Raw genomic sequence first — 57,671 nt, 5'->3', positions numbered from 1 at the left:
GCTGGCCGACAGTCTGCTGGTCCCTCCCCCGGGCGCCGAGCGGTCCGCGGCCCGGATGGAGGTGCGGGTGGGAGCGCAGCAGATCGCGGAGAGCATGGACGCCATGGCGGCCGCGGCGCGCCGGGAGGTCCTCGTGCTGTGCCCGTACGACCCGGCCGCGCCGGAGTGCTGGGACGAGTCCGGGCGGCGCAGTGTCCAGGTCCTGGCGCGGGGCGTCTCCCTGCGCACCGTCCATCTGCACTCGACCGCGGAGAACACGGCGGGCCATGCGCATCTGCGCGGGCTGCGGCGCGCGGGCGCCGAGGTGCGGCTCGCGATGACCCTGCCGTTCCGGCTCACCCTGGTCGATGAGGTGCGGGCACTCGTCACCTCGGGCCCGGACGGTGAAGAGGTGACGGCGCTGGAGATCCACGGTGCCGCGATGTGCCGCTTGCTGCGGCAGGTCTTCGAGCACTGCTGGGTGTATGCGGAGCGGCTGACCGACGCCGGTTCCGGTGCCGCTCAACAGGGCGCCCACGAGGCAGCGTTGACCGACCGGGAGCAGATGGTTCTCCGGATGTTCGCCGCCGGGCTGAAGGACCGGGCCATCGCCCGCAACCTCGGGGTGTCCGACCGTACGCTGCGCCGGACCATCACTCCGCTGCTCACCAAGCTGGGGGCGGAGAGCAGATTCCAGGCGGGCATGATGGCCGTCGAACGCGGTGTGCTGACCCGGGCTTAGCGTGGGGCGCCTCGGGGCCGGTACGTGGCCCGTGCGGCCTGGTGACGGGTGTCGGGCCGCGGTGAACGGGCGCCGGTTGCGGTGGCCGGGTCAGGCCGCTCCGGCCGGCTGCGGTGCCGCCGGCCGGTCCTCCGTGGCGGGCGGCGGCGCCGTGGCCTGCCGGCCCCAGGTCGTACCGATGAGCACGAGGGCCGCCCCGGCCACGCCGAGCGCGCCGGGCCGGTCCCCGCCGAGGGCGACACCGATCACGGCGGCCCACAGCGGCTCGGTGCCCAGCAGCAGGCTCACCCGGGACGGCGAGGTCCGGCGCACCGCCCACATCTGGACGAAGAAGGCGAAGAGCGTGCACATCAGCGCCAGATAGAGGAGGGCGGCCCACTGCTGGGGGGAGTAGGCGGCCGCGGCGTCCACCGGTGAGACGGCGGCGAACGGTGAGGCGAGCGCGAAGACGACGACGGCGGCGGCGAACTGGACGACGGTCAGCGCCCCCGAGTCGGTCGAACGGACCGCCTTCATACGGCTCATGGCCATCACGTGCACGGTGCGGGCGACGGCCGCGAGCAGCATCAGGAGGTCGCCGGACGAGGGGGCGGTGAACCCGGACCCCTGGGTCAGCAGGGCCACACCGGTCACGGACAGCGCGGCTGCGCCGACGAATGCCCCGGTGGGGCGGGTGCGGGTGGCCACGGCCTCCGCGAGCGGGGTGAAGATCATGGTCAGGCTGATGAGGAGGCCCGCGTTGGTCGCCGAGGTGTGCACCACTCCGAAGGTCTCCAGCACCAGTACGCCCGACAGGAGCGTGCCGAGGACCGCGCCCGCGACGATCTCCCGGCCGCTCAGCCGGGTGACCGCGCGGCCCGCGACCACCGCCATCACCGGTGTGGCCACCACGAACCGCAGCAGGAGCAGGGCGATGACGGTGGTGCCGGTGGCCAGCTCCTTGGCGGCCAGGTAGCTGGAACCCCAGACCACGGCCACCAGGACGACGGGCACATCGATGAGCCAGAGGAGGCGGTTGCCGGGGCGCGCGGTGCGCGTGGTCACGGTGGTCATGGTGGGGAGGTCCTTGGTTCGCGGGGGAGTCAGGCCGGCCCCGGCACGCCGTGGGGGCGGGGTGCCGGAGCCCGTCGGTGCGGCCGGTCAGCGGGCGGTGAAGGCGACCACCAGTACGTCGCGGTGCGCGGGCGCCGTCGCGTCCACCGGGCGGACCGGGGTGACGGAGTGCAGGGTGCGGCGGTCGTCCCCGACCAGCAGGTCGCCCGGGTGGGTGAGGGTGGTGGTGAGCAGCTCCTCGCCGGAGTCGGCGAAGACCGCGCTCTCGCCGCCTTCGACATTGAGCCTACGGATCATCAGCGAGGTGATGAACGTGACCCCGTCGCGGTGCCGTCCCTCGGGGGCGGGCTGCCCGGTCTGGTCGTCGCCCGCCGTGATCCGGTACGGGTGCAGTTTGATGTTCCAGGCGGTGGTGCCGTCGACCGCGGTGAACAACGCGGCCATGGACAGCAGCAGGGAACGCAGCAGTGGATCGGCGGCGAACTCCTCCGTCAGCGGGTCGAAGTGCCGCTCGACGCCGCCGTTGAGCGGATTGATGGTGCTCTCCTGGAGGTACGGCGCGTGCGGCAGCGCCGTGAGGGTGCCCGTCGAGGTCTCCACGTCGAACTGGCCGTAGCGGCGGAAGCGGTAGGTACCCCCGTCGGCCATGTGCGTATCCAGCGTGAGGGCGTCCCAATGGGCTCCGAAGCGGGCCCAGTCGGCCGCGTCGGCGTCCAGCAGCGCGGACAGCTCCGGGGCCGGTATGAGGTGGCCGCCGGGGCCGGTCAGCGCGCGGACGGCGGGGGCGAGGGCGGCGGAAGCGAGGGTGTTCACCGTGCGGGTACTCCTGGCGTGCTCGGGCGTGGGGATCAGACGAGAACGGGGGCGGGGGCCGGAGCTGCACGGTGCGCGGCGGACTCCAGGGCGATGGCGCGGTCCTCCCATGCCTCACGGTCGCGCAGATAGCGGGGGCGTGCCGCGGTGATGGCGCGGGTCTCCGCGCCACCCAGCCGCAGCTCCCAGGTCACCGAGCCGCTCGTGGGGGCCGCGCAGGCGTCGATGAAGTGCTGTGCGGCGACGCGCAGTTCACCGAACCAGCGCCCTTCCAGGGCCTCGCGGACCCAGATCTGCTCCAGCTGCTGCTTCTCCCGGATCAGCTCCGCGCCCAGGCAGGCGCTCTCGACATGGCGGTAGGACCGCAGGAGCAGCGACGCGGCCGGCATCTCCCGGATTTCGAGCACCTTTTCCCCGTGGTCCAGGTGCTCAAGTCCGGAATAGCGGCCGAGGCCGTACGCACCGGCCCGCACATTGAGCTCACCGATCAGCTCGGTCAGCGGCATGCGCCGGCCGTCCACGGAGACCGGCAGGCCTGCCTCGAACGTGACGGTCACCCTGCTCGGTGCGGTGTCCGTGCGCGGCGCGCTCCAGCGGTACATGTCCTCGGGGACCGCGTGGTTCTCGGGGTCGTCGAGGATGCCGGACTCGAACTCCCGGCACCACAGGTTGGAGTCGCCGCTGACCAGCCGGCCGACGAGCAGATCGACACCGGCGTCCCGCAGCTCCGCGTGCTTGCGGTCCCGGTCGACGGGGCTGAGGTCGTACGGGCTGCCGTAGGGGCCGGGGTAACCGAGCAGGTCCAGCGCGCCGTTGAGGCGCCGGAGGGTGTTCTGCGAGCGGTTCGCGGTGTGGAGGACGGCCTGGGCGCCGAGCCGGCCGGCCAGCTCCGCTGCCGCCTGGGCGATCAGCGGGCGGCTGAGGGTGGAGCTCACCGGGTGGATTCCGAGATAGACGGCCTGGGCGGCGATGGCCTTGGCCACGTACTGATCGGCGAACTCCTCCCGTTTGTCGAGCACATGCAGCTGAGCGCCCAGAGCCTGGGCCACTTCGCGTTTGTGGCCGGTGGACTCGTCCTCGCCGATGTCGACGCTGACGGCGTGCACCTCACGGATGCCCTGCTCCCGGAGCTTCAGCAGCAGATACGAGCTGTCGAGCCCGCCACTGAAGAGCGTCACCACGGGGCGTGTGGGGTCGAGCAGCGTGTCGAGCTGGGAGAAGGAGCGAATGGGTGGTGGTGCCATGGCGTGTTCTTCCTCCGAGAGATCATCTTCGGAGCCCGTGGTGACGCGTCAGACGTCCCGCGGCCCCCTGAGAACGATCTTTCCGGGGCAGATGCCCGCGGGGAACGGTCATCGCGTGCCGGTACCGGCCACGTCCGCTCCCGGCCAGGGGCCGTCGGTTCGCGAAGGTGTCACCCCGCTCCCTGTCGCCGGTCACGGGAGTCCGCTAGCGTCCCCGTCGCCCCATCGCAAGGCATCGAGCGCAGACCGTTGACTGACTGATGGACCGTCGACTGGGAGGTCGGGCGTGACACCGGAGGTATCTCGCAGACGGGTACTGGGAGTGGGCGCGGCGGCGGGCGCGGCGGTGGCCGGGTCGCTGCTGCCGCCGTCGCTGCAGCAGGCGCTGGCGGAGGACGCGGCACGGCCGGGGCGGGGCGGCGGGCTCGGGGACATCCGGCACGTCGTCGTGCTGATGCAGGAGAACCGCTCCTTCGACCACTACTTCGGGACGCTGCGCGGGGTGCGTGGCTACGCCGACCGCAATGCGATCGAGCTGCCCGGCGGCCGGAGCGTCTACGAGCAGCCGGGGCTGCTGGGCCTCGGGACCGTGCTGCCCTTCCCGGTGCGCGGGGCGGCCGCCGCGCAGAAGAAGGACCTGCAGTACATCGGCGCCCTGGACCACAGCTGGTTCGGCGGCGCGGTGGCCTGGAACGGCGGCTGGATGAACGGCTGGGTCACCGCCAAGACAGCCGCCACCATGGCCCATTACGACCGGCAGGACGTCCCGCTCCACTACGAACTCGCAGACACCTTCACCGTCTGCGACGCCTACCACTCCTCGATCCACTCCTCCACCAGCCCCAACCGCAACCACCTGGTGAGCGGCTGGACCGGCTACGAGCCCAACGGGAAGCGGGCGGTGGGCAACGACGCCTACGAGGAGGACACCCACCCCGGCTACACCTGGACCACCTACGCCGAGCGGCTGGAGCAGGCCGGCCGCAGCTGGCGGGTCTACCAGGAGTGGGACAACTTCACCGACAACAACCTGGAGTTCTACGCGCGCTTCAAGGCGGTCGCGAGGAAGGCCCTGGCCAAGGTGGACGGGGTACGGACCATGACCGCCTACTACACGAAGGTGGCGGGCGCCGACGAGGCAGGGCGCAAGCGGCTGGCGGGGCTCCTGGAGAAGGGCGTCCAGGGGCTGGACCGCGCGGAGCGGAGCCTGTTCGAGCGGGCGCTGCGGCGGGGGGAGCCGGACACCCTGGCGAGCGCGTTCGCCGCGGACGTGGCGGGCGGCAGGCTGCCCGAGGTGTCGTACCTCGTGCCGTCCGCCGCGGACTCCGAGCACCCGGGCTCGTCCTCACCGGTGGAGAGCGCCACCCTCGTCTACAAGGTGCTCGACGCGCTCGGCCGCAACCCGGAGGTCTGGCGGCACACGGCGCTCTTCCTGACCTACGACGAGAACGACGGGTTCTTCGACCATGTGCCGCCCCCGGTGCCGCCCGCCGGGACCGAAGGGGAGTTCTGGGACGGCAGGCCGACCGGTCTGGGCATCCGGGTCCCGATGATCGTCATCTCCCCGTGGACGGTCGGCGGCTACGTCTGCTCCCAGGTCTTCGACCACACCTCGGTCACCCGCTTCCTGGAGCGCTGGACGGGGATCGCGGAACCCAATATCAGCGCCTGGCGGCGCACCGTCTGCGGCGATCTGACCACCGCCTTCGACTTCTCCCGCGGGCGCCGGCAGCCCTCGGTGCGGCGGCCCGGCGCGGTACCGGAGTTCAGCGGGCGCTGGGCGCCGCTGCCGCCGCTCCGGCAGGCGCTGCCCCGCCAGGAGCCCGGCAGCCGCCCGGCCAGGGCGCTGCCGTACCGGCCGGACGCCGACGGCGGTTTCGACCCGGGCGCCGCGGTCTTCCGGATGGCCGTCCGCAACACCGGCGAGGCCTCGGCCCATCTGGCGCTCTATCCGTACGCGAAGGAATTCGGGGCGCCGCAGCACCGGGACGTGCGGGGCGAGGGGCGCTGGGAGGTGCCGGTGAAGGGCGGGAGGTACCGCTTCACGGTGACCGGCCCGAACGGCTTCCGGCGGGAGTTCGCCGGTACCGGGCGGGGCGCGGCCGCGGCCGTCACCCTGGGCACGCGGATCGACGCCGGGCGGCAGGAACTCCAGCTGACCCTCACCAACCCCGGCCGCACCGACCTGACGTTCACCCTCGCGCCGCTCGCCTATACGGACGCCGCGCCGCGCACGGTGACGGTGAGGGCCGGCGGCAGCCGCACCGTCGCCCATCCCGCCGCGGCCGCCCACGGCTGGTACGACCTCGCTCTCACGGTCACCGAGGACACCTCCTTCCGCCGCCGTCTCATGGGGCACGTGGAGAACGGCGAGGAGTCGGTCACCGGCTGAGGGGCGGTGTACGGGGGCGGGGCCCGGAGGAGGGGACGGCGGCGAGTTCCGCTTCCCGTTTTTTGTGGGGAAGCCCACAAAGGGGGTCAAAGGATCTTTTCCGGCTGACACCCTGCCCCGGAGAGGCGGACCGTACGCTTCCGCTTCGGGGCGTGCGGCGGTCCGCCCCGCCCCCGTACATCCGCGCTCGGCACCGCCCGTCCCCGGGAGATATCGACGCACAACCCGGGAAGCAGACGAGGTCCGTGACCGCTCTGGCTCGGTGGTGTCTCAGGCGCCGCATCGTGGTGATCGTGCTCTGGCTCGCCGCCTTCGCGGGCGTCGCCGTCGCCGCCGGGTTCACGGGGGCCGCGTACTCGAACAACTACGAGGTACCCGGGACCGAGTCCGGTCAGGCGAGCGCCCGTATGGCGAAGGCCTTCCCGGACCGCTCCGGGGACGGCGACACCCTCGTGTGGCACACCGACTCCGGAACGGTGCGTTCCGCCGCCGTCGAGAAGACGATGCGGCACACCCTCAAGAAGGTCGCCGGCCTGCCCGGAGTCTCCGAGGTGCACGGCCCCTACGGGACCCGCGGCGACCGCGACGGCGCGCGGCAGATCAGCGAGGACGGGCACACCGCCTACGCCTCGGTGCTCTTCGACCGGCGCACCGACGAGCTGGACGTCGCCCAGGTCCGCAAGGTCGTCGACACCGCGCAGGCCGCCGCCCGTCCGGGTCTCCAGGTCGAACTGGGCGGCGCCGGCATCGCGCTGACCGAGGCGCCGCGCGCCCAACTCCCGGAGATCATCGGGCTCTGCGCCGCGGCCGTGGTGCTCTTCCTCGCCTTCGGCTCGCTCGCCGCGACCTTCCTGCCGATCGTCACCGCGCTCGCCGCCGTCGGCACCGCCTCGGCCGGGATCACCCTGCTCAGCCACGCCATGACCGTCGCCGACTTCGCCCCGATGCTCGGCATGCTGATCGGGCTCGGCGTGGGCATCGACTACGCGCTGTTCATCGTCACCCGGCACCGCAAGGGACTGCGCGCGGGCCTGCCGGTCCAGGAGGCCGCCACCCGGGCCGTCGCGTCCTCGGGGCGCGCGGTCGTCTTCGCCGGTGCCACGGTCTGTATCGCGCTGCTGGGCATGCTGATCCTGCGGCTGAGCTTCCTCAACGGAGTGGCCCTCGCCGCCTCCCTCACCGTCGTCCTGACCGTGGCGGCCGCCGTGACTCTGCTGCCGGCGCTGCTCGGGCTGATCGGGACCCGGGCGCTGAGCCGCCGCGAGCGCCGCCGGCTGGCCGAGCACGGACCGCGGCCCGAGCGGCCCACCGGTATCGCCGCCCGCTGGTCCGGCTTCGTCGAGCGGCACCCGAAACTACTGGGCACCGTCGCGGCCGCCGTCATGCTCGCCCTCGCCCTGCCGACCTTCGGACTGCAACTGGGCACCTCCGACCAGGGCAACAACCCGGCCACGTCGACCACCCGCAAGGCCTACGACCTGCTCGCGGGCGACGGCCCCGGCCAGGGGAGCGGCTTCGGCCCCGGCTTCAACGGGCCGCTGACCCTCGTCGGCACCCTCGACGGCGCCAAGGACCGGGTCGCGTTCGGGAAGCTGCCGCACCGGCTGCGCGAGACGCCGGGGGTCGCGCAGGTCAGCGGGCCGGAGTTCGGCGCCGGCCGCGGCACCGGCGTGATCACCGTCGTACCGGACAGCTCCCCGCAGTCCCGGCAGACCTCCGAGCTGGTGGAGCGGCTGCGGACGGAGGTGCTGCCGGCGAGCGAGCGCGGGACCACCCTCCAGGTACGGGTCGGCGGGATCACCGCGAGCTACGACGACTTCGCCTCGGTCATCGTCGGCAAACTGCCGCTCTTCATCGGCGTCGTGATCGCCCTGGGGTCGGTCCTGCTGCTGCTCGCCTTCCGCAGCGTCGGCATCCCGCTCAAGGCCGCGCTGATGAACGTCGCCGCCGTGGCCTCGTCCTTCGGGATCGTGGTCGCGGTCTTCCAGTGGGGCTGGGGCAGCGAACTCCTGGGCCTGGGCAGCGCGGGCCCGGTCGAACCCTTCCTGCCGGTCATCATGGTGTCGGTGCTCTTCGGGCTGTCCATGGACTACCAGGTGTTCCTGGTCTCCCGGATGTACGAGGAGTGGCAGCTGACCCACGACAACCGCCGGTCGGTGCGCGTCGGTCTCGCCGAGACCAGCCGGGTGATCAACTCGGCGGCGGTCATCATGATCGCGGTGTTCGGGGCCTTCGTCCTCAGCGGCGACCGGACCATCGCGATGTTCGGCATCGGCCTGGCGAGCGCCGTCGCCCTGGACGCCTTCGTCCTCCGTACGCTGCTGGTTCCCGCCCTGATGCACCTGCTGGGCGGCGCCAACTGGTGGCTGCCGTCCTGGCTCGACCGGTGGCTGCCCCGGATCAGCATCGAGCCGCCGCCGGAACCGGGCGGCGTACGGCTGCCCGGCCCGCAGGACGGCGAGAAGCCGCTGGTGAGCGCGTAGCACGCGATCCGGGTCCGGCCCCGCGCCCGGTGTGGCACCGCCCGTCGCCCGCTCCGTGCCGCCGTTCTCATCCGACTCTCAGACACGGCGCCTACGGTCGCGCCCATGGGTACCAGGACGACCGAGAAGCGAACCGACGACGAGAAGGCCGTGCCGGAGCAGACCGCCACGGACACCGCCGCGATTCCGGAGGCCACCGAGGCCGAGGCGGCCGGCAAGGCCGCCGCCAAGGCCGACGAGCAGACCGATGACAACGCCGCCCTCGCCGCGCAGGACGAGGCCGGAGACCTCGGCGCGGACGACGCCGCCGACGAGCTCGGCGGCGACCCGGACACCGCCTCCGCGACGACGTCCTCCGGGGTCGCCGCGGGCGCCGGTGCCGTCGTGGCCGCGGGGCTCGGCCTCGCGTCCGTCAGCGGCACCTGGCTCGGCACGACGCTGGCCGAGCGCGCCAACCTGATGGGCCAGATCAAGCTCCAGTCGGGCAAGGCCAGTGACCAGATCGCCGCCGTCTACGGCGCCTCCTGGCACACCAACGCCCTGGTCAACGGCGTCTTCGCGCTCCTCGCCGTGATCGCCGCCACCGTGGTGCTGACCAGCCGGCGCGCCACCTGGGTCCGGGCCGTTGCCTGGGGCGGACTGGCGCTGGGCGTGCTGGGCGTGCTGATCTCCGCGGGCATGTACCTCGACCTGTTCGGCAGCATGCCGACCGTGCCCAAGGCCCCGGCGGGGGGTCCCACCGCTCCGTAGGGCGGCGCAACCGCCATCCGCCGAAGACCCACCGGTCCGCCCGGTGGGTCTTCGGCGTCTGCGGCGGCACGGCGGCCTGCTGTGCCGGGCGGAACCGGCAGCGGCCACATCGCGGCACACACGAAATCCGAAAGTTTATTGAGCCCGCGGCGTCACCCTTCTAACATGGGTAACTACCCTGTGTAGATCATTAGTTGGCCGAAAGGCCGCTAGTCGGCTGATGAGGTGAGATCCGCGAACAACTCCGTCGAACCCTCCTCCTTCCCGGACGATGCCGGAGCGGACTACTTCATCCGCGAATACCGCACCGCCGTGAACCCCGCCCGGCGCGACCTCCTGGAGAACAAGCCGCCGCTGCTCCTCCTCAGCACGTCGACGGACGCCCCGGAGTCCCACACCCACCGGGTCCTCGAAGCGCTGCGCTGGGCACTCGGACCCGAGTACAAGCGCGTTCCGCACACGGTGCTGTACGCCGAGGGCGACGTGCCCCTGCTCACCGTCCAGGCGGGCACCGGCCTCGAATTCGACATCCCCCGGCGCTCGACCCCGGACCGCTTCCCCAACTTCCGGCTGATGGCGGATGTCGTCGCCCAGATACAGGAGAGCCGTCCGGGCGGCGGTGGTCTGGGCGCGCGGAAGTTACGCGACCACGTCTACCGCCAGCGGGCCGAACGGGGCGGCCTCCCCGGCCTGTTGTGGCACCTGGGCGGCACCGACACCGCGCCCATCGGCGGGGTGTACGGCTTCTTCGTCGGACTCGTATGGCACTCCCTCACCCGGACGCTGCCCCGGTGGATCTGGGCCCGGCGGCAGAACCGCCGGCTCGTCAGGTCCAAGCGGAGCGGCTGGCTCGGCACCCACCTCAACGCGACCGCCGGCGGGGCGCCGGTCTTCGAACTCCTCGACCAGGTGGGGGCCCGCCAGTCGCCCCGGCTGAGTCTGGAGCCCAGCCATCCGCGCCACAAGGAGGGCCTCGCCGCCCTCGAACTCCTCCTGCTGCGCGCCCTGCTGGAGGACCTGCGCAAACCCGCCGTCGGACGGCTGCTGCCCAAGCGCCGCCGCCGGGTGGCCCGCCCCGTGCTGCTGGTGGAGATTCCGCCGGAGGGAGCCCCGGGAGCCGACGCGGCGGAGCGGTTCCTGCGGGCCTTTCACACCCTGCAGGCCGGGCTGGACGGGCCCGGACCGCTGGTCATCGCGGTCGGCCGTCCCTCCGGCTCCCTGCAGGCCGACCTGGGTGTGGAACGCACCAACCTCCGCCGGGCCAGCAGTCTGCTCCACTCCAGCAACCCGCGGCCGGTCGTGGTGCCCCTGGAGGACGAGCCCTTCGAGCGCCCGGGGCTGCAGATTCCCCCGGTGCAGCCGCGGAAGTTCACGATGGGCTGGCGCGCCGTGACCGCCGTCGAACTGGCCGCGCTGGCCACGGTCCTGGCGGGCGGCGCCCTCGCACCCGTCTTCTGGGAGACGCCGCCGGACACCCGCTGCGTGGGCGGGGACCGGCCGGCCGCGTCCGGCAGCCAGACCGAGCGCGTCGAGGTCAGGCCGAAGCAGTGGTACCAGGATGCGCTGGACCGCATCGGCAAGCAGAACGAGGAAGCCGAGAAGTACGCCAAGGACCGCGCGGTGCGCACCGTCGTGCTCTTCGAATCGACCGCTCCGACGAGTGCCGAGGACACCATCTTCGACGGGGCCATCCCCGAACTGCGCGGGGTCGCCATGTGGCAGCAGCGGCTGATAGAGGACGCCGCTTCGGACGCCTCCCGGGTGCCGCTGCGGGTGGAAGTACGGAAGGCCGGTGCGGGCTTCCGCGAAGCCGTCCCCGCCGCGCGTCGCCTCATCCAGGACGTCAAGCAGGAGAACTCCGGAGCGGCGTACCAGCAGATCGTCGGCGTCCTGGGCTTCGCGCAGAGCACCAAGGAGACCCAGGAGGCCGTGAAGGAACTGGGCGCCATCGGCATGCCGATGGTCGGCACCACCGCGACGGCGGACGAGATGCAGCAGAGCGATTCCTACTGGCCCTTCACGCCGGCCAACAGCACGGAAGCAAACATCGAGGCCGCCTTCGCCGCCCGTTCCCCCCTCGTGGCGAAGCCGGGGCGGACGGACCCGCTCGCGCCGGTGGAATGCGTACCCGCCGGGCACGCGGTGATCGTACGGACCCCCGACGACCTCTACAGCGAGAGCCTCGCCGAGCGGTTCCAGCAGGCCTTCACGGGGGGTGAGACGGTCATCAGCTTCCGCCAGGACTCCCAGCCCTTCGCCACGCAAGCGGGTACGCAGAAGGCGACCACGGCCGACCAGCTCGTCGGCCAGGTGTGCCAGGCCGTGAAGGCCGAACCGGACACCGCCGTCTACTGGACCGCACGGGCCAAGGACTTCACGGCCTTCGTCAGGGCCATGGACACCAACGGGACCTGCATCGAGAACGATCTCACCGTGCTCGGCGGCAATGAGCTGACGAATGTGGCGCTCACCGGCCAGTACGCCGACAAGGACTGGCTCCGGCTGTACCACTCCGCGCACCGCCTCCCCGAAGAGGACGACCGCGCCAGCGCGAAGACCAAGGACTTCGTGCGCCAGTACAACCGGCAGTATCCGCAGGACCCCTGGAGCCAGGACGGGCACTCCGCGGTCTCCTACGACGCGTTCCACGTCCTCTCCCGGGCCGTGGACGGCGCGGGGAGCACCGTGCGGCGGGAATCCGTTCTCACCGCCCTGCGAAACAACATCACCTTCGACGGTGCCACCGGGGTCATCAGCTTCTCGGAGTTCAGCAGCGGCCCCCCGAAGCGGAAGACCCTGGTGATCCTCCGGCAGTCGGCCGGCGAACCCGAAGCGGTGGTCGCCTGCGGTGCGTACAGCCTGACGGCACCGAAGCGGCAGGATTCGCCCTGCCCCGACTGACCCGCACCGCACCCGTTCTCCGGGCTCCCTACGGCTCCCGCATTCCCTCCCTAGGCACCCCTGAGTCCGCCGGACCCCGTTCCTAAGGACCGTACGGACACGAAGATCGGGCACCCTCCCGATGTGGCGGACCCCCCTTGGCGACGAGTCTGGAGCCACTCGACAGAACGTCGGGTCAGCACCTCACCACCGTCAGGGGAGACACCATGTTCCACTCCGAGCTGGAGATCCGGGTCCGTCACGAAGAGCTGCGCCGCGAGGCCGACCGGCGGCGTCTGGTGCGCCAGGCGAGCGAGGCCGACGGCGCCGGGCACCGTGGCGCCGCCCGCTCCGGGGACGACGAACCCGAAGGGCGGGTGAGTGTGTGGGGCCGGCGGGCGCGGGTACGCCGCGCCACCGCCTGACCGCGAGGTTCCGGTGCCCCACCGCTCACCGGCCCCGCGGCCGGCCCGACCGCCGCACGCCCGGCCCCAGGTGCTCACCGCACCGGGCCGGGCGTTCCGCGTCCCGGTCACGCCCTTCCCCGTACCGAAGCCCCCTGCCGGATTGTCAGAGCCCTGTGCGATGCTCGGCGGCGTGGAGACCAGGTCCGTCAGTCCCGTGTTCGTCGGCCGCGCGGCCGAACTCTCCGTATTGGGGGACGCACTCGACCGCATCGCGGTGTCCGGCGAGCCCCAGGCCCTGCTGATCGGGGGTGAGGCAGGGGTCGGAAAGACCCGTCTCATCGAGGAGTTCGGCGAGGCCGCCCGCGCCCGCGGCGCGCTCGTCGCGCTCGGCGGCTGCATCGAGATCGGCTCCGAAGGCCTGCCCTTCGCCCCGTTCTCCGCGATCCTGCACACCCTCAACTGGCATCTGCGCGACGAACTGGCCGCCGCCGTCGCCGGGCAGGAGGGCGAACTCGCCCGCATCCTGCCCGAATTGGGGGAGACGCCCGGCGAGGTGCACGACGAGGAGACCGGCCGCGCCCGCCTCTTCGAGCTGACCGCGCGCCTCCTGGAGCGGCTCGCCGCGCACCGCACCCTCGTCCTCGTCATCGAGGACCTCCACTGGGCCGACCGCTCCACCCGCGAGCTGCTCGCCTACCTCCTGAGAGCGCTGCACGACGCCGGCGTCCTCCTGGTGGCGACCTACCGCTCCGACGACATCCACCGCCGCCACCCGCTGCGGCCCTTCCTCGCCGAGATCGACCGGATGCGCACGGTCCGGCGCGTCGAGCTGGCCCGCTTCAACCGCGACGAGGTCCGCTCCCAGCTCGCCGGGATCAACGGCAGCGCCCCCGAAGAGGGCACCGTCGACCGCGTCTACAAGCGCTCCGAGGGCAACGCCTTCTTCGTCGAGGAGCTGGCCCGCGGCCTCGCCGACGGCTGTCTGCACGGCCTCAGCGACCCCCTGCGCGACCTGCTGCTGGTGCGCGTCGAGGCGCTGCCCGAGGACGCCCAGCGGGTGGTCCGCACGGCCGCCGAGGGCGGCTCCACGGTCGAACACGAACTCCTCGCCGCCGTCTGCCGGATGCCCGAGGACGACCTCATCGAGGCGCTGCGGGCGGCCGTCGGCAGCAACACCCTGGTGCCCACCCAGGACGGCACGGGCTACCGCTTCCGGCACGCCCTCGCCCGCGAGGCCGTCGTCGACGACCTGCTGCCCGGCGAGCGCACCCGCCTCAACCGCCGCTACGCCCAGGCCCTGGAGGCCGACCCGTCCCTGGTCCGCGCCGAGGTCTGCGCCGCCCGGCTGGCCAGCTACTGGTACAAGGCCCACGACGCCGCCAAGGCGCTGCCCGCCGTCCTCGCCGCCTCCGTCCAGGCCCGCCGCCGCCATGCGTACGCCGAGCAACTGCGGCTGCTGGACCGCGCCCTGGAGCTGTGGGACGACGCGCCCACCGAGGTCCGCCAGGGCGTGCGCCCGGTCGACTACGCCGAGGCGTATCCGGCCTGCGGCTGCCACGACGGCGACGCCCTGCGCTTCCTGGACCTGCTCGCCGAGATCGCGGTGGCCGCCCGGCTGTCCGGCGACACCGAACGCGCCTTCACGATCACCAAGCGCGCCCTGCGCTCGCTGCGCGACGAGAACGACCCCCTTCGCACGGCATGGTTCCGGGTGCAGCGCTCCCGGCTCTGCCAGGCCACCGGCCGCGGCAATGGCTGGGAGGACCTGGGTACGGCCCAGGAGCTGGTGCGCGGCCTGCCGCCGTCCTCCGTGCACGCCGAGGTGCTGGCCGCCGTGGCGAGCTGGTCGGTGCTGTACGAACCGGGACCGGGCACCTTCGCGACGGCCGAACGCGCCGTGGAACTGGCCCAGTTGGTGGGCGACGAAGGGGCCGAGCTCAACTCCCGGCTGACCCTCGCGGGGCTGCGGGTCGACGCCGGCGAGGTCGAGGAGGGCCTCGCCGACTTCCGTACGAGCCTGGACCGCGCCGTCGACCGCGGCTACTTCGGCGTCATCGGCCGCGGCCATGTCAACCTCCCCTCCGCGCTGGAAGGCGTCGGCCGCTCCCGCGAAGCCGTCGAGGTCACCGAGCGGGGCGTCGAACTCACCACCCGCTACGGCCTCAAGGACAGCACCAGCTGGGTGCTGGGCAACCGCGCCGAGTCCCTCCAGTCGCTGGGCCGCTGGGAGGAGGCCGACCGGGCCGTTGCCGACGCCGCCCGCCTCGCGCAGAACCCCAGCGCCGTCGCACTGGCCGCCAGCCGCCGCACATCTCTCGCCCTGGACCGGGGCGACCTCGCCGCGGCCGAACACGAACTGGCCGTCGCCCAGGAGTACTACGGCACCCACGCCCCGCAGCCGCAGCACGCCATCGTCATGGCGCGGCACGCCCTGCGCATCGCCGCCCGCCGGGGCCGCCTCCTCGACGCCCGGAGCATCCTCCAGCAGGCGCTGGACGCCGGCTTCCCGCCCGGTACCCAGCGCTACGGCTGGCCGCTGCTGTGGACCGCCGCCACCGCCGAGGCGGACGCCCGCGGGCTGCCCGCCGCCGAGCCCGGCCGGGCCGCGGTCCTCGCCCGTATACGGGACGCCGCCAAGCGACTGCCGCAGCTCTGCCCGGTCTGGTCGGCGTACGGCCTCGCGGTCGACGCCGAACTCCGCCGTGCCGAGGGCCGCGAGACCCCCGACGCCTGGGCCGGTGCGGTCAGCGCCTTCGAGCCCCTGGAGCGCCCGCACGAACTCGCCCGGGTCTGCTACCGCTGGGCCGAGTCACTCCTGCACGGCGGCGAGCGGGCCACCACCGGACTGCACGGCCGCACCCCGCGCGAGGCCGCCGTCCTCCTGCTCACCCAGGCGCACACCGCCGCCGTGACGATGGGCGCCCGCCCCCTCGCCGACGAACTCGAACTCCTCGCCCAGCGCGGCCGCGTCCCCCTGCCGGGCCTGACCCCGGCCGGGGCGGCCGCCCCGGTCACCCCACCGGGCACGGCCCCCGGCAGCGCCGCTGCCGAGCCGCCCGCCCCCGCCGAGTCCCTCGGCCTGACCCCGCGCGAACGCGAGGTGCTGCGCCTGGTCGCCGACGGCCGCAGCAACCGCCAGATAGCCGACGCCCTGTTCATCTCCCCGAAGACCGCCAGCGTCCATGTCTCCAACATCCTCGCCAAGCTGGGCGTCTCCGGCCGCGGCGAGGCGGGCGCGGTGGCCCACCGCCTGCGCCTCTTCGGTGAGCCGACGCCCGGCTAGTGCGGGCTAGGACGATTCCTGCTCCGGGCCTTGGGGCCGAGGCGCCCCGGCCCGCGGCGGGGCCGTCCTGACGACGACGGTGCCCGAGGAGAGGTCGATCGGGCCCTTACCGGGATCGCCGTCGCCCACGTCATCGACGACGAGTGACATCTTCTGCCGCTCCTCGTCGGTGTGTTTGCGCCCCGGTGCGAACAGTTCCTCCGCGATGTTGAACATGGTGCCCTGCCCCCTCGTCGGTGTGAGCGCACCCGTCCCCCTGCCCCCGAGTGTAGGCAGGACACCCGAAAAGGGGATCTGCCGGATCAGCTCACCTTGAGGCGGAGAATCCGGTCATCGCCCTTGTGCGGCGTGCCCCGTCCGTCGGTGTTGCTGGTGACCAGCCACAACGTGCCGTCGCCGGCCGCCACGACGGTTCGCAGCCGTCCGTAGGTGCCCTTCAGGAAGGCCTGCGGCGCGGCCACCGGCTTCGTCCCGTCCAGCGGAATCCGCCACAGCCGTTCGCCGCGCAGCGAGGCCATCCAGACCGAGCCCTTGGCGTAGGCGATACCGCTGGGCGAGGCGTCCGCGGTCTTCCACTGCTCGACCGGGTCCACGAACCCGGGACCCTTCGACCCGCCCTTGGCCCGGCCCTCGGCCTCCGGCCACCCGTAGTTCCTGCCCGGCTCGATGAGGTTGAGCTCGTCCCAGGTGTCCTGCCCGAACTCCGAGGCCCACAGCCGCTTGTCGCCGTCCCAGGCCAGCCCCTGCACATTGCGGTGGCCGTAGTCGTACACCACCGAGTCCGCCTCGGGGTTGCCGTGCGCCGGCTCGCCGTCCGGTGTCATCCGCAGGATCTTGCCCGCGGGGGAGTCCTTGTCCTGGGCCAGACCGGTGTCGCCGGTCTCGCCGGTGCCGGCGTAGAGCATCTTGTCCGGGCCGAACGCGATCCGGCCGCCGTTGTGGACCTGTCCCTTGGGGATGCCCTTGTAGAGCGTGTCGGGCGCGGCCAGCTGATCGCCCGGCGGACGCTTCTCGTCGTAGGTCATGCGGGCGATGCGGTTGTCGGACGCGGTGGTGAAGTACGCGTACACCTGGTGGTCGGCGCCGAACGTCGAGGGGACCGCGATCCCCAGCAGCCCGCCCTCGCCCCCCGGGTCCACACCCGGCACCGACCCCACGTCGGTCTTCTTCCCGTCCTTCGCCGAGACCCGGATGATCTTCCCGGTGTCCCGGGAGGCGACCAGCAGATCCCCGTCCGGCAGCACCGCCACGCCCCACGGCGACGTCAGACCGGTGGTCAGCGTGCCGGCCACCTTCACCGAGCCCTTGGCGGGCGGTGCGTCCGACGCCGGGGTGGCGCCCGGTGAGGAGGCGGCGCCGGGGCTCTTCGACGGGGTGGCGGAGCCGTCGCCCCGGGGCTGTGCGCCGGACGAGCAGCCCGCTGCCAGGAGCAGCGAAGCGGCGGCCAACACGGCGGTCTGGGAACGGCGTTGCACGGCTGGGGTCCTCTCGTCGGCAGGGCGTGGACAAGAACACCACATCGCGCGCCGCTGCGCCGCGCTCCACGCGTCCCGGAGCCACTCCCACCTGCCATGATCCGGCGCGGACGGCCCCCACGCGAGCGGGCGCCCCAGCGGGCGGGGACCGGACACGGCCTAGTACCAGGACCCCCGGGCCGGTGGCAGCGCGGCGATCTCCGCCAGGTCCTCGCGGGTGAGCACCAGATCCACGGCCTTGGCGTTCTGCGCCGCCCAGCGCTCCTTCTTCGTGCCCGGCACCGGGACGACATGCCGCCCCTGCGCCAGCGTCCACGCCAGCGCCACCTGCCCCGGCGTCGCCCCGTACCGCGCGCCGACCCGCCGCAGCCCGGCCACCACCGGCTGGTTCGCGGCCATCATCTCGGCCGTGAAGCGCGGGTGGCGGGCCCGTATGTCCTCCCGTTCGAAGCCCTGCCCCGGGGTGAGGGTGCCGGTCAGGTAGCCGTTCCCCAGCGGCATCGCCGCCAGGAAGCCGACGCCCCGCGACTCGCACCACGGCAGCAGCGCCTCCAGCGCCTCCGGCGACCACACGGACAGCTCGGCCTGCACACCGCTGACCGGGAACACCTGCTGGATGCGCTCCAGTTGGGCCAGCGTGCCGTCGTGCATCCGGGACCGGGGCCGCGCCCCGGCGGCCGGCCGCCGCCCCGTACGGGACATCCGGGCCGGCCGTACCGCCCGCGCGCCCACCGCGCACAGCCCCAGCGACCGCACCTTCCCCGCCGCCACCAGCTCCGCCATCGCCCCCCAGGTCTCCTCGATGGGCACCTCGGGATCGGCCCGGTGCAGCTGGTAGAGGTCGATACGGTCGGTCTGCAGCCGGCGCAGCGAGGCGTCGCAGGCCCGCTTCACGTAACCGGGCCGCCCATTGGCCACGATGTGCTGCTCACCCACCAGCAGCCCGCACTTGGTCGACACGAACGCGTCCGCGCGCCGCTCCTTGAGCACCCGCCCCACCAGCAGCTCATTGGTGAACGGGCCGTACATGTCGGCGGTGTCCAGCAGGCTGCACCCCCGGTCCAGCGCGGTGTGCACGGCCCGCAGCGAGCTGTCCAAGCTGCGCTGCGACTCGGTGTACCCCCAGCTCATCGGCATACAGCCGAGTCCGATGGCGCCCACGTCAAGGGTCGCCGCACCGATTGTCCTGCGCTCCACCTGGTTGTGCCTCCGTCCCCTCGCCCCCGGTCAAGGGCCAGACCAAACTAACGTCTGAACAGAACGTCTCTTCGCATAGCCTCGGGCCATGGCCACAGCAGAGCAGCGCACCGATGCGCACGACGTCTGGCTCCCGATCCCGCCCGACGAGATCGAGGGCCTGCCCGAGGGGCTCCACTACGTCCACTGGGACGCCGGCCCCGAGTACCCGGCCGACCCCGCCCGGTGCGCCTTCTACGCCGTCCCCTACATGAAGGACGTGGCGACCCTCCTGCGCCCGCTGTCCCGGATGAGCCGGGTCCGGGCGGTGCAGACGCTCACCGCGGGCGTCGACCACATACTCCCGGGGCTGTCCGACATGCCCTCCGGTGCTCACCTGTGCAACGCCCGCGGGCTGCACGACGCCAGCACAGCGGAGCTGGCGCTCACCCTGATCCTGGCGGCGCTGCGCGACATCCCGGGCTTCGTCCGGGCCCAGGACGCGGGGGAGTGGCGGCCGGAGTTCCGCCCGGCGCTGGCCGACAAATCGGTCCTCATTGTGGGCTATGGTTCGATCGGCAGTGCCATCGAAGACCGGCTCACACCCTTTGAGTGTGCGCGGGTGGCGCGCCTCGCACGCACCGCCCGTGACACAGTGCGCGGTCCCGTGCATCCACTTTCCGACCTGCCCGCCCTCCTGCCCGACGCGGACGTCGTCGTGCTGGCGACACCGCTCACCGACGCCACGCGTGGCCTGGTGGGAAGCGCTTTCCTGGCCCGGATGAAGGACGGCGCACTGCTGGTGAACGTCGCGCGCGGCGGGGTCGTCGACACCAAGGCCCTTCTCGCCGAGCTGGAATCCGGACGACTGTACGCGGCGCTCGATGTGACCGATCCGGAACCCCTGCCCCCCGGACATCCGTTGTGGCACGCTCCCGGCGTGCTCGTCACTCCACACGTCGGTGGCCCCAGCTCTGCCTTCCTGCCCCGCGCGAAGCGGCTGCTGCGGGACCAGTTGACGCTTTTCGCGGCCGGGGAGCCCCTGCGGAACGTGATCGCCACGGCCGACTGAAACCGGTTGCGCGTAGCGCTACGAGGCCGTACGACTGCAAGGAGTGTTCGCCCTTCGCTCTTAGTCACGCTCCGTAGAGACGCTATGTCCCTGAGTGACGGAACTGGTGTATCGTCCCGAGCGGGGACGACGCCGGGAACGACGCGGCGCGTGCGAACGATCCGGGACTCGAGGGGGGCGACGGGCGATGTACGGCCGATGGACGAGTAGCGAGAAGCACGATCCACGAACGCCCGCGGGAATACTGCGCGGCCCCCACGAGCGCCGCGCGTGGCGTCTCCCGGTGCGGATGCAGGGGAGAGTCCGGTGAGCGCCCCCGGGGCGATGCTCTCCCGACCACCGGCGTCGGCGGGCAACCCCCCGAGCGCGGTGCCACAGGTCGTGCTGGCCGTGGTCTGCGGCGGCTATGCCATCGGTGCGGCGTTCGGCTGGGGATCTCCCGAAGCCGCCGCGATCATGGGGGACTTCGGCCTCAGCTTCGCGGCGTTCCTGGCGGCCGTCTCCTGCGGGCTGTACGCACGCAAGCGGCGCAGCCGGTTCCGCCCGGCCTGGATGCTGTTCGCCGCATCCTCCGCGATGGCCGGCCTCGGCAACGGCGTATGGGGCTGGTACGAGGTCGTCGAAGGGATCACGGTACCCAGCCCCTCCCTGGCCGACTTCTGCTTCCTGCTCTTCGCGCCGCCGGCCATCGTGGGCCTGCTGGTGCTCGCCAAGAGGCCGGTGACCAGGGCCGGTTGGGTCTGTCTGGGCCTCGACTCCTGGCTGATCGCCGGGTCGCTGGTCACTCTCTCATGGAGCCTCGCGCTCGCCCACACCGCCCACTTCCAGGGCCGCAGCGTGGCCCAGAGCGCCCTGTCGCTGGCCTACCCGCTGCTGGACATCGTGCTGGTCAGCATGGTGCTCGCGCTGCACTTCCGGCGCTCCTCGGTGCACCGCTCGGCCATCAACACCGCGGTCGCGGCACTGGCGCTGACGGTGCTGTGCGACGCCCTGTTCAGCTCACCGCTGCTGCGTGAGCACTACCGCTCCGGCCAGATCCTGGACGCCGGATGGTTCGCGGGCTCGATGCTGCTCGCCTACGCGCCCTGGGTCGCCCGCCGCTCCGGCGACGGGGGCGTGGAGGAGGAGGCCAAGCCCGCCGCCCGCCGGGTGCAGCCGCACGGCAGCCGGCCCATCGCCGGTTCGCTCGCCGCACTGACCCCGTACCTCGCCGCCGCCGTCTGCACCCTGGGCATCCTCACCAACGTCCTGGACGGACGGCGCATCGACCGCGTGGTGCTCTTCACCGGCTGCACGGTCGTCCTCGCGCTGGTCGTCCGCCAGGGCATCATGCTGCTCGACAACATCACCCTCACCCAGGAGCTGGCGCAGAAGGAGAACCACTTCCGCTCCCTGGTGCAGGGCTCCAGCGACGTCATCATGATCGCCGCCCCGACCGGCGTGCTCCGCTATGTGAGCCCGGCCGCCGCGGGGGTCTACGGCCGCGACGCCGAGGAGCTGGTCGGCTCCGAGCTGGCCTCGCTGATCCACCCCGAGGACCTGGGCCGGGTGGTCCACGAGGTCCGCAGATTCCTCGCCGCGGCCCCCGAGGACGAGCCGACCACCCGTATCGAATGCCGTTTCCGCGCCGGGGCGCAGCGCTCCGGAGGGGACGGCTGGCTGAACGTCGAGTCCACGGTCAACCGCCACCACGGCGGCCTGATCTTCAACTCCCGCGATGTCACCGAACGCGTCCGGCTGCAGGCCCAGCTTCAGCACAACGCCTCGCACGACGCGCTCACCGACCTGCCCAACCGCGCACTGTTCACCGAGCGCGTCACCCAGGCCGTCACCGGCCGCCGGGCCAGCGACCACGACACCGCCGTGCTCTACATCGACCTCGACGGCTTCAAGCAGGTCAACGACACCATCGGCCACCAGGCGGGCGACGAACTGCTGGTGCAGGCCGCCCGCAGGCTCGCCGACTCGGTGCGCTCCGGCGACATAGCGGCCCGGCTGGGCGGCGACGAGTTCGCCGCGTTGATCACCGGCGACGGCACCCGCGACCGGGCCGCCCGGGAGTTCCGTATCCACGAGATCGCCGACCGGCTGCGCATCAAGCTCTCCGAGCCGTACCGCATCGACGGCCGGGACGTGCGGGTGGCGGCCAGCATCGGCGTCGCCTTCGCCGAGCCCGGGGTGAGCCCCGCGGGCCTGCTGCGCAACGCCGACCTCGCGATGTACCGCGCCAAGCAGGCCGGCAAGGGCCGGGTGGAGCTGTACGCCCCGCAGATGCAGCACGAGGTCGCGCACCGCGCCGAACTGGCCGGCAAACTCCGTACGGCGCTCAACGACGGCGCCTTCGCGCTGCTGCACCAGCCGGTGGTGGAGCTGGCGACCGGACAGGTCACCGCGGTCGCGGCACACGCCCGCTGGCGCTCCGCACAGGGCATCCTCTTCACCCCGGCCGAGTTCCTGCGGGTCGGCGACCGCGGCAGGGTCGCCGACGAGGACGGCGACCGCGCCGCCGAGCTGGACCGCTGGCAGCTGGAGGAGGCCGTCGAGCAGGCCGCGGCGCGCCACCGGGCGGGCTATCCGGTCCCGGTCGCCGTCCGGCTCTCCGCCCGCCGGCTGATGGACCACGCACTGTCGCCCAAGGGTGTCGAGACGCTGCTCGCCCGGCACGGCCTCCCCTCCCGTGCGCTCGTCGTGGAGCTGTCCGAGAGCGACCCCCGCCTCCCGCTGGACGACCTGGAGCGCCGGCTGGTCGCGCTGCGCCGACTGGGCGTACGGATCGCCCTGGACGGCTTCGGCAGCGGGTACGCCGCGATCAGTGCGCTGCGCCGGCTCCCGGTCGACGTGCTGCGGCTGGACCGCGGGCTGGTGGACGGTGTGGTGGAGTCCGCCCGGCTGCACAAGATCACCGCCGGGCTGCTGCGGATCGCCGGCGACCTGGGGATGCAGTCCGTCGCGGACGGCGTCGATCTGCCCGAGCAGGTGCTCGCCCTGCGCTCCATGGGCTGCACGCACGGCATGGGCGCGGCCTTCTCCGGGCCGCTCGACGAACACCGGCTGCGGCGGTCCCTGACGCACGCCCGCTATCCGGTACCGGACCCGGCGGGACAGGGCCGCGCGGTGGTGCTCACGGGCGGCGGACTGCCCGTCCGGCAGGGCGGCCCCGCGGGCCCGGAATCGCTCGTACATCCGCCATTGCGCTCAAATAGTGAGACCTCCGTCCCACCCACTTGACACTCGGTGCACGGCGGGGGGAGGGTCAGTGCCATGCGCACCCGAATTCTCGTACTTGGAAAGCGCGTCGGCTGACGCCGGGTCTGACGAAACCCGGTTCATCGCACCGACGCGCTCCCCTCGCTTGCCACCTGGCACGGGGGGTTTTTTGTTGCACAGCAACCTCACAAATCCCGTCAAAACCCTCAGCTTCGAGAAGAGACGCAGATGACCGAGCAGGCCTCCGGGGCCCACCATCCGCAGCCGCGGGCCCGTACCGCCGGCGGACCGCAGCAGCCCGCCACCGTCGAGCACGTCACGGGTGCACAGTCCCTCATCCGTTCGCTCGAGGAGGTCGGGGCCGACACCGTGTTCGGCATCCCCGGCGGTGCGATCCTCCCGGCGTACGACCCGATGATGGACTCCTCGAAGGTCCGGCACGTCCTGGTGCGCCACGAGCAGGGCGCCGGTCACGCCGCCACGGGATACGCGCAGGCCACCGGCAAGGTCGGGGTCTGCATGGCGACCTCGGGCCCGGGTGCCACCAACCTCGTCACCCCGATCGCCGACGCCCACATGGACTCCGTCCCGCTGGTCGCGATCACCGGTCAGGTCGCGTCCAAGGCGATCGGCACGGACGCCTTCCAGGAGGCGGACATCTGCGGCATCACGATGCCGATCACCAAGCACAACTTCCTGGTCACCGACCCCGCCGAGATCCCCCGGACGATCGCCGAGGCATTCCACATCGCGTCCACCGGCCGCCCCGGCCCGGTCCTGGTCGACATCGCCAAGGACGCGCTCCAGGCGCAGACCACGTTCTCCTGGCCGACGCAGACCGAGCTGCCCGGCTACCGCCCGGTGACCAAGCCGCACGCCAAGCAGATCCGCGAGGCGGCCCGGCTGATCGTCGAGTCCAAGCGCCCGGTGCTCTACGTCGGCGGCGGCGTCATGAAGGCCGGCGCCACCGCCGAGCTCAAGGTGCTCGCCGAGCTGACCGGAGCCCCCGTCACCACCACCCTGATGGCGCTGGGTTCCTTCCCCGACAGCCACCCGCAGCACGTCGGGATGCCCGGGATGCACGGTGCGGTCACCGCCGTCACCGCGCTCCAGAAGTCGGACCTGCTGATCACCCTCGGCGCCCGCTTCGACGACCGGGTCACCGGCAAGCTGGACTCCTTCGCGCCGTACGCCAAGGTGGTCCACGCCGACATCGACCCGGCGGAGATCGGCAAGAACCGTGTCGCGGACGTGCCGATCGTCGGTGACGCCCGCGAGGTCATCGCCGACCTGATCGTCGCCGTCCAGGCCGAGCACGACGCCGGGCACAAGGGCGACTACACCGCCTGGTGGAAGGACCTCAACCGCTGGCGCGACACCTACCCGCTCGGCTACGACCTGCCGGAGGACGGCAGCCTGTCCCCGCAGCAGGTCATCGAGCGGATCGGCAAGCTCGCCCCCGCCGACACCATCTACGCCGCGGGCGTCGGCCAGCACCAGATGTGGGCCGCCCACTTCATCGGCTACGAACAGCCCTCGACCTGGCTGAACTCCGGTGGCGCCGGGACCATGGGCTACGCCGTCCCCGCCGCGATGGGCGCCAAGGCCGGCCAGCCGGACCGTACGGTCTGGGCGATCGACGGTGACGGCTGCTTCCAGATGACCAATCAGGAACTGGTCACCTGTGCGCTCAACAACATCCCGATCAAGGTCGCGATCATCAACAACGGTGCGCTGGGCATGGTCCGCCAGTGGCAGACCCTGTTCTACAACCAGCGCTACTCCAACACCGTGCTGCACAGCGGCCCCGAGTCCAACGGCCTGGTGACGGCGGGCAAGGCCAGCGGCGGCACCCGCGTCCCGGACTTCGTGAAGCTGGCCGAGGCCATGGGCTGCGTCGCGATCCGCTGTGAGGACCCGGCGGAGCTGGACGCGGTCATCGCCAAGGCCAACGCCATCAACGACCGCCCGGTCGTGGTCGACTTCATCGTCCACGAGGACGCCCAGGTGTGGCCGATGGTCGCCGCCGGCACCTCCAACGACGAGGTCATGGCCGCCCGGGGCGTGCGTCCCGACTTCGGCGACAACGAAGACGACTGAGCCCAGGACGTCACGGACGCACGGAAGAAGAGAGAAGACCCATGTCCAAGCACACCCTCTCCGTCCTGGTGGAGAACACCCCCGGCATCCTCGCCCGGATCGCCGCCCTGTTCTCCCGCCGCGGCTTCAACATCGACTCCCTCGCGGTCGGGGTCACCGAGCACCCCGACATCTCCCGCATCACCATCGTGGTCAGCGTCGAGTCGCTGCCGCTGGAGCAGGTCACCAAGCAGCTCAACAAGCTCGTCAACGTGCTGAAGATCGTCGAGCTGGAGCCCGGCGCCGCGATCCAGCGCGAGCTGGTCCTGGTGAAGGTCCGCGCCGACAACGAGACCCGCTCGCAGATCGTCGAGATCGTCCAGCTCTTCCGCGCCAAGACGGTGGACGTCTCGCCCGAGGCCGTCACCATCGAGGCCACCGGGTCGAGTGAAAAGCTGGAGGCGATGCTCAAGATGCTGGAGCCGTACGGCATCAAGGAACTGGTGCAGTCCGGAACCATCGCCATAGGCCGTGGCGCCCGGTCCATCACCGACCGCTCGCTGCGCGCGCTCGACCGTACGGCCTGACCGCCCCCGGTCCGGCCGGACCGCATGGCGAGACCCACCGCCCTTCCCCGCCCCGCCCGACGTACTGTGTGGGCACCCGCTAGATCCAAGGAGATACCCGAAGTGGCCGAGCTGTTCTACGACGACGATGCCGACCTGTCCATCATCCAGAACCGCAAGGTCGCGGTCATCGGCTACGGAAGCCAGGGCCACGCGCACGCGCTGTCGCTGCGTGACTCGGGCGTCGATGTGCGGGTCGGTCTGCACGAGGGCTCCAAGTCCAAGGCCAAGGCCGAGGAGCAGGGTCTGCGCGTGGTGACGCCCGCCGAGGCGGCCGCCGAGGCCGACGTCATCATGATCCTGGTGCCGGACCCGATCCAGGCCAAGGTCTACGAGGAGTCCATCAAGGACCACCTGAAGGACGGCGACGCGCTGTTCTTCGGCCACGGCCTGAACATCCGCTACGGCTTCATCAAGCCGCCGTCCAACGTGGACGTCGCCCTGGTCGCCCCCAAGGGCCCGGGCCACCTCGTCCGCCGCCAGTACGAGGAAGGCCGCGGCGTGCCGTGCATCGCGGGCGTCGAGCAGGACGCCTCGGGCAAGGCGTTCGAGCTGGCGCTCTCCTACGCGAAGGGCATTGGCGGCACCCGCGCCGGCGTCATCAAGACCACCTTCACCGAGGAGACCGAGACCGACCTGTTCGGTGAGCAGGCCGTGCTCTGCGGCGGTGCCTCGGCGCTGGTCAAGGCCGGCTTCGAGACCCTGGTCGAGGCGGGCTACCAGCCCGAGATCGCGTACTTCGAGTGCCTCCACGAGCTGAAGCTCATCGTGGACCTGATGTACGAGGGCGGCCTGGAGAAGATGCGCTGGTCGGTCTCCGAGACCGCCGAGTGGGGCGACTACATCACCGGCCCGCGGATCATCAACGAGAACACCAAGGCCGAGATGAAGAAGGTGCTCGCCGAGATCCAGGACGGCACCTTCGCCAACACCTGGATCGCGGAGTACAACGCCGGTCTGCCGAAGTACAACGAGTACAAGAAGGCCGACGAGGACCACCTGCTCGAGACCACGGGCAAGAAGCTCCGCAAGCTGATGAGCTGGGTGGACGACGAGGCGTGAGCCCGGGGACAGGGGGTCGCGGCGGATGCCGCGGCCCCCTCGTCCATGGCGCCCCGCGGCGCCTTGTCCGCCGCGTAGAACCCCGCACGGGTGATCCTTCCGTTACGGCAGAGGACGCGCCCCGCACCACCACTAGACTGCCAAGCACAAGCGCGTCAGGCTCACAGCGTCGTGCGTCTTCCACGCGGCATTCCCCTTCACCGCCTGCGGCCGTCGGGACGGCCGTCCTCCTCCACTGCCTGAAGGCGTGGGAGGTACCCCCATCGGACTAGATGAGGACTGAAGACCACGTGAGCTCGAAACCTGTCGTACTGATCGCCGAAGAGCTGTCGCCCGCCACGGTCGACGCCCTCGGCCCGGACTTCGAGATCCGGCACTGCAACGGCGCGGACCGCGCCGAGCTGCTGCCCGCGATCGCCGATGTCGACGCCGTCCTCGTGCGCAGCGCGACGAAGATCGACGCGGAGGCCATCGCCGCCGCGAAGAAGCTGAGGGTCGTCGCCCGCGCGGGCGTGGGCCTGGACAACGTCGACGTCTCCGCCGCCACCAAGGCCGGCGTGATGGTCGTCAACGCCCCGACCTCCAACATCGTCACCGCCGCCGAACTGGCCTGCGGTCTGCTGGTCGCCACCGCGCGCAACATCCCGCAGGCCAACACCGCCCTGAAGAACGGCGAGTGGAAGCGCAGCAAGTACACCGGCGTCGAGCTGAGCGAGAAGACCCTCGGTGTCGTCGGCCTCGGCCGGATCGGTGTCCTGGTCGCCCAGCGGATGTCGGCGTTCGGCATGAAGGTCGTCGCCTACGACCCCTACGTCCAGCCGGCCCGGGCCGCGCAGATGGGCGTCAAGCTGCTGACCCTCGACGAGCTGCTGGAGGTCGCGGACTTCATCACCGTCCACCTCCCCAAGACGCCGGAGACCGTCGGCCTCATCGGGCACGAGGCGCTGCACAAGGTCAAGCCGTCGGTCCGGGTCGTCAACGCCGCGCGTGGCGGGATCGTCGACGAGGCGGCGCTGGCGGACGCGCTGAAGGAGGGCCGGGTGGCCGGCGCGGGCCTGGACGTCTACGCCGTCGAGCCCTGCACCGACTCCCCGCTCTTCGAGTTCGACCAGGTCGTCGCCACCCCGCACCTCGGTGCGTCGACGGGTGAGGCGCAGGAGAAGGCCGGTATCGCGGTCGCCAAGTCGGTGCGGCTGGCGCTGGCCGGCGAGCTGGTGCCGGACGCGGTCAACGTCCAGGGCGGAGTGATCGCCGAGGACGTCAAGCCGGGCCTGCCGCTGGCCGAGCGGCTGGGCCGGATCTTCACCGCGCTGGCCGGCGAGGTCGCCATGCGGCTGGACGTCGAGGTCTACGGCGAGATCACCCAGCACGACGTCAAGGTGCTGGAGCTCTCCGCGCTCAAGGGCGTCTTCGAGGACGTCGTCGACGAGACGGTGTCCTACGTCAACGCCCCGCTGTTCGCGCAGGAGCGCGGTGTCGAGGTGCGGCTGACGACCAGCAGCGAGTCGCCCGAGCACCGCAACGTGGTGACCGTGCGCGGCACCCTCGCGGGCGGCGACGAGGTGTCGATCTCCGGCACGCTGGCCGGCCACAAGAACATCCAGAAGATCGTCGCGGTCGGTGAGCACTCGATCGACCTGGCGCTCGCCGATCACATGGCGTTCCTGCGCTACAGCGACCGCCCCGGTGTCGTCGGCACCGTCGGCAAGATCCTGGGCGAGGCGGGCATCAACATCGGCAACATGCAGGTCTCGCGGGCCGACGTCGGCGGGGAGGCGCTGGTCGCGCTGACCGTCGACGACACCATTCCGCCGAACGTGCTCAGCGAGATCGCCGAGGAGATCGGCGCGACCTCGGTGCGCGCGGTGAACCTCGGCGACTGACCGCCAGGTCTTCGCAGGTCAACGGGCCCGGCCTCCGCTCCGTGCGGGGGCCGGGCCCGTTCGCGTGCCCGCATCGTACGGGCGCGCTCGCGGTCCGCGAGCCGGTGTGCGGCGCGGCCGAACCCGTCCCGGGTTCACCCGAATGGCCTATCCGGGGGTGAGGCCGCGGGCGCCGTCGGCGGCGTCGTGCGGCCGCCGGAGCCGCCGGATGCGGGTCCTCCCGACTCGCTGGGGAGATGTTCGCGTCGCGCAATGGGAACTGCGCGTGCCCCCGCCGGTGCGTGCGGAAGGAGAGCGACGCCATGAATGCACCCCTGGGGGACGCCCCGCAGAGTCTCACCGGCCTGCATGTGGTCGATGCGGACGGCGCGAAGGTGGGCCGGGTCCAGCAGGTCTACCGGGACGATGCCACCAACGAGCCCGAGTGGATCACGGTGCGCACCGGGCTGTTCGGGATGAAGGAGACCTTCATCCCGCTCGCCGGCGCCCGGCGGACCGGCGACGAACTGCATGTTCCGCACGCCAAGGCCACCATCAAGGACGCGCCGCGGATCGACGCCGACGGCCATCTCGACCCCTCCGAGGAGACCGAGCTGTACCGGCACTACGGGATGACCCGGCCGGGCACCCCCGACCCGGGCTCCACCGCCCCGGACGCCGCCGACCAGGGCGGAGCCGCATCCCGTCCCGGCCCCCGGGCGACGGAGGGCGCCGCGCCCCCTCCCACGGGCGGCGAGCGCAACAAGCTGGTCGAGGGGCCGATGGCGGGCGCGGGATCGGGTACCCGGGCCGGACCGCGGGACGGCGACACCGCACGCGGCAAGGAGCAGCTGCCCGAGACCGGACCCGCGGAACACGAGGGCCGGGCCCGTCCGCGCGAGGGGGAGCGGGGCTTCGGCGACGGCGCGGGCGGGCGCGAGGGGCCGGACCGGCCGCGGTGACCGGAGCCGGGCGGCGGGGCGCCCGCAAGCTGTACGTACGTCTAAAACGGGCGTCTGGTACGAGCGTATGTGTGGCGATAGGCTGCCGTCATGGGACACCGTGAAGATCTCCTGGAGGGCGCCAAGCGCTGCCTCCTGGAGAAGGGATACGCGCGCACCACCGCCCGCGACATCGTCGCCGCGTCCGGCGCCAACCTCGCCTCCATCGGCTACCACTACGGCTCCAAGGACGCCCTGATGCGCCAGGCGATCATCGCGTCCAGCGAGGAGTGGGGAGCCGGCGTGGCCCAGGTGCCGCCCGCCGACGAGCCGCGGCCCGGCGACGCCGACCCGCTGGAGCGGTTCGCCGAGGTCTGGGACCTGTTCCTGCAACGGATCGCCACGGAGCGGGAGTTCATCGCCGCACAGGTCGAGGTGCTGGGGCTGCTGCCGCGCGACGCGGCGCTGCGCGAGGCGATCGGCGAGGTGCTCCCGGAGGGCGGCGAGGGGCTCGTCGCGGTCTTCGAAGGGGTGCCGGACACCGAGGTCGACGCGGAGTCCGCACGCGTGGTCGGCTCCTTCTACCAGGCGCTGCTCACCGGCCTGATGGTCCAGTCGCTGCTGACCCCCGACACCATGCCCTCCGGCCAGGATCTGGCGACCGCACTGCGCCGGGTCACCGCGGGCGAGGTGCTGGGCAAGAAGGGGTGACGCAGGGTGGGGAAGCGGGCTGACCGGCCGGGCGCCGGCCAGGGCCCGGCGACGGCCGCGGCCACTGGCCGCGACCGCCGTCATCGCGGGGTCAGCCCTGCGGCGCGGTCTCGGCCCGCTCCTTCCGGACCGGCGCGGCAGCCGCCGTCCTCTGCGGGCGGAACAGGAGGCAGAGCGCGGCGGCGGCCACCAGGACCAGGGCGCATGCCAGGAGGACGGTCCGCAGGGCTTCGGTGAAGCCGGCGGCGAAGGTCTCGGCGGCGACGCGTTCGTACAGCGCGGCCGCGGCCCGGGTCAGGCCGCCGGGCGGCGTGGGCGGACCGTACTGCTGCGCGGCGGCGGCACTGTCCTCGATGAACCGGGCGCGCAGGTGCTCCGGGAGCCGGCCGGCCTGTCGCTCGGCCGCGTCGCGCAGTGTCGAGGAGAGGCGGGCCGACAGCAGGGCACCCAGCACGGCGGTACCGAGGACGCCGCCGATCTGCCGGGTGGTGCCGGAGACGCCGGAGGCCGCCCCGGCCAGCCGCGGGTCCACGCCGTCCGTGGTGGCCTGCTGCAGCGGCGCGAAGGTCGCGCCGCTGGCGATCCCGATGAGGAGCAGCCCCGGCAGCAGGCTCCCCACGCCGCCGTCCGGGCCGGCCATGGACAGCAGCACCAGCAGGCCGACGGCCAGCAGCGTCATCCCGCTCATCAGGACGTACGTGCCGCCGAAGCGGTCCGACAGCCGCCCCGCGTACGCCGAACCGACCGCGGTGAGCACGGCGTTCGGCAGCACCACCAGGCCGGTCTCCAGCGCCGAGTACCCGCGCGCCGTCTGCAGGTACAGCACCAGCACGAACATGATGCCGATCATGCCGAGCTGGAAGACGAACCCGACCCCGTTGCCGACCGCGAAGTTGCGGGTGCGGAACAGGGCCGGCGGCATCAGGGGCTCACCGCGCTGCCGGTGCTGCCAGAGGACGAACACCGCCAGCAGGACGACGCCCGCCACGAGGACCGAGGTGATGGTGACCGGCCCGGCGACGGTGCCCCAGTCGTAGCGCTCCCCCTCGATCAGGCCGAACACGATGCCGCTCAGCCCGGCGGTGGCCAGCACGACGCCGGCCAGGTCCAGCCGGTGGGTCCGGCCCGAGCGCATGGGCGGCGCGCAGGTCAGTGCCAGCACGGCGGTGACGATGCCGACCGGGACGTTGAGGAAGAAGATCCAGCGCCAGCCGAGGTGGGCGAGCAGGAAGCCGCCGGCGACCGGGCCGACGACCGGGGCGAGACCGGCGATCACGCCGAACAGGCCGAACGCGCGGCCCCGCAGCCGCGGCGGGAAGATCGTCAGAATCGCCGAGATGACCTGCGGGAACAGCAGCGCCCCGCCCAGTCCCTGCAACGCCCTGGCGGCCAGCAGCTGGGCCGGTGAGCCGGCCAGCCCGCACAGCGCGGAGGCGACGGTGAAGGTGCTGACGCCGAGGACGTACAGCCTGCGGTATCCGAAGAGGTCGCCCAGCCGCCCGGTGCTGATCAGCAGCACCGAGAAGACCAGCAGATAGCCGTCGATGAGCCACAGCACCTGGTCGTAGGAGGCGTTCAGGCTGTGGATCAGCGTGGGGACGGCGACGTTGATGACGGAGCCGTCGAGCAGCGACATGAAGAAGCCGGTGCACATGATCGCGAGTACCCGCCACGGACGGTGCGTGGGCGGGTGAGAAGTGGAGTGGACTTCCGGCATTCCGGAAACCTCCCTGAGGAACCGGCTCTGCGGCTGGTGACGCGGACCGGGCCGCTGGTGCCGGAGGAGCACTCACGCCGGAACACGGTCCCCGGCGGATCACCCCCGGGCCCCCGGAGAGCACCGGAAGGGCTGACGCACGTCGTCACCATCACAGAACACCCTTGTCAGGATGTGATGAGTGACTTCCACCTTCCCCGTGTCATCGGGACCCGGGGGAAGCTGGTTGGCGAGGCGGAGAGCCCAACGGTGAGAAGTCGGCTCGCACCGTAACACAGCGCCCTGGGCACGCGGTTGAGACCGCGTCAGGCCGGTCGCGGACCCTTGGGGCGTTCAGAGCCGCGCCGCTTTGAGGGCCATGTGCAGCAGCAGCCGGTGTTCGCCGTCGGCCAGGTCGAGGCCGGTCAGCTTCTCCACCCGGCCGAGGCGGTAGTAGAGCGTCTGCCGGTGGATACCCAGGGCCTGTGCGGTACGGCTCGCCTGGCCCGCGCAGTCGAGGAACACCTCGGCGGTGCGGGCGAGTTCCGCGTGTGCGGGGGCCAGCAGCGGGCCGATGGCCGGGTCGGGGGCGGTGCCCGGCAGGGCGGTCAGCATGCGGTACGCGCCGATGGCGTCCCACTGGGTGATCGGGCCCAGCCGGGGCTCGGCGTGCGCCGCGCGGGCCGCGTGCAGCGCCTCCCGCCAGGTGGCCGGGAGATCGGTCAGCTCCCTTGTCCCGGCGCCGATTCCGGCGGCACCGGGCCGGAGCGGCGGGGGCGGCCCGGCGTCGGCGCCCTTCCGGCCGCCGCGCGGCGCCTCGGCCGCCGCGGCGCCCGCACGCGGGGAGCGCAGCAGATGCTCGGCCACCGCGTGGGCCGGGCCGGACGCGCCGGACGAGCGCAGGCGGACCAGCGCGGCCAGGGCGGGTACGGGCTGCGGGCGGGCGGCGGGCCCGGTGCGGCCGTCGCGTCCCGGGGCGGGCTCCGGCTCGTCCGTCCCTGTGGCCGGTCCGTCCGCCGGGCCGCCCGCCGGCAAGGCGCAGGCCGCGAGCAGGCCGGGGAGGCTCGGCAGCGGTGCCGCGTCGGTGTCCGAGGTGTCCCAGGGCAGCACCGCGACGAGGGTGAGCGGGGCGCCCGGGGTGAAGCGCAGGCTGTCCCGCAGCGCGTCCCGCAGCGCGGCCGCCGCGGCAGGCCGCCCGTCGGGCTGTGCGACCAGCAACTCCCGCAGCAGATCGGCGAGTTCGGAGCCGGCGCGGGCCTCGTCGGCCAGGAGTGCGCCGATCCGGGTGGCGGTCTCCATCGCCTGCGCGATCCGCGGGTCGGGCGGCGCGCCCCGGCCGCCCAGTTCGAGGTCGGTCAGATGTCCGTCGTCCAGCAGCCAGACATAGCCGTGCACGACACCCCGATGGCGTACGGGCAGACAGATACGGCCCCGGAAGACCCCGGCGGCCGGGTCGGGCGGAATGCGCAGCGGGGTCTTGGCGCGGGCGATCCCGAAGGCCTCGAACCAGGCCCGTACGGCCGCCGAGGAGCGGCGCTGCAGGATCGAGCGGGTGCGGACCGGGTCCATCACCTCGTCGTCGTCGCCCTCGTGCGCGCCGAACGCGATCAGCCCGAAATCCCGGTCCTCCAGCGTCGCCGGTGCGCCGAGCGCCGCCGAGATCTCGTCCACGAGCTGCTGGTAGTCGCCCCGCATCGGCCGTCCGGCCCCTCTCCTGTCATCACACCACCGGCACCGCCGGTGACTCGGACACCTCTCACACCACTGGCACCACTGGCACGGTCACCTCACCCCCATTCTCATACATCTGTCTGAGATCCCGACCACGAAGGCGTGACAGCTGTCGATGGCCGGGAAGTGGCGCGATCCTTAAGTTTCAGGTGGCTCAATATTGCCGACGCGTTCGCCCGCCCGGTGTCCGCCCGGTACTTGTCACCCTGAATCGTGGAGGTGCCCATGCTGGGTCCCGTGCTTCTGGCCGCAGCGCGCAGCGACAGCATCCGCCGGATCGTCGCCGCCGCCCCGGTCACCCGGCCGGTGGTGAACCGGTTCGTCGCCGGCGAGCGCCTGGACGAGTCCATGGCGGCCGTCCGGTCGCTGGCCGCCCGTGGCCTGGAGGTCACCCTCGACCACCTGGGCGAGGACATCACCGACCCGGCCGAGGCGCTGCGCAACCGCGACGCCTACCTCCAGCTGGCCGCGGCTCTCAAGGAGCACGGACTCGGCGTCAAGGCCGAGATGTCGGTCAAGCTGTCCGCCTTCGGGCAGGCGCTGTCCGGCGGCCATGAACTGGCGCTGAAGAACGTCACCCCGGTGGTCGAGGCCGCCGCCGAGGCCGGGACGACCGTGACCCTCGACATGGAGGACCACACCACGGTCGACTCCACCCTCGCGATCCTCGCCGACCTGCGGGAACGCTTTCCCCAGACGGGCGCGGTGGTCCAGTCCTACCTCTTCCGTACCGAGGACGACTGCCACGCCCTCGCCGGGGAAGGCTCCCGGGTGCGGCTGGTCAAGGGCGCGTACAAGGAGCCCGCGACCGTCGCCTTCCAGGACAAGCGGGAGGTCGACAAGGCCTATGTGCGGTGCCTGAAGATCCTCATGGCGGGGGAGGGCTACCCCATGATCGGGTCGCACGACCCGCGGATGGTGGCCATCGGCCAGGAGCTGGCGCACCGCAACGGCCGCAAGCCGGCCGACTACGAATTCCAGATGCTGTACGGCATCCGTGAGGCCGAGCAGCAGCGGCTGGTCGCCGAAGGGCACCGGATGCGGGTGTACATCCCCTACGGCACCGACTGGTACGGCTACTTCATGCGCCGACTGGCCGAGCGCCCCGCGAACCTCGGGTTCTTCCTGCGGTCGCTGGCGACCCGCGGCTGATCTTCGCGCCTGATCGCCCCGCCGGGGCGGGCGCGGGTGGATGCTGGAAGCCGGGGGAGACATCTCCGTGCGGCGCCGCCCGCGGCCGCCCACCCGAAGCGGCCGCGGCCGCACCACCGACGTACGAAAACCGACGAGCGAAATCGAAGGAGACACGGCCGCTATGGACGCTGTGACCCAGGTCCCCGTGCCGGTGAACGAGCCGGTCCACACCTACGCCCCCGGCAGCCCGGAGCGTTCCCGCCTGGAGGCCAAGCTCAAGGAGCTGGCCGGCAACCCGATCGAGCTGCCCATGACCATTGGCGGCGAGCAGCGGATGGGCGGCGGCGAGCGCTTCGACGTCGTGCAGCCGCACAACCACTCCGCCCGTCTCGGCACGTACGCCAACGCCACGGTCAAGGACGGCCAGGACGCGGTCGACGCCGCGCTGGCCGCCGCCCCGGCCTGGCGCGCGCTGTCCTTCGACGACCGCGCCGCGATCATCCTCAAGGCCGCCGACCTGCTCTCCGGCCCCTGGCGCGAGACGATGGCCGCCGCCACCATGCTCGGCCAGTCCAAGACCGCTCAGCAGGCCGAGATCGACACCCCCTGCGAGCTCATCGACTTCTGGCGCTTCAACGTGCACTTCGCGCGCCAGATCCTCGCCGAGCAGCCCCCGGCGAACTCCCCGGGCGTCTGGAACCGCTCGGACCACCGCCCCCTCGAAGGCTTCGTCTACGCGATCACGCCCTTCAACTTCACCGCGATCGCCGGCAACCTCCCGACCGCGCCCGCCCTCATGGGCAACACCGTGGTCTGGAAGCCGTCCCCGACGCAGACCTACGCCGCCGTGCTGCTGATGCAGCTGCTGGAGGAGGCCGGGCTGCCCAAGGGCGTCATCAACCTCGTCACCGGCGACGGCAAGGACGTCTCCGAGGTCGCGCTGACCCACCCGGACCTCGCGGGCATCCACTTCACCGGCTCGACCAAGACCTTCCAGTACCTGTGGAAGACGGTCGGCAACAACATCGAGAACTACAAGACCTACCCGCGTCTGGTCGGCGAGACCGGCGGCAAGGACTTCATCGTCGCCCACCCCTCGGCCGACCGCGCCGTGCTGAAGACCGCCATGACCCGTGGCGCCTTCGAGTTCCAGGGCCAGAAGTGCTCCGCGGCCTCCCGCGCCTACGTCCCGGCGTCGCTGTGGAACTCCGGGCTCAAGGAGGAGTTCGCCGCCGAGGTCGACGCCCTGTCCATGGGCGACGTCTCGGACCTGTCGAACTTCATGTCCGCCGTCATCGACGAGCGCTCGTTCGCCAAGAACAAGGCGGCGATCGACCGCGCCAAGGCCGACCCGACCGTCGAGGTCGTCGCCGGCGGTACGTACGACGACAGCGAGGGCTACTTCGTCCGCCCGACGGTCCTGGTCTCCACCGACCCGGAGAACGAGATCTTCAAGGACGAGTACTTCGGCCCGATCCTCGGCGTCTACGTCTACGACGACGCCGACTACGACACCATGCTCACCCAGATGGAGTCGGCCTCGGCGTACGGCCTGACCGGTTGCGTCATCGCCCGGGACCGCGCCGAGGCGGCCCGCACCTGCGAGCTGCTGCGCTTCGCGGCCGGCAACTTCTACATCAACGACAAGCCGACCGGCGCCGTCGTCGGCCAGCAGCCCTTCGGCGGCGGCCGCGCGTCCGGCACCAACGACAAGGCCGGCGCCAAGCAGAACCTGATGCGCTGGACCTCCACCCGCTCCATCAAGGAGACGCTGGTCCCGCCGACGGACTACCGCTACCCGCACATGGGCTGACGTCCGACGGCCGCACGCCGACGGCCCGGCACCCCTCTCCCCGGGGGCGCCGGGCCGTCGGCATGTTCTCAGGCTTTGCGCGGAGGGCCGGTGATGGCCTCGCCGATGGTGAAGCCCTTGGCGGGGCCGTCGGGGATGACGACGTCGATTCCGTACCGCGCGCGGTGACTCTGGGCATAGGTGGCTTCGCCGGGGCTCGGCGAGGACAGAACGGTGACGGTGCCCATGCCGTCGTAGTCGTCGATGAGGATGTAGACGGGGATTCCGGCACGGGCGTAGGCGCGGCGCTTGCGGACGCGGTCGCGCTGCTTGCAGTCATGACCGGGCGAGACCACCTCGGCGACGAGTGCTACGCAGCCGACGTCGAGGCCAATCCCGTCTTCGGCCACGTATTCGGTGTCGTCTCCGAAGGCGGTGATGGCGTCTTCGAGGGCGATGATGAGGTCCGGAATCCAGACCTTACGGCCGTGGATGATGTTCGTGTCATTGGTAACGGCATAGGCACTCGACTGCTTGTCGAGGTACTGCGTCAGTTGTCGGCGCAGTTGAAAGCTGATGCGGCTATGGCTGTGGCGACCGGTGGGCGACACCTCGATGGACCCCTCGATGATCTCGGCGTGGAAGCCCTCGGGGAGTTCCATGGCTTTCCATGCCTGCCACAGGACCTCGTCCAGCTCGGGTCCGGGGGTCGTGTCCTCCGGGGTCGTGATCTCCGGCATCGTCACGGGCGCCTCCTGCGCGAGCGCGGTCATGGTGCAGCACCTCCTCCTAAGTGTGGGCGGGCTCGGCCTCGTGGCACAAGCGACACCGCCACGCTAGGGAGATCCCGCGCCTCCATGACCAGCAAATATCCGGGGATCACTCGTTCGAGCACCCGCCCGCCGTCTCAGATAGTAGGAAGCCCAAGTAATTGTGCAGACATCACGGCCGAGCTGTCCTAGCGTTGTAGGAGCCGAACGTAACGCTCCATCGAGCGATTGCGGATGTGGCCCGGTGCGCGAGCGCAGGTGACCCCTGCCGTGCCGAGGCCCCCGCGTTTTCCGGCCGCTTCTGGATCGACGCATCCCATTTTCTCGGGGCTCTGGCATAGGAGACGTGAATCATGGCTGAGACTGCCGTCCGCAGGACCCGTCACGCCGCCCGTACGAACGGCGACACCGACCGCAGGAACGCCGCGGCCGCCCTCCAGCGTGCCCTCGACCGCCGTGACAACGGCGGCTCCACCGGGCACTGAGATGGTGCGCGCGCGACCCGGGTCGGTGCTGTCGCGGCCGGCGTCCATGCCCTGCCGCTGCTGCTGGCGCATCCGGCTGTCCGTGGCCCGGTGGCTCTTTCTCTCCTGAGCATTCCTGTAGGGGCACCCGGATTCCGGGTGCCCCTACAGGTGGGCGCTGATCATTCCGCGGGTGAGCGGGTCACCTCGAAGTGGTCGATGCGCTCGCCGGACTCGGCGAGGGCGGTGACCTTCATCCGCGGACGGCGGCCCGGGGTGACCTCGACGGCGATGAAGGAGTAGCCGGTGTAGCGGACCCGGGACCACTCCACGGTCTCCTTGGTCTTCTTCTGGCCCTTGGACCAGTGGTAGGTGTCCACGTGGTCGAGGTCCTTGACGTGGCCCTCGTAGCTGTCCGGCACGGGGAAGTCGTAGAGGGCCCGGCCCGCGCCGCCCGCGGTCACGTACACGATGCCCTCGCGGGTGGAGTCCACGCGCGCGCCGATCGGCATCTTCTTGGCGACCCGCCCGCCCTTGAGCGCGTCGGTCCGCTCGTAGACGTGGTTGTGGCCGTTGACGACCAGGTCCACCTGGTGCTTCTCGAACAGTGGCAGCCACGCGTCACGCACCGCGCCGTCGGAGGCGTGCGAGTTGGTGGTGGAGAAGGCGCAGTGGTGGAAGAACACCACGAGGAAGTCGATGCCGTCGGTGGCGCGCAGTTCGCCCAGCCGGCGGTCGAGCCAGCGGGTCTGCCGGCCGTCGGTGTAGCCCTGGTTGGCGGGGATCTCGTAGGAGATGTCGTTGGCGTCCAGGGCGACGACGGCGGTGTTGCCGTAGGTGAACGAGTAGACGCCGGGGGCGTGTTCGGCGTCCGGGCCGTTGCCGGGCAGGGTCCAGCGGGCGTTCTGGCCGCCGTAGCCGTTGGGGGAGTACCAGGCCTCCATGTCGTGGTTGCCGGTGGTCACCATCCACGGCACGGACTTGGCCACCGACTCGGTCTGTGCGAGGAACTGGTCCCAGACCCGGGCGTCGTAGGCGTCGTGCTCGGAGCCGTCGCCGTCGGTGTCCGCGTAGCAGATGTCGCCGGCGTGCAGGTGGAAGGACGGGTTCTGGCCCAGGATCAACTGGTCGTTGGCCAGGGCGTGGTAGCTCACGCCCTGGTCGCCGAAGGCGGTGAAGACGAACGGCTCGGGGCGGGCCGGGGCGGTGCGGAAGGTGCCGACGGTGGAGAAGTGGCGCGGGTCGGCCGGGTCGAAACCGTCGTGGCCGACGCCGTAGTAGTACGTGGTCCCCGGGCGCAGCCCGTCGAGCGCGGCGTGCAGGTAGTACTGCTGCACGGCCGGCAGCTTGGCGGACAGCGACGGGGTGTGCAGCGGGCGGACCTCGGCCTCGATCTTCCGCCCCAGGTCCCACGGCTCGATACCCACCCGCAGATACGGCCGCTTGACCGCGAACGGCACCTGCCAGCTCACCCGCATCTGGCTCTTCGGGTCGGCGCCGAAGGCCAGATGGCGGCCGAACGGGGCGACCAGCGCACCGTCGACGACGGCCGTGGCGGGCGAGGACAGCAGCGTGGGCGAGGCGGCCTGGGCCGAACCGGACAGCAGCCCGGAGCCCGCCACCACTCCCGCGGTGGCCGCCGAGGTGCGCAGCAGGCCTCTGCGGCTCAGCTTCGTACGGAGGTAGTCATGCTGTTCCGGCATGCTCATCCGGGCCGCCAGCTGCTCCGGGATGCCGACGCGGGGGGTGTGCGAGGGCAGGGGGGCGGACCCACGGGATGTTCCAGTCATGCCGCCGAATTTCGCAGCGTGATCCGACCGCTGTGGGGACAGCGGGTGAACGGGAGCTGACCGGCTCCCCATGTGTCCGTATGGCGGACGTTACGTGTCAATCACTGGGACGCGGCGTAGGGTCCAGACATGTCTCGCAGCATTCGCCTCGCAGTGATCCCCGGTGACGGTATCGGCCAGGAGGTCGTGGCCCAGGGCCTGAAGGTCCTGACCGCGGTCCTCCCGCAGGACGTCAAGCTGGAAACCCAGGAGTACGACCTGGGCGCCCGGCGATGGCATGCGACCGGTGAGACGCTGCCCGACGCGGAGCTGGAGTCGCTCAAGGGGCACGACGCGATCCTGCTCGGTGCGATCGGCGACCCGTCCGTACCGTCGGGTGTGCTGGAGCGCGGTCTGCTGCTCAAGCTCCGCTTCGCCTTCGACCACTTCGTCAACCTGCGCCCGTCGAAGCTCTTCCCCAACACCGCCACCCCGCTCGCCGGCCGCCCGGAGATCGACTTCGTCGTCGTCCGCGAGGGCACCGAGGGCCCCTACACCGGCAATGGCGGCTCGCTGCGCACCGGCACCCCCGCCGAGGTCGCCACCGAGGTCAGCCTCAACACCGCCTACGGCGTGGAGCGGGTGGTCCGCGACGCGTACGAGCGGGCCGACGCCCGCCCCCGCAAGAAGCTGACGCTGGTGCACAAGAACAACGTGCTGGTGTACGCGGGCCACATGTGGAAGAACATCTTCGACAAGGTCGGCCAGGAGTACCCCGAGGTCACCACCGACTATCTGCACGTCGACGCCGCGACGATCTTCTTCGTCACCCAGCCCGAGCGGTTCGACGTGATCGTCACCGACAACCTCTTCGGCGACATCCTCACCGACCTCGCCGCGGCCGTCACCGGCGGCATCGGCCTGGCCGCCTCCGGGAACATCAACCCGACCGGCGACTTCCCCTCGATGTTCGAGCCGGTGCACGGCTCCGCGCCGGACATCGCGGGCACCGGCAAGGCCGACCCCACGGCGACGATCCTCTCGGTGGCCCTGCTCCTGAACCACCTCGGCTACGCGCCGCAGGCCGCCCGCATCGAGGAGGCGGTGGCCGCCGACCTGGAGGCCCGGGACGGCTCGCCGCGCACCACGGACGAGATCGGTGACGCGCTCGCCGCACGCGTAGCGGGCTGAGGCCCCTCGCGCCGACACGCACCATGGACAGCGCCGGGCCTGCCAGGGCCCGGCGCTGTCCGCATGGGCCCGGCGGTGGGCCCGGCCCGGCCGGGTGCGACCATCGGACCCGGACCGCGTACGCGGTTCCGGCGGCGCGGACCCACGGGCGATAATCGGACGTGGCATCGTTGCCCGCGAGGAAACTCGGACGTCCCAGTAACGGCCGGTACGTTCAAGAGCCTCATGAGCGCGGCCGCCACAACCGCACCCTTGCCGCACGGCGGGGGCCTGACCCCTTGCCCCGGCCGGAGGGCTGGGCCGGGGGGTGCTCCCCAGCCGACGCTGGGAGGTACCCCCAGGTATCGCACACGCAGTGAAGGACACACATCCATGACGACGATCGAGCTCAAGCCCTCCTCGCACCCGCTGTCCGACGCGGAGCGGGAGCAGATCCTGGCCGCCCCCGGCTTCGGCCGCCACTTCACCGACCACATGGTGACGATCAAGTGGACGGAGGGCCGCGGCTGGCACGACGGGCAGCTCGTGCCGTACGGCCCGCTCTCCCTCGACCCGGCGACCAATGTCCTGCACTACGCCCAGGAGATCTTCGAGGGCCTCAAGGCGTACCGCCGGCCCGACGGCTCCGTCGCCACCTTCCGGCCGGACGCCAACGCCCGGCGCTTCCAGGCTTCCGCCCGCCGGCTGGCCATGCCGGAGCTGCCCGTCGAGACCTTCATCGAGGCCTGCGACCTGCTCGTCCAGCAGGACAAGGACTGGGTGCCCGCGCACGGCGGCGAGGAGTCGCTCTACCTGCGCCCCTTCATGATCGCGACCGAGGTCGGCCTGGGCGTGAAGCCCGCCAACGAGTACCTCTTCGTCGTCATCGCCTCGCCGGCCGGCGCGTACTTCGCCGGCGGCGTCAAGCCGGTCTCCATCTGGCTGTCCGAGAACCGGGTGCGGGCCGTCCCCGGCGGTATGGGCGACGCCAAGACCGGCGGCAACTACGCCGCCTCGCTGCTCGCGCAGGCCGAGGCCGCCGAGCAGGGCTGCGACCAGGTCGCCTACCTCGACGCCGTGGAGCACAAGTGGGTCGAGGAACTCGGCGGGATGAACCTCTACTTCGTCTACGGCGACAAGATCGTCACACCCACGCTGACCGGCTCGCTGCTCGCCGGGGTCACCCGTGACTCCCTGCTGTCCGTGGCCCGCGACCTGGGCTACGAGTCCGAGGAGGCCCGGGTCTCCATCGACCAGTGGAAGGCCGACACCGAGAACGGCACCCTCACCGAGGTCTTCGCCTGCGGCACCGCCGCCGTGATCACCCCGGTCGGCACGGTCAAGAGCGCGGGCGGCGAGTGGACCCAGTCCGACGGCGAGCCCGGCAAGGTCACGCTGAAGCTGCGCGAGGCGCTCCTCGACATCCAGCGGGGTGTCGCCGAGGACCGGCACGGCTGGATGCACGAGCTGGGCTGAGCCCGCCGACGGCCGTGTGCCCGGACCCGGACGGGGCCGCCCCCTTTGAGTGCCTGGGGGCGGCCCCGTCCGGGTCCGGGCCGGTTCAGCCGGCCTCCGCGGGGGCTTCCGCCGCCGGGGCCGGGGCCGGGGGAGCGGACGGCCGGGCGTGCGGCGCCGCGACCGGACCCGGGTCCCGGACGGTGAGGGCCAGATACGCGAGCCCGCCCACGGCCGCCGCGAGCAGGAAGCTGAGGTCGATTCCGCCGGTCAGCGGCAGCAGCGGCCCCCGGTAGAGCGGGGTGTCCACGCCCATCAGGCCGACCAGCGAACCCAGCGCCCAGGCCGGCGTCGCCCGGACGTGCCAGCCCGCCCGGTACCAGTACACGCCTCCACGGGTGCCGCGGTTGTGGACCTGGAGCGACTCCGGGTCGTAGGCGCCGCGGCAGCGGACGAAGCCGATCACGGTGATCACCGCCCAGGGCGTCCCGACGGCGGTCATCAGCAGCACGAACGAGGTCATCGCGTCCTGCGCCGCCCACAGGAAGTGGCCGGCGTAGACCAGCGTGGTCGCGACCGCGGCGACGACGTAGGTGGCCTGGGTGCGGGTCGCGCGCGGCAGGATCGCGTCCAGGTCGAGGCCCATGCTGTAGAGCATCAGCCCGGCGTTGCCGACGGAGCCGGCCGAGGCGTTGAGCAGCAGCGGCGCCAGGTACCAGAGCGGCGCGCCGGCCACCAGCGGGCCCGCGTAGTCCGTTCCCGCGCCGACCGCGAGCGCGGTGAACGTGCCGAAGAGCTGCGGCACCAGCAGGCCCACGAGCAGGCCGAGGCAGGTGGCGCCGAAGACCTTCCGGGCGCTGTGCCGGCGCGGGGAGATGTAGCGGCTGTAGTCGCCGAGCAGGGTGATGAAGGCGATGGGGCCGCTCAGGCCGGCGGAGACGGCGGCCAGCAGCCAGGTCTGCCAGAAGCCGCCGAGCAGATACGTGCTGCCGGGCGGCGCGGCGGTGGTGAAGGTGTCGGCGTAGGCCACGACGCCGACGGCCAGCAGCACGGTCAGCCCGAGGGCCAGCACCTTGCTCAGCCGCAGCAGCACCCGGTAGCCGTAGACCGCGCCGGCGGCGGTGGCACCGGCCAGCAGGGCGTAGACCAGGGCGTGGACCGTGCCGTTCGGCGGCAGTCCGGTCAGCCGGTGCAGACAGCCCACCACCGCGTCGCCGCCCACCCACAGGGTCAGCGCGGTGTAGCCCAGCGACAGCAGCAGGCCGATGACCGAGCCGATCAGCCGGCCGCGCACGCCGAAGTGGGCACCGCTGCTGGTGGAGAGGTTGGTGGCGCTGCGCAGGGAGACCAGGGCGAGCGGGGCGGTCAGCAGGGTGCCGGCGGCGGTGCCCGCCGCCAGGGAGGTCACCGAGGGCCAGAAGCCGAGCCCGAAGGAGACCGGGAGCCAGCCGAAGATCACCACACCGAGCGCGAGGTTCGACCCGAGCAGGATCGAGACCAGGTCGCGGGGGCCGCTGGTGCGTTCCTCGTCCGGGACGGTGTCGACTCCGCGTTGTTCGATCGGCATGAGGGCTCCCCTGAGAGGCCGGGCGGCGGGCGGGTGAGGGGCTGCGGCGCTCCGTGCGGGGCCGCCCGCCGGGGGCGGTGCGCGCCGGGCGCGGCTGGGGCCGCCTCACGAGACGTTTAGAGCGGCACTCGATTCACCGCATTTTCTAGAGCAGCGCTCAATGTGACGCACGCCTGTGATTCCGGTCAATGCTTTCGCGTTGCGGATTTTCGTGGTTAGAGTGTTGCTCTAATCGAGCTGGAGGTGTGAGGGGATGCGGCTGACCCCGACGGAACGCGACCGGCTGCTGCTGTTCGGCGCGGCCGAGCTGGCGCGGACGCGCCGGGCCCGCGGACTGCGGCTGAACGTGCCCGAGGCGACCGCGTTGATCGCGGACACAGTCTGCGAGGCGGCGCGGGACGGGCGCCGCCTCGCTCAGGCCATCGAGGCGGCACGCGCCGTGCTCGGCCCGGACGACGTCCTGCCGGGCGTGGCCGAGGTCGTCACCGAGGTGCATGTGGAGGCCGTCTTCGACGACGGTTCCCGGCTCGCGGTGGTCACCGACCCGATCGGCGCCGGCGCGCCGGCGGACGGGGACGAACGGCCCCCCGCGCCCGGCGCGGTACTGCCCGGCCCGGCCGGTGCGGAGCCGGCGCCCGCGGTGGTACTGACCGTGCGCAACACCGCGACGGTGCCGGTCAGCGTCACCTCGCACTTCCACTTCTTCGAGGCCAACCCGCGGCTGGACTTCGACCGCGCCGCCGCCTACGGCATGCGGCTGTGCGTCCCGGCCGGTTCGTCGGTGCGGTTCGACCCCGGCGGCGCCTCGGAGGTCGGTCTGGTGCCGATCGGCGGCGACCGGATCGCGATCGGCTTCGCCGGTCTCGTCGACGGCCCGCTGGACGCGCCGGGCGCGAAGACGGAAGCGCTGCGGCGGGCCGCCGCCTGCGGCTACCTGGGAGCGGAGGAGACGGCATGACGGGCAGCATCGACCCCCACGAGTACGCGTCGGTGCACGGCCCGCGGGCCGGCGACCGGGTCGTTCTCGGTGACTCGGGCCTGGTCGTCCGGGTCGAGTCCGACGCCCAGAAGCCCGGCGACGAGTTCCTGGCCGGCTTCGGCAAGACCGCCCGCGACGGGCTGCACCTCAAGGCCGCCGCGGTCCGCGAGACCTGCGACGTGGTGATCAGCAACGTCCTGGTCATCGACGCGGTCCAGGGCATCCGGAAGGTGTCCGTCGGCATCCGCGAGGGCCGCATCCACGCCATCGGGCGGGCCGGCAACCCCGACACCCTCGACGGGGTCGACGTCGTCGTCGGCACCGGGACCTCGATCGTCTCCGGCGAGGGCATGATCGCCACAGCGGGGGCCGTCGACACCCATGTCCACCTGCTCACCCCGCGCGTCATGGAGGCCTCGCTGGCGTCCGGCGTGACCACCATCATCGGCCAGGAGTTCGGCCCGGTCTGGGGCGTCGGCGTCAACTCCCCCTGGGCGCTGGGGCACGCCTTCGGCGCGTTCGACGCCTGGCCGGTCAACATCGGCTTCCTCGGCCGCGGTTCCTCCTCCGGCGACGCCCCGCTGGTCGAGGCGCTCGCCGAGGGCGGCGCCTGCGGCTTCAAGGTGCACGAGGACATGGGCGCGCACGCCCGCGCCCTGGACACCGCGCTGCGGGTCGCCGAGGACCACGACGTCCAGGTCGCCCTGCACAGCGACGGCCTCAACGAGTGCCTCACCGTCGAGGACACCCTGCGCGTCCTGGACGGCCGGACCATCCACGCCTTCCACATCGAGGGCTGCGGCGGCGGCCATGTCCCCAACGTTCTCAAGATGGCCGGGGTCCCCAACGTCATCGGCTCCTCCACCAACCCCACCCTCCCCTTCGGGCGGGACGCGGTCGCCGAGCACTACGGAATGATCGTCTCGGTCCACGACCTGAAGACCGATCTGCCCGGTGACGCCGCGATGGCCCGCGACCGCATCCGGGCCGGCACGATGGGCGCCGAGGACGTGCTGCACGACCTCGGGGCGATCGGCATCACCTCCTCCGACGCCCAGGGCATGGGCCGCGCGGGCGAGACCGTGCGCCGTACCTTCGCGATGGCGGGCAAGATGAAGGCCGAACTCGGCCCCATGGAAGGCGACGGCGCCCACGACGACAACGCGCGCGTGCTGCGCTACGTCGCCAAGCTCACCCTCAACCCCGCCATCGCCCACGGGCTCTCGCACGAGATCGGGTCCATCGAGGTCGGCAAGATGGCCGACATCGTGCTGTGGAAGCCGCAGTACTTCGGCGCCAAGCCGCAGCTGGTGCTGAAGTCCGGCTTCCCCGCCTACGGCGTCACCGGCGACCCGAACGCCGCCACCGACACCTGCGAACCCCTGGTGCTGGGGCCGCAGTTCGGGGCGTACGGCGCGACGCCCGCCGAGATCTCCGTCGCCTTCGTCGCCCGTGCCGCCGCCGAACAGGGCGGTGACGGGATGCCCACCCGCCGGCGTCGGGTCGCCGTCCGCGGCACCCGGGGCATCGGCCCCGGCGACCTCGTCCGCAACTCCCGTCTCGGGCAGGTGCAGGTCGACGGGAGCAGCGGACTGGTCACCCTCGACGGCGCACCGATGCGCTCGGAACCTGCCGACACCGTGTCCCTGTCCCGGCTCTATTTCCTGTGACCGCGTCCTGCGGCCGTTTCCCGGCCCCGCGCCGGCGGCCGGGCCGCGTGCCGCCCGCCGGCGCGAACCCCCGCCTGTCACACCGCTACACACCCTGAGGACCCCGCATGAACACCCCTGCCGCCGACGGCTTCCGTATGCCCCCGGAGTGGGCCCGGCACGAGCGCACCTGGATGGCCTGGCCCGGACCGAGCTTCACCTTCGGCGAGGAGGGCGGCGGGACGCTGGCCGACGCCCGCCGCGCCTGGGCGGCCGTCGCCCGCGCGGTCCGCCGCTTCGAGCCGGTCACCGTCGTCGCCGGCACCGGCCAGTCGGCGGGCGCCCGGGCGCTGCTCGGCCCCGGCATCGACCTCGTCGAGCGCCCGCTGAACGACGCCTGGATGCGCGACATCGGCCCCACCTTCCTCACCGACGGCACCGGCCGGCTCGCCGCCACCGACTGGGTGTTCAACGGCTGGGGCGCCCAGGAGTGGGCCCGCTGGGACCTCGACGAGAAGATCGCCGAGCAGGTCTGCGCGCTGGCCGGCGCCCGCCGCTACGCGAGCCCCCTGGTCAACGAGGGCGGCGGCCTCCACATCGACGGCGAGGGCACCGTCCTGCTCACCGAGACCGTCCAGCTCGACCCGGGCCGCAACCCCGGCCGCACCCGGGACGAGGCCGAGGCGGAGATCCACGCCCACCTCGGCACCACCAAGGCGATCTGGCTGCCGCGCGGTCTGACTGCCGACTACGGACAGTTCGGCACCCGCGGCCATGTCGACATCGTCGCCGCCTTCGCCCGCCCCGGCACCGTGCTCGTCCACACCCAGCCCGACCCCGAGCACCCCGACCACGCGATCTGCCAGGAGATCGTCAAGCTGCTGGGCGCTGCCACCGACGCCAGGGGCCGGCAGCTGGAGGTCATCGAGGTGCCCGCCCCGACCGTCATCGAGGAGAACGGCGAGCTGGTCGACCACTCCTACATCAACCACTACCTCTGCAACGATGGCGTGGTGCTGTGCGCCTTCGACGACCCGCGCGACGAGGAGGCGGCCGCGCTCTTCCGCCGGCTCTTCCCCGACCGGACGGTGACCCTCGTCGACGCCCGTACGATCTTCGCAGCGGGTGGCGGTATCCACTGCATCACCCAGCAGCAGCCGGCGGTCTGACCCGCAGACCGCCCCAGCCGACCCGGAGGTCCCCGTGCCCGGTCCCGCGCGCCGTCCCCGGCGCCGGCTCACCCAGCCCCGCGAGCAGGTCCTGGCCGCGGCGATGGCCACCATCGCCGCGGAGGGCCTGGACCGGCTGACCATGGCCGGACTGGGCCGCGAGGTCGGCATGAGCAGCGGCCACATCCTCTACTACTTCGGTACGAAGGACGAGTTGCTGCTGCAGACCCTCCAGTGGAGCGAGGAGCAGCTCGGCGCAGAGCGCCGGGCCGCCCTCTCCCGCCGCGTCCCGGCCCGCGAACGGCTCGACGCCCTGGTCGACCTCTACCTCCCCGAAGGCCACCGCGACCCGCGCTGGACCCTGTGGCTGGAGGTGTGGAACCGCTCCCAGAACGCCGACGACGAGACCCGCGAACGCCAGCTGGAACTCGAACTGGCCTGGCACCGCGACCTGGTGGCGCTGCTCGTCGAGGGCGTCTCGAAGGGCGAGTTCCGCCCCGTCGACGCCGAACGCCTCGCCACCCGCACCCGCGCCCTCCTCGACGGCTTCGGCTCCCAGCTCGTCGTCGGCCTCCCCGGCACGGACCGGGAAGAAGTGCGCGGCCACGTACGGGAGTTCCTGGACGAGACGCTGTCGGTCCGGCCGAACTGACCTGGCCGGAGCGGGAGTCCCGTGCTCATGCCTCCCGGTGGAAATGGCGGCGGTACAGCTCGGCCGCCTGCTCCGGCGGGTAGTTGGGCAGCGCGCTGATCCCGCCGTCCGCCTTGGCGACGACGATATGTGAGCCTCCCGGATCGCGCGGATAGGCCCCGGGGGGCCGCGGCGGGAATACCGGATACACCAGATAGCCGAGGTCGAATTCATGGACCCGGAGCGTGGGTTCCTCTCCGTCCGGCCAGACGGCCGGGAAATGACCGCGCCCGATCTCCAGGGCCTCCTCGGCGGAGGCGGGAACGGGCAGCGGCCCGCCGAGTGGTGGCGGCTGCGGTGGCGTCTCGGACATGTGTTTTCGTTTCCCTCCGGCTCGGTGGTTCACCCGGCAGACCGGCCGGTTTCCCGGCCCGTCATGACCGCAACGTACGTAAGTAGCTGCGATCGTTGCCGACCGCGCTCTTGCCGACGGCTCCCGGGTCGACGACCGTAACCGGCTATGGGACGAGAGCAATGGAAAAAGATCTGGGTCGGCTCGGCGGGCAATATGGTCGAGTGGTTCGACTGGTTCGTCTACGCAAGCTTCGCGGTGTACTTCGCGGATTCCTTCTTCCCGAAGGGAAATGACACCGCGAACCTCATGAACACCATGGGGATCTTCGCCGTGGGCTTCTTCATGCGCCCGGTGGGCGGCTGGCTGCTCGGCCGGGTCGGGGACCGCAAGGGCCGGAAGGCGGCGCTCACGCTGACCGTCACGCTGATGTCCGCCTCGGCGGTCCTGATCGCCGTCGCCCCCACCTACGGGGTCGCGGGCTACGGCGGAGTCGCCGTCCTGCTCGTCGCGCGGATGCTCCAGGGCCTGTCGGTCGGCGGGGAGTACGCGGCCAGCGCCACCTACCTCACCGAGGCCTCCGCGCCCGGCCAGCGCGGCTTCGCCTCCAGCTTCCAGTACGTGTCCATGACCGCCGGACAGCTGCTCGGCCTGGGCCTCCAGATCGTGCTGCAGCGCACCCTGTCCGAGGACGCCCTGCACAGCTGGGCCTGGCGGATTCCGTTCATCATCGGTGCGCTGGGCGCCGCGATCGTCTTCTATCTGCGCCGCAACATGCTGGAGACCGAGGTGTACGCCGCGGACGACGGAGCCAACGCCGACCCGGCGCGCGGCACCCTCAAGGCGCTTTTGGCCCACAAGCGCGAGGCGTTCCTGGTCATCGCGCTCACCATGGGCGGCACGGTCGCGTATTACACCTACACGACCTATCTCACCAAGTACCTCTCGGGCAGCGCCGGACTGCCCAAACCGACCGCCTCCCTGGTCAGCTTCTGTGCGCTGTTCATCTTCATGTGCATCCAGCCGCTCGCCGGAAAGCTCTCCGACCGGATCGGCCGCCGCCCGCTGCTGATCACCTTCGCGGTCGGCTCCACGCTCCTGACCGTGCCGATCATGACGCTGCTCCAGCACGCCGGAAGCTTCTGGCCGGCCCTCGGTCTCTCGCTGCTCGCCCTGGTCGTCGTCACCGGCTACACCTCGATCAACGCCTGTGTGAAGGCCGAGCTGTTCCCGACCGGCATCCGGGCACTGGGCGTGGCCCTGCCGTACGCCATCGCCAACGCGCTGTTCGGCGGCACCGCGGAGTACGTCGCCCTGTGGTTCAAGGAGGGCGGCATCGAGTCCGGCTACTACTGGTACGTCGCCGGCTGCGCCGCGGTCTCGCTGATCGTCTACCTCACGATGCGCGAGACCCGCTCCATCGACCTGCACCGGGTCGGCAAGCAGGACACCGGCGAGGGCAGCGAGACGCGTGTGCTCGCATCCTGAGACGGTCCGGGAGCCGGGGGCGGCCGTGTGCCAGACTGCCCCCGTGCTCTCGTTCGCCATGATTATTGGCAGCAGGCGCGCCGGTCCGCAGTGACCGCCCCGTACGAACCGAGTACGGCGCGGCCGCCCTCGTCCCCGACCCGCGCGCAGACCTCTCGCACCCGCGAGGGGTTTTTTCGTTTCCGGCCCACACTCACCGGAGGCGGAGCGCGAGGGACCATGGAGGGACGGTGGAACCGGTCATTCCGGTAGACCGAGATCCCGACAGGAGCCAGACCCGCATGACGGACGCACCCTCCCACCCGTCCCACAGGCCCGCCGACGCGGTGTCCGACGACTTCCACGTCTTCGACACCACGCTCCGCGACGGCGCCCAGCGCGAGGGCATCAACCTCACGGTCGCCGACAAGCTGACCATCGCCCGGCACCTTGAGGACTTCGGAGTGGGCTTCATCGAGGGCGGCTGGCCCGGCGCCAACCCGCGGGACACCGAGTTCTTCCAGCGGGCCCGCGAGGAGATCGACTTCCGGCACGCCCAGCTGGTCGCGTTCGGCGCCACCCGCAAGGCCGGCGTCCGCGTCGAGGACGATCCGCAGGTCGCCGCGTTGCTGGAGTCCGGGGCCCCGGTCGTCACGCTGGTCGCCAAGTCCCATGCCGGACATGTGGAACTGGCGCTGCGCACCACACCCGAGGAGAACCTCGCGATGGTGCGGGACACCGTCGCCTACCTGCGCGCGCAGGGCCGCCGGGTCTTCCTCGACTGTGAGCACTTCTTCGACGGCTACGCCCTGGACGCGGTCTACGCCAAGCAGGTCGTCCGGACCGCGAGCGAGGCCGGCGCCGATGTCGTGGTGCTCTGCGACACCAACGGCGGGATGCTCCCGGCCCAGATCACCGCCGTCGTACGGACCGTCCTCGCGGACACCGGCGCCCGGCTGGGCATCCACGCCCAGGACGACACCGGCTGCGCCGTCGCCAACACCCTGGCCGCGGTGGACGCGGGCGCCACCCACGTCCAGTGCACCGCCAACGGCTACGGCGAGCGGGTCGGCAACTCCAACCTCTTCCCGGTCGTCGCCGCGCTGGAGCTGAAGTACGGACGCCGGGTGCTGCCCGAGGGCAAGCTCGCCGAGACCACCCGGATCTCGCACGCCATCGCCGAGGTCGTCAACCTCACCCCCTCCACCCACCAGCCCTACGTCGGGGTCTCCGCCTTCGCGCACAAGGCCGGACTGCACGCCTCCGCCATCAAGGTCGACCCGGACCTCTACCAGCACATCGACCCGGCGCTGGTCGGCAACACCATGCGGATGCTGGTCTCCGACATGGCCGGCCGGGCGTCCATCGAGCTCAAGGGCAAGGAGCTGGGCTTCGACCTGAGCGGCGACCGCGAACTGGTCGGCCGGGTCGTCGAGCGGGTCAAGGAGCGGGAGCTGGCGGGCTACACCTACGAGGCCGCCGACGCCTCCTTCGAGCTGCTGCTGCGCGAGGAGGTCCAGGGCCGGCCGGTGCGCTACTTCACCGTCGAGTCCTGGCGCGCGATCGTCGAGGACCGCCCGGACGGCTCGCACGCCAATGAGGCGACCGTGAAGCTGTGGGCCAAGGGGGAGCGGATCGTCGCCACCGCCGAGGGCAACGGCCCGGTCAACGCGCTCGACCGGGCCCTGCGGGTGGGGCTGGAGCGGATCTACCCGCAGCTGGCCCAGATGGAGCTGGTGGACTACAAGGTCCGCAGCCTGGAGGGCGCCCTGGGCACCGGCTCGATCACCCGGGTCCTGGTCTCCACCAGCGACGGCCGCGGCGAGTGGTCCACGGTCGGCGTCGCGGAGAACGTCATCGCCGCCTCCTGGCAGGCGCTGTACGACGCCTACGCCTACGGGCTGCTGCGCGCCGGGGTCGAGCCGCAGGAGTGAGCGGCGGGGCCGGGTGACGGCCGCGGCCCCGCACGGCCCTCGGGGAGAGGCCGGCGCGGGGCCGTGGTGCGTGGGGGAGCGGGGATCAGGCCTGCGGGGCGGCCTTGACGGCCGAGATGTCGAAGGTGAGCTTGACCTTGTCGCTGACCATGACGCCGCCGGTCTCCAGCGCGGCGTTCCAGGTCAGGCCCCAGTCGGAGCGCAGGATCTCGGCGCTGCCCTCGAAGCCGACCCGCTCGGCGCCGTAGACGTCGGTGGCCGCGCCGTGGAACTCCAGGTCGATGGTGAGCGGCCTGGTGACGTCCCGGAGGGTCAGGTCGCCGGTGATGCGGTAGCGGTCGCCGTGCACGCGCTCGGCGGCGGTGCTGCGGAAGGTCATCAGCGGGAAGGACTCGGCGTCGAAGAAGTCCGCGCCGCGCAGATGGGCGTCGCGGTCCGCGATCCCGGTGTCGATGCTCGCGATGGTGACGTCCAGGGAGGCGGTGGAGCGGGACGGCTCGGCGCCGTCGAGGTGCAGGGTGCCCTCGTGGCCGGCGAAGGCGCCGCGGACGTTGGTGACCATGGCGTGCCGGACGGTGAAGCCGATGCTGCTGTGCGCCGGGTCGATGGTGTAGTCGCCGGTCAGCGCCGCGAGCGCGGGGTCCGCGGGGAGGGTGGCTGCGGCGGCGGGGGTGGCGGTGTCGGCGGTGCGCTTGCGGTGGAACAGAGCCATGGCTCCTCCTCGGGGACGGCGCACAGGGCGTGCGCGAAGGTTGTTTAAGCTTCAACGACATGCACCGTAACCCAGATCTGGTTCAACATTCAACCTCTTGAGTCCGGCCGAGCCCGCCAGGTCTCCGCCGGACGGGTGGTGCGGGCGCCTCCGGCCCGGTCATTGCCGCGTGGCGACGGCCCGTGCTAGACCATCGGGAAATCCCAAGTGCACAGCGCCACCCCCCAGTTGACGCCTGGAGAGGACCGACCGTGCCACCAGTTCCCGGCCCGCCCGCCTGGTCACGCAGAGGATTTCTCGCCGCCTCCACCGCGGGCGCGCTCGCCCTCACCGTGGGCCCCGCGTACGCCACCCCCGGACCGGCCGCGGCGGCCGACGAGTTCACCGCCCTCCGCCGCCGCTGGTGCGACCTCACCCTGGGGACCGGCTTCGACCCCGCCGCCCCGCCCTACGCCGCCGCCCTCCAGGAGACCGGCGCCCTCGCGACCACCTTCCAGGCCGGCATGCGCCCGACCGCCGGCTCCCTGTGGCCCGACTGCCGCTACGACCCGCCGTCCGGCATCACCCGCAGCTACGGCCGGCTGCAGACCATGGCCCAGGCCTACGCGCAGCCCGGCACCGGCCGTACCGGCGACCCGGCCCTCGCCGAGGCACTCGTCACCGGCCTCGGCCACCTCGACGCCACCGTCTACCACCCCGCCACCACCCGCTACGGAAACTGGTGGGAGTGGCAGATCGGCAGCCCCCGCCTCCTCCTCGACACCGTCGCGCTCCTCGACGAACGGCTGCCCGGGGGCCTCGGCGACGCGCAGCGCGAGCGCTGCCTGGCCGCCGTCGACCACTTCGTGCCGGACAGCATGCTCGGCGACTACACCGGGACCAGCACCGGCGCCAACCGCGTCGACCTGTGCCGGGTGGTCGCCCTGCGCGGCGTCCTCGGCCGCGCCCCCGACAAGATCGCACTGGCCCGCGACGCCCTCTCCCCGGTCTTCCCGTACGTCACCGAGGGCGACGGCCTCTACGCCGACGGCTCCTTCATCCAGCACACCTGGGTCGCCTACTCCGGCACCTACGGCTATGTCCTGCTGGACGGCCTCGGCCGGCTGTTCTCCCTGCTCGCCGGCTCGACCTGGCAGATCACCGACCCGGCCCGGCAGATCATCCATGACAGCGTCGAGCGGGCCTACGCCCCGCTGCTCCACAACGGCCTGATGATGGACAGCGTCAACGGCCGCGCCGTCAGCCGCGGCTACCTCCGTAGCGACGAACGGCACGTCCTGCGCAGCGACCACTACCACGGCCACGCCCTGATCGCCGCCGTCGCGCTGCTCTCCCGGAGCGCGAGCGGGGCCGAGCGGGACCGCTGGCACGCCATGATCAAGGGCTGGATCGCCCGCGACCGCACGCTGCCCGTCCTCACCGACCGGCAGTACGCGGTCGCCGACCTCGCCCGGCTCGCCGCGATCGCCGGGAGCGCGGCGCCCACCGCCCCCGAACCCGTCGGCCACCGGCTGTTCCCCGCCATGGACCGCGCCGTGCACCGCCGCCCCGGCTGGGCCGCCGGCCTGGCCATGGCCTCCCACCGCATCGCGTACTACGAGAACGGCAACGGCGAGAACCCGCGCGGCTGGCACACCGGCGCCGGCATGCTCTCCTGGTGGGGCGCGGACTTCGGCGGCGACCAGTACACCGACGCCTTCTGGCCCACCGTCGACCCCTACCGGCTGCCCGGCACCACCGTCTCCACCAAGCGGCTGGCCGACAACGAGGGCGGCGGCTGGGGCGAGCCCAGGCCCGCCGTCCGCTGGGTCGGCGGCACCACCGACGGCACCTTCGCCGCCATCGGCCAGCACTTGCGCGGACTGGGCTCGACCCTCACCGCCCGGAAGTCCTGGTTCGCGCTCGCGGACTGCGTGGTCTGCCTGGGCGCCGGCATCACCGCCCGTGACGGGGTGCCCGCCGAGACCGTCGTCGACAACCGCTGCCTGGGCGAGTCCGGCACCGCCCGGCTCACCGTCGACGGCGTACCGCAGCCCGGCACCCTCGGTACGGCCACCGCCTTCCGCCGCGCCCACTGGGCCCACCTCGCCGGACACGGCGGCTACGTCTTCCCCGGCGGCGCCCCCCTCACCGCGCTGCGCGAGGCCCGCACCGGCTCCTGGCACGACATCAACAGCGGCTCCTCCCCGCAGCCGTTCACCCGCCGCTACCTCACCCTCTGGCACGACCACGGCACCGACCCCACCGACGCCGGCTACGCCTATCTCCTCATGCCGGGCGCCACCCCGCGCGCCCTCGCCGCCCGTGCCGCCGACCGGCACTGGCTGACCGTGCTCGCCAACGACGCGGGCGCGCAGGCGATCGCCGTCGACCCGCTCGGCGTAACGGCCGCCAACTTCTGGCGGGCGGGCGCCGCCGGGCCGCTCACCGCCGACGGCCCCGCGAGCGTGCTGGTCCGGGAGCGGCGCCGGGGGCGGACGGCGGGCCGCGGGCACACCGCGCGGCTGTGCCTCGCCGCCCCCGAGCGCACCGGCGAGACACTGGAGATCACCTGGTCGCGGCCGGTGGGCGCGGTGCTCGCCCGTGACCCGGCGATCGAGGTGCTGGCCACCGGGCGGGCCCTGAGACTGCGCCTGACCCCCGGTACCGGCTGCGCCACCCACACCTGCACGGTGCGGCTGCGCTGACCGGAACCCGGCCCTCCCGACCAATCGGTCACCACAACAACGCTCGGCCGCTCTTTGTCGAGCCCATACAGACGCCGGAAGGCCCCGCCACCCGAACGGACGCCGGGACGCGGGGCGCGTACAGCACGGTTCTGTACTGCCTGCCCACCAAATCGCATGCGACGTTGTACGAAACCGACATCGGTGCGCGGCGCCCCGCCCACGTACCGTCGAGGCATGACCACTGTCGAAGATCTGCCCGCCGGCGCCAACGACGCCCGCGGGCGCGTCGCCGAGTTGCACGCCATCCGCGAGCAGGTCCGGCGGGGCCCCAGCGAGCGTGCCACCGAAGCGCAGCGCGCCAAGGGCAAGCTGACCGCCCGCGAGCGGATCGAGCTGCTGCTCGACGAGGGTTCGTTCAACGAGGTCGAGCCGCTCCGGCGGCACCGGGCGACGGGCTTCGGCCTGGAGGCCAAGAAGCCCTACACCGACGGTGTGATCACCGGCTGGGGCACCGTGCACGGCCGGACCGTCTTCACCTACGCGCACGACTTCCGGATCTTCGGCGGTGCGCTGGGCGAGGCCCACGCCACCAAGATCCACAAGATCATGGACATGGCCATCCAGGCCGGTGCGCCGCTGGTGTCGCTGAACGACGGCGCCGGCGCCCGTATCCAGGAGGGCGTCTCCGCGCTCGCCGGCTACGGCGGCATCTTCCAGCGCAACACCAAGGCCTCGGGTGTCATCCCGCAGATCTCCGTCATGCTCGGCCCCTGCGCCGGCGGCGCCGCCTACTCCCCGGCGCTGACCGACTTCGTCTTCATGGTCCGCGAGACCTCGCAGATGTTCATCACCGGCCCCGACGTGGTGCGCGCGGTGACCGGCGAGGAGATCACCCAGAACGGCCTGGGCGGCGCCGATGTGCACGCCGAGACCTCGGGCGTGGCCCACTTCGCGTACGACGACGAGGCCACCTGCCTGGAGGAGGTCCGCTACCTCCTCTCCCTGCTGCCGGCCAACAACCGGGAGAACCCGCCGACCGTCCCCTGCGAGGACCCCGCCGACCGCTCCGGCGACGCGCTGCTGGACCTGGTCCCCGCCGACGGCAACCGCCCGTACGACATGCGCAAGGTCATCGAGGAGCTCGTCGACGACGGCGAGTTCCTGGAGGTCCACGAGCGCTGGGCGACCAACATCATCTGCGCGCTGTCCCGGCTCGACGGCCGCGTGGTGGGCATCATCGCCAACCAGCCGCAGTCGCTGGCCGGTGTCCTGGACATCGAGGCGTCCGAGAAGTCGGCCCGCTTCGTCCAGATGTGCGACGCCTTCAACATCCCGATCGTCACCCTGCTCGACGTCCCCGGCTTCCTGCCCGGCGTCGACCAGGAGCACGGCGGCATCATCCGGCACGGCGCCAAGCTGCTGTACGCCTACTGCAACGCCACCGTCCCGCGGATCTCCCTGGTCCTGCGCAAGGCGTACGGCGGCGCCTACATCGTCATGGACTCGCAGTCCATCGGCGCCGACCTGACCTACGCCTGGCCGACGAACGAGATCGCGGTCATGGGCGCCGAGGGCGCCGCCAACGTCATCTTCCGCAAGCAGATCGCCGAGGCGGACGACTCCGAGGCCATGCGGGTGCGCATGGTCAAGGAGTACAAGTCCGAGCTGATGCACCCCTACTACGCGGCCGAGCGCGGCCTGGTCGACGACGTCATCGACCCCGCCGAGACCCGCCAGGTGCTCATCCGCGCCCTGGAGATGCTGCGCACCAAGCATGCGGACCTGCCGGCCCGTAAGCACGGCAACCCGCCCCAGTAGCCACACCCCGCACCCGCACCCGGCACGACGCCCATCGCGACGACGGAGAAGACACCGTGAACTCTGCCCACCGCACCGACTCCATCCGCGTGGAGAAGGGACAGGCCAGCGAGGAAGAACTTGCCGCCCTGACCGCCGTCCTGCTCGCCCGCGCCGCGCACCGGCCCGCGGCGGCCCCCGCCCACCCGCGTGCCACGGCCGCGCGGTGGCGGCGGCTGGAGCGGCAGGGTGGTTTCCATGGGGCTACCAGCTGGCAGCGGTAGCGCGCGCCGCGCGCCGTTTCGACGAGGGGCTTCCGCGGTGCGGGGGTCCCTCGTCGTCGTTTGTTTGTCTGCGGGGTGCGTTGTGGCTGGGCGCGCAGTTCCCCGCGCCCCTTTGGGGCGCGATCTGGTCGCCGTGTGGGGCGTTGGTGCGGGCCCGGTGGTGGCTTGCGCCTGCGGGGCCTGTGGTTGCCGCGGGGGTCGGAGGGGACGCACCGGGGCCCGTCCTCGGCGCGGGCGACGCGG

Annotated in this window: 42 protein-coding genes (1 of these 42 running past the window's edge); 29 read left to right on the top strand and 13 right to left on the bottom strand. The window is 72.1% G+C overall.

Translation table 11 applies throughout. The features are described 5' to 3' along the window. A protein-coding gene (locus tag ACGFN2_RS23305; RefSeq protein ID WP_393363396.1) for a LuxR C-terminal-related transcriptional regulator crosses the window boundary here: on the top strand, nucleotides 1-721 show its 3' portion. The gene continues 191 nt to the left of window position 1, outside the view; the window shows 721 of its 912 coding nt (coding positions 192-912); its start codon lies beyond the left edge, outside the window; its stop codon occupies nucleotides 719-721. Between the two features lie 90 nt (nucleotides 722-811). On the opposite strand, the gene ACGFN2_RS23300 is transcribed toward ACGFN2_RS23305, so the two are convergent. The 3 genes from ACGFN2_RS23300 to ACGFN2_RS23290 all read right to left on the bottom strand — a co-directional run bounded on the left by ACGFN2_RS23300 (nucleotide 812) and on the right by ACGFN2_RS23290 (nucleotide 3,831). Further along, nucleotides 812-1,774 (bottom strand): DMT family transporter, encoded by a 963-nt coding sequence (locus ACGFN2_RS23300; protein WP_362608757.1) that lies wholly within the window; start codon nucleotides 1,772-1,774, stop codon nucleotides 812-814. An 87-nt stretch (nucleotides 1,775-1,861) separates the two neighbouring features. Next, a complete protein-coding gene (locus ACGFN2_RS23295) occupies nucleotides 1,862-2,587 on the bottom strand; it encodes a 2OG-Fe dioxygenase family protein (protein ID WP_362608755.1) in 726 nt (241 codons plus the stop codon). A 35-nt stretch (nucleotides 2,588-2,622) separates the two neighbouring features. Beyond that, complete coding sequence (locus ACGFN2_RS23290; RefSeq protein WP_393363392.1) at nucleotides 2,623-3,831, bottom strand: argininosuccinate synthase-related protein; 1,209 nt, start codon at nucleotides 3,829-3,831, stop codon at nucleotides 2,623-2,625. 286 nt (nucleotides 3,832-4,117) lie between these two features. On the opposite strand from ACGFN2_RS23290, the gene ACGFN2_RS23285 reads away from it, so the two are divergent. The 6 genes from ACGFN2_RS23285 to ACGFN2_RS23260 all read left to right on the top strand — a co-directional run bounded on the left by ACGFN2_RS23285 (nucleotide 4,118) and on the right by ACGFN2_RS23260 (nucleotide 16,026). Then, on the top strand, nucleotides 4,118-6,223 hold the full coding sequence (locus ACGFN2_RS23285) for a phosphocholine-specific phospholipase C (protein WP_393363389.1): 2,106 nt from the start codon (nucleotides 4,118-4,120) through the stop codon (nucleotides 6,221-6,223). 245 nt (nucleotides 6,224-6,468) lie between these two features. Continuing rightward, on the top strand, nucleotides 6,469-8,706 hold the full coding sequence (locus ACGFN2_RS23280) for an MMPL family transporter (protein ID WP_393363386.1): 2,238 nt from the start codon (nucleotides 6,469-6,471) through the stop codon (nucleotides 8,704-8,706). A gap of 105 nt (nucleotides 8,707-8,811) precedes the next feature. Continuing rightward, nucleotides 8,812-9,456: a hypothetical protein gene (locus tag ACGFN2_RS23275; RefSeq protein ID WP_393363383.1), complete on the top strand. Its 645-nt coding sequence runs from the start codon at nucleotides 8,812-8,814 to the stop codon at nucleotides 9,454-9,456. A 225-nt stretch (nucleotides 9,457-9,681) separates the two neighbouring features. Beyond that, nucleotides 9,682-12,357, top strand: a complete 2,676-nt coding sequence (locus ACGFN2_RS23270) for an ABC transporter substrate-binding protein (RefSeq protein ID WP_393363380.1) — start codon at nucleotides 9,682-9,684, stop codon at nucleotides 12,355-12,357. Nucleotides 12,358-12,563: 206 nt separating this feature from the next. Beyond that, nucleotides 12,564-12,761, top strand: coding sequence for a hypothetical protein (locus tag ACGFN2_RS23265; protein ID WP_362608745.1), 198 nt, complete (start codon nucleotides 12,564-12,566; stop codon nucleotides 12,759-12,761). Nucleotides 12,762-12,921: 160 nt separating this feature from the next. Further along, complete coding sequence (locus ACGFN2_RS23260) at nucleotides 12,922-16,026, top strand: AAA family ATPase (RefSeq protein ID WP_393363591.1); 3,105 nt, start codon at nucleotides 12,922-12,924, stop codon at nucleotides 16,024-16,026. 6 nt (nucleotides 16,027-16,032) lie between these two features. On the opposite strand, the gene ACGFN2_RS23255 is transcribed toward ACGFN2_RS23260, so the two are convergent. The 3 genes from ACGFN2_RS23255 to ACGFN2_RS23245 form a co-directional block, all read right to left on the bottom strand. After that, nucleotides 16,033-16,242 carry a DUF6191 domain-containing protein gene (locus tag ACGFN2_RS23255; RefSeq protein ID WP_393363377.1) on the bottom strand — a complete coding sequence of 70 codons (210 nt, stop codon included), beginning with the start codon at nucleotides 16,240-16,242 and terminating at the stop codon, nucleotides 16,033-16,035. 86 nt (nucleotides 16,243-16,328) lie between these two features. After that, on the bottom strand, nucleotides 16,329-17,501 hold the full coding sequence (locus ACGFN2_RS23250) for a PQQ-dependent sugar dehydrogenase (RefSeq protein WP_362608741.1): 1,173 nt from the start codon (nucleotides 17,499-17,501) through the stop codon (nucleotides 16,329-16,331). A gap of 159 nt (nucleotides 17,502-17,660) precedes the next feature. Next, nucleotides 17,661-18,698, bottom strand: coding sequence for an aldo/keto reductase (locus ACGFN2_RS23245; RefSeq protein WP_393363374.1), 1,038 nt, complete (start codon nucleotides 18,696-18,698; stop codon nucleotides 17,661-17,663). Between the two features lie 88 nt (nucleotides 18,699-18,786). Between ACGFN2_RS23245 and ACGFN2_RS23240 the strand changes: the two genes are divergently transcribed. The 8 genes from ACGFN2_RS23240 to ACGFN2_RS23205 all read left to right on the top strand — a co-directional run bounded on the left by ACGFN2_RS23240 (nucleotide 18,787) and on the right by ACGFN2_RS23205 (nucleotide 30,237). Further along, a complete protein-coding gene (locus tag ACGFN2_RS23240) occupies nucleotides 18,787-19,749 on the top strand; it encodes a 2-hydroxyacid dehydrogenase (RefSeq protein ID WP_362610765.1) in 963 nt (320 codons plus the stop codon). A 306-nt stretch (nucleotides 19,750-20,055) separates the two neighbouring features. Further along, entirely contained in the window at nucleotides 20,056-22,977 is a 2,922-nt protein-coding gene (locus tag ACGFN2_RS23235) for a putative bifunctional diguanylate cyclase/phosphodiesterase (RefSeq protein WP_393363371.1), read from the top strand. Nucleotides 22,978-23,184: 207 nt separating this feature from the next. Beyond that, nucleotides 23,185-25,056 carry an acetolactate synthase large subunit gene (locus ACGFN2_RS23230; RefSeq protein ID WP_393363368.1) on the top strand — a complete coding sequence of 624 codons (1,872 nt, stop codon included), beginning with the start codon at nucleotides 23,185-23,187 and terminating at the stop codon, nucleotides 25,054-25,056. A gap of 41 nt (nucleotides 25,057-25,097) precedes the next feature. Continuing rightward, nucleotides 25,098-25,622: an acetolactate synthase small subunit gene (ilvN, locus tag ACGFN2_RS23225; protein WP_127153167.1), complete on the top strand. Its 525-nt coding sequence runs from the start codon at nucleotides 25,098-25,100 to the stop codon at nucleotides 25,620-25,622. A gap of 102 nt (nucleotides 25,623-25,724) precedes the next feature. Further along, nucleotides 25,725-26,723 carry a ketol-acid reductoisomerase gene (gene ilvC, locus ACGFN2_RS23220; protein WP_362610761.1) on the top strand — a complete coding sequence of 333 codons (999 nt, stop codon included), beginning with the start codon at nucleotides 25,725-25,727 and terminating at the stop codon, nucleotides 26,721-26,723. Nucleotides 26,724-27,013: 290 nt separating this feature from the next. Next, on the top strand, nucleotides 27,014-28,606 hold the full coding sequence (gene serA / locus ACGFN2_RS23215) for a phosphoglycerate dehydrogenase (RefSeq protein ID WP_362610759.1): 1,593 nt from the start codon (nucleotides 27,014-27,016) through the stop codon (nucleotides 28,604-28,606). A gap of 302 nt (nucleotides 28,607-28,908) precedes the next feature. Continuing rightward, on the top strand, nucleotides 28,909-29,547 hold the full coding sequence (locus ACGFN2_RS23210) for a PRC-barrel domain-containing protein (protein WP_393363364.1): 639 nt from the start codon (nucleotides 28,909-28,911) through the stop codon (nucleotides 29,545-29,547). A 90-nt stretch (nucleotides 29,548-29,637) separates the two neighbouring features. Beyond that, the gene (locus tag ACGFN2_RS23205; RefSeq protein ID WP_362610755.1) at nucleotides 29,638-30,237 is read left to right on the top strand and encodes a TetR/AcrR family transcriptional regulator; all 600 of its coding nucleotides are present in this window, start codon (nucleotides 29,638-29,640) and stop codon (nucleotides 30,235-30,237) included. A 91-nt stretch (nucleotides 30,238-30,328) separates the two neighbouring features. Here ACGFN2_RS23205 and ACGFN2_RS23200 read toward each other — a convergent pair whose 3' ends face one another. Together ACGFN2_RS23200 and ACGFN2_RS23195 are read right to left on the bottom strand one after the other, a co-directional pair. Further along, the gene (locus ACGFN2_RS23200) at nucleotides 30,329-31,954 is read right to left on the bottom strand and encodes a DHA2 family efflux MFS transporter permease subunit (RefSeq protein WP_393363361.1); all 1,626 of its coding nucleotides are present in this window, start codon (nucleotides 31,952-31,954) and stop codon (nucleotides 30,329-30,331) included. A gap of 333 nt (nucleotides 31,955-32,287) precedes the next feature. Then, a complete protein-coding gene (locus ACGFN2_RS23195) occupies nucleotides 32,288-33,628 on the bottom strand; it encodes a helix-turn-helix domain-containing protein (RefSeq protein WP_362610750.1) in 1,341 nt (446 codons plus the stop codon). A 261-nt stretch (nucleotides 33,629-33,889) separates the two neighbouring features. Between ACGFN2_RS23195 and ACGFN2_RS23190 the strand changes: the two genes are divergently transcribed. Then, nucleotides 33,890-34,816, top strand: a complete 927-nt coding sequence (locus ACGFN2_RS23190) for a proline dehydrogenase family protein (RefSeq protein ID WP_362610748.1) — start codon at nucleotides 33,890-33,892, stop codon at nucleotides 34,814-34,816. Between the two features lie 163 nt (nucleotides 34,817-34,979). Further along, nucleotides 34,980-36,611, top strand: coding sequence for an L-glutamate gamma-semialdehyde dehydrogenase (pruA, locus tag ACGFN2_RS23185; RefSeq protein WP_393363357.1), 1,632 nt, complete (start codon nucleotides 34,980-34,982; stop codon nucleotides 36,609-36,611). A gap of 68 nt (nucleotides 36,612-36,679) precedes the next feature. Here pruA and ACGFN2_RS23180 read toward each other — a convergent pair whose 3' ends face one another. Continuing rightward, on the bottom strand, nucleotides 36,680-37,363 hold the full coding sequence (locus ACGFN2_RS23180; protein WP_362610743.1) for a Uma2 family endonuclease: 684 nt from the start codon (nucleotides 37,361-37,363) through the stop codon (nucleotides 36,680-36,682). A gap of 350 nt (nucleotides 37,364-37,713) precedes the next feature. Between ACGFN2_RS23180 and ACGFN2_RS23175 the strand changes: the two genes are divergently transcribed. Beyond that, nucleotides 37,714-37,845 (top strand): hypothetical protein, encoded by a 132-nt coding sequence (locus tag ACGFN2_RS23175; protein WP_362610740.1) that lies wholly within the window; start codon nucleotides 37,714-37,716, stop codon nucleotides 37,843-37,845. A gap of 161 nt (nucleotides 37,846-38,006) precedes the next feature. Here ACGFN2_RS23175 and ACGFN2_RS23170 read toward each other — a convergent pair whose 3' ends face one another. Then, complete coding sequence (locus ACGFN2_RS23170) at nucleotides 38,007-39,614, bottom strand: fibronectin type III domain-containing protein (protein WP_393363354.1); 1,608 nt, start codon at nucleotides 39,612-39,614, stop codon at nucleotides 38,007-38,009. A 129-nt stretch (nucleotides 39,615-39,743) separates the two neighbouring features. Here ACGFN2_RS23170 and ACGFN2_RS23165 point away from each other — a divergent pair, with 129 nt between their 5' ends. Continuing rightward, nucleotides 39,744-40,784, top strand: coding sequence for a 3-isopropylmalate dehydrogenase (locus tag ACGFN2_RS23165; protein ID WP_393363351.1), 1,041 nt, complete (start codon nucleotides 39,744-39,746; stop codon nucleotides 40,782-40,784). 372 nt (nucleotides 40,785-41,156) lie between these two features. Beyond that, entirely contained in the window at nucleotides 41,157-42,239 is a 1,083-nt protein-coding gene (locus tag ACGFN2_RS23160; RefSeq protein WP_393363348.1) for a branched-chain amino acid aminotransferase, read from the top strand. A gap of 85 nt (nucleotides 42,240-42,324) precedes the next feature. Here ACGFN2_RS23160 and ACGFN2_RS23155 read toward each other — a convergent pair whose 3' ends face one another. Further along, on the bottom strand, nucleotides 42,325-43,785 hold the full coding sequence (locus ACGFN2_RS23155) for a cytosine permease (RefSeq protein ID WP_393363345.1): 1,461 nt from the start codon (nucleotides 43,783-43,785) through the stop codon (nucleotides 42,325-42,327). Nucleotides 43,786-44,038: 253 nt separating this feature from the next. On the opposite strand from ACGFN2_RS23155, the gene ureA reads away from it, so the two are divergent. The 4 genes from ureA (at nucleotide 44,039) to ACGFN2_RS23135 (ending at nucleotide 48,234) form a co-directional block, all read left to right on the top strand. Further along, nucleotides 44,039-44,743 (top strand): urease subunit gamma, encoded by a 705-nt coding sequence (ureA, locus tag ACGFN2_RS23150; protein WP_393363342.1) that lies wholly within the window; start codon nucleotides 44,039-44,041, stop codon nucleotides 44,741-44,743. Continuing rightward, the gene (locus ACGFN2_RS23145) at nucleotides 44,740-46,434 is read left to right on the top strand and encodes an urease subunit alpha (RefSeq protein ID WP_362610723.1); all 1,695 of its coding nucleotides are present in this window, start codon (nucleotides 44,740-44,742) and stop codon (nucleotides 46,432-46,434) included. The genes ureA and ACGFN2_RS23145 overlap by 4 nt, the downstream gene beginning before the upstream one ends. A gap of 107 nt (nucleotides 46,435-46,541) precedes the next feature. After that, the gene (locus ACGFN2_RS23140) at nucleotides 46,542-47,582 is read left to right on the top strand and encodes an agmatine/peptidylarginine deiminase (RefSeq protein WP_393363339.1); all 1,041 of its coding nucleotides are present in this window, start codon (nucleotides 46,542-46,544) and stop codon (nucleotides 47,580-47,582) included. 34 nt (nucleotides 47,583-47,616) lie between these two features. Next, complete coding sequence (locus ACGFN2_RS23135; protein WP_393363336.1) at nucleotides 47,617-48,234, top strand: TetR/AcrR family transcriptional regulator; 618 nt, start codon at nucleotides 47,617-47,619, stop codon at nucleotides 48,232-48,234. A 25-nt stretch (nucleotides 48,235-48,259) separates the two neighbouring features. On the opposite strand, the gene ACGFN2_RS23130 is transcribed toward ACGFN2_RS23135, so the two are convergent. Next, complete coding sequence (locus ACGFN2_RS23130) at nucleotides 48,260-48,586, bottom strand: hypothetical protein (RefSeq protein ID WP_393363333.1); 327 nt, start codon at nucleotides 48,584-48,586, stop codon at nucleotides 48,260-48,262. Nucleotides 48,587-48,733: 147 nt separating this feature from the next. Between ACGFN2_RS23130 and ACGFN2_RS23125 the strand changes: the two genes are divergently transcribed. Together ACGFN2_RS23125 and cimA are read left to right on the top strand one after the other, a co-directional pair. Further along, the gene (locus ACGFN2_RS23125; protein ID WP_393363330.1) at nucleotides 48,734-50,053 is read left to right on the top strand and encodes an MFS transporter; all 1,320 of its coding nucleotides are present in this window, start codon (nucleotides 48,734-48,736) and stop codon (nucleotides 50,051-50,053) included. A gap of 281 nt (nucleotides 50,054-50,334) precedes the next feature. Next, the gene (gene cimA, locus ACGFN2_RS23120; protein ID WP_393363327.1) at nucleotides 50,335-51,966 is read left to right on the top strand and encodes a citramalate synthase; all 1,632 of its coding nucleotides are present in this window, start codon (nucleotides 50,335-50,337) and stop codon (nucleotides 51,964-51,966) included. Between the two features lie 85 nt (nucleotides 51,967-52,051). Here the strand turns inward: cimA and ACGFN2_RS23115 are convergent, their stop codons facing one another. Further along, complete coding sequence (locus ACGFN2_RS23115) at nucleotides 52,052-52,678, bottom strand: YceI family protein (protein WP_362610708.1); 627 nt, start codon at nucleotides 52,676-52,678, stop codon at nucleotides 52,052-52,054. Between the two features lie 251 nt (nucleotides 52,679-52,929). Between ACGFN2_RS23115 and ACGFN2_RS23110 the strand changes: the two genes are divergently transcribed. The 3 genes from ACGFN2_RS23110 (at nucleotide 52,930) to ACGFN2_RS23100 (ending at nucleotide 57,428) form a co-directional block, all read left to right on the top strand. After that, the gene (locus tag ACGFN2_RS23110; RefSeq protein WP_393363324.1) at nucleotides 52,930-55,365 is read left to right on the top strand and encodes a polysaccharide lyase 8 family protein; all 2,436 of its coding nucleotides are present in this window, start codon (nucleotides 52,930-52,932) and stop codon (nucleotides 55,363-55,365) included. Nucleotides 55,366-55,581: 216 nt separating this feature from the next. Beyond that, nucleotides 55,582-57,165, top strand: coding sequence for an acyl-CoA carboxylase subunit beta (locus ACGFN2_RS23105; RefSeq protein ID WP_393363321.1), 1,584 nt, complete (start codon nucleotides 55,582-55,584; stop codon nucleotides 57,163-57,165). Between the two features lie 56 nt (nucleotides 57,166-57,221). After that, nucleotides 57,222-57,428 (top strand): acyl-CoA carboxylase epsilon subunit, encoded by a 207-nt coding sequence (locus tag ACGFN2_RS23100; RefSeq protein ID WP_393363318.1) that lies wholly within the window; start codon nucleotides 57,222-57,224, stop codon nucleotides 57,426-57,428. Nucleotides 57,429-57,671: the final 243 nt, after the last annotated feature.

The organism is Streptomyces sp. NPDC048612 (assembly GCF_043199295.1).
In the GTDB taxonomy this organism is placed as follows: Bacteria; Actinomycetota; Actinomycetes; order Streptomycetales; family Streptomycetaceae; genus Streptomyces.
This window is presented reverse-complemented; position numbering and strand designations above follow the sequence as displayed.

Bases quoted from the DNA above. Each gene is read 5' to 3' on its own strand.
- ACGFN2_RS23300 (WP_362608757.1), bottom strand. From the start codon at position 1,774: ATGACCACCGTGACCACGCGCACCGCGCGCCCCGGCAACCGCCTCCTC.
- ACGFN2_RS23290 (WP_393363392.1), bottom strand. From the start codon at position 3,831: ATGGCACCACCACCCATTCGCTCCTTCTCCCAGCTCGACACGCTGCTC.
- ACGFN2_RS23275 (WP_393363383.1), top strand. From the start codon at position 8,812: ATGGGTACCAGGACGACCGAGAAGCGAACCGACGACGAGAAGGCCGTG.
- ACGFN2_RS23265 (WP_362608745.1), top strand. From the start codon at position 12,564: ATGTTCCACTCCGAGCTGGAGATCCGGGTCCGTCACGAAGAGCTGCGC.
- ACGFN2_RS23260 (WP_393363591.1), top strand. From the start codon at position 12,922: ATGCTCGGCGGCGTGGAGACCAGGTCCGTCAGTCCCGTGTTCGTCGGC.
- ACGFN2_RS23255 (WP_393363377.1), bottom strand. From the start codon at position 16,242: ATGTTCAACATCGCGGAGGAACTGTTCGCACCGGGGCGCAAACACACC.
- ACGFN2_RS23240 (WP_362610765.1), top strand. From the start codon at position 18,787: ATGGCCACAGCAGAGCAGCGCACCGATGCGCACGACGTCTGGCTCCCG.
- ACGFN2_RS23230 (WP_393363368.1), top strand. From the start codon at position 23,185: ATGACCGAGCAGGCCTCCGGGGCCCACCATCCGCAGCCGCGGGCCCGT.
- ilvN (WP_127153167.1), top strand. From the start codon at position 25,098: ATGTCCAAGCACACCCTCTCCGTCCTGGTGGAGAACACCCCCGGCATC.
- ACGFN2_RS23210 (WP_393363364.1), top strand. From the start codon at position 28,909: ATGAATGCACCCCTGGGGGACGCCCCGCAGAGTCTCACCGGCCTGCAT.
- ACGFN2_RS23205 (WP_362610755.1), top strand. From the start codon at position 29,638: ATGGGACACCGTGAAGATCTCCTGGAGGGCGCCAAGCGCTGCCTCCTG.
- ACGFN2_RS23200 (WP_393363361.1), bottom strand. From the start codon at position 31,954: ATGCCGGAAGTCCACTCCACTTCTCACCCGCCCACGCACCGTCCGTGG.
- ACGFN2_RS23195 (WP_362610750.1), bottom strand. From the start codon at position 33,628: ATGCGGGGCGACTACCAGCAGCTCGTGGACGAGATCTCGGCGGCGCTC.
- ACGFN2_RS23190 (WP_362610748.1), top strand. From the start codon at position 33,890: ATGCTGGGTCCCGTGCTTCTGGCCGCAGCGCGCAGCGACAGCATCCGC.
- pruA (WP_393363357.1), top strand. From the start codon at position 34,980: ATGGACGCTGTGACCCAGGTCCCCGTGCCGGTGAACGAGCCGGTCCAC.
- ACGFN2_RS23180 (WP_362610743.1), bottom strand. From the start codon at position 37,363: ATGACCGCGCTCGCGCAGGAGGCGCCCGTGACGATGCCGGAGATCACG.
- ACGFN2_RS23175 (WP_362610740.1), top strand. From the start codon at position 37,714: ATGGCTGAGACTGCCGTCCGCAGGACCCGTCACGCCGCCCGTACGAAC.
- ACGFN2_RS23170 (WP_393363354.1), bottom strand. From the start codon at position 39,614: ATGACTGGAACATCCCGTGGGTCCGCCCCCCTGCCCTCGCACACCCCC.
- ACGFN2_RS23165 (WP_393363351.1), top strand. From the start codon at position 39,744: ATGTCTCGCAGCATTCGCCTCGCAGTGATCCCCGGTGACGGTATCGGC.
- ACGFN2_RS23160 (WP_393363348.1), top strand. From the start codon at position 41,157: ATGACGACGATCGAGCTCAAGCCCTCCTCGCACCCGCTGTCCGACGCG.
- ACGFN2_RS23155 (WP_393363345.1), bottom strand. From the start codon at position 43,785: ATGCCGATCGAACAACGCGGAGTCGACACCGTCCCGGACGAGGAACGC.
- ureA (WP_393363342.1), top strand. From the start codon at position 44,039: ATGCGGCTGACCCCGACGGAACGCGACCGGCTGCTGCTGTTCGGCGCG.
- ACGFN2_RS23145 (WP_362610723.1), top strand. From the start codon at position 44,740: ATGACGGGCAGCATCGACCCCCACGAGTACGCGTCGGTGCACGGCCCG.
- ACGFN2_RS23140 (WP_393363339.1), top strand. From the start codon at position 46,542: ATGAACACCCCTGCCGCCGACGGCTTCCGTATGCCCCCGGAGTGGGCC.
- ACGFN2_RS23130 (WP_393363333.1), bottom strand. From the start codon at position 48,586: ATGTCCGAGACGCCACCGCAGCCGCCACCACTCGGCGGGCCGCTGCCC.
- ACGFN2_RS23125 (WP_393363330.1), top strand. From the start codon at position 48,734: ATGGGACGAGAGCAATGGAAAAAGATCTGGGTCGGCTCGGCGGGCAAT.
- cimA (WP_393363327.1), top strand. From the start codon at position 50,335: ATGACGGACGCACCCTCCCACCCGTCCCACAGGCCCGCCGACGCGGTG.
- ACGFN2_RS23115 (WP_362610708.1), bottom strand. From the start codon at position 52,678: ATGGCTCTGTTCCACCGCAAGCGCACCGCCGACACCGCCACCCCCGCC.
- ACGFN2_RS23105 (WP_393363321.1), top strand. From the start codon at position 55,582: ATGACCACTGTCGAAGATCTGCCCGCCGGCGCCAACGACGCCCGCGGG.